Here is a 57,671-nt window from a genome sequence, read left to right on the forward strand (position 1 = left end):
ACGGTGTTGATCGGCGACACGTCGTAAGCGCATTCGACGTTGTACTCGTTTTTTAGGCGATGGGCAGTAACGTCAAACTGCAGAATACCCACCGCGCCGAGTATCAAATCGTTGTTTTTCAGTGGTCGGAACAGCTGGGTCGCACCTTCTTCAGTTAATTGAATTAAACCTTTTTGCAGGGCTTTGGCGCGCAGCGGATCTTTCAACACCACGCGGCGAAACAGCTCCGGCGCGAAGTAGGGGATGCCGCCAAATTTTAAGGCTTCGCCCTGCGTAAAGGTGTCGCCGACTTGAATAGTGCCGTGGTTATGTAAGCCTATGATGTCACCGGGATAGGCTTCCTCGACGTTTTTACGGCTGTCCGCTTGAAAGGTAATGGCGTTGGCGACCTGGATATTTTTACCGATGCGCACATGATTGACCTTCATGCCTTTATCGAATTTACCGGAGCATATTCTCAAAAAGGCTACGCGGTCGCGGTGCGCCGGGTCCATATTGGCTTGGATTTTAAACACAAAGCCGGTGAATTTTTCTTCATCGGGCATGACTTCGCGCTGCTCGGCTTGCCGCGAACGCGGCCCAGGCGCATATTCCGCGAAGGCGTCCAACAATTCGATGATGCCGAAATTATTGATCGCCGAGCCGAAAAACACCGGGGTTTGTTCACCAGCTAAATATTTAGCGTGATCGAATTCATGACTGGCGCCTTTGACCAGCTCGATCTCGTCGCGCAATTCTTCCGCCTGATAACCCAGCAGTTCGTCGAGTTTGGGATTGTTCAGACCTTTGATGACCTCGGCTTTGGCGATACGGCCACCGTGGTGCGGACTGAACAGCAATATTTCGTCTTTATACAGCTGATAAACCCCTTTAAAGCGCTTGCCCATGCCAATCGGCCAGGTCATTGGTGTGCATTGGATTTTTAGTACGCTTTCGACTTCGTCGAGCAGTTCGATCGGCTCGCGGCCTTCGCGATCCAGCTTATTGATGAAAGTCAGAATAGGAGTATCGCGCAGGCGGCAGACTTCCATCAATTTGATGGTCCTGTCCTCAACACCCTTTGCTACGTCGATCACCATCAACGCGGAGTCTACGGCTGTCAATGTGCGGTAAGTATCTTCGGAAAAGTCTTCGTGGCCAGGGGTGTCCAGTAAATTGATGATGCAATCATTATGCTCAAACTGCATTACAGAAGTGGTTACGGAAATCCCCCGCTCTTTTTCCATTTCCATCCAGTCGGAGGTGGCGTGACGCGCTGCTTTCCGGCCTTTTACCGAACCGGCCAATTGAATCGCACCGCCGAACAGCAGCAGTTTTTCGGTAATGGTGGTTTTACCGGCGTCGGGGTGGGAGATGATGGCAAAGGTTCTGCGTCTATTGGCTTCTGCGCTGATTTCGGTGGTCATGATGCTTGGATAAATTGGTATATCAATTGCTTATTATCCCGGTTTTTACCGAAAAAAATAAGAGGCAGACAATGATAAGTCTCTTGTTGGTTTCTATTGCTAAACCTGAGGCTGGACTATTGGAAAGGTTTGCGGTAACCATCGAATAAATGATGAATTTCCTCAAGCCCGTCTTCTATTGACCAAGAAACGGACTTTGACAATAAGTCCAGCAAAATCACGCCGTTTACCGCTGCGTCTTCGCTAATAGCCGTTTTTAATCGTTGGCTTAAATGCAGGTTGATAACTTGTAAATTTTGATAAAGCGCGAGCAGTTCATCCAGTTCCAGCGAATAGGGCAGCTTGTCTTTTTGGCGAAAATACTGCGCCAGTAGGAACATGGTCGTTACCCGATAAATCGTTTCAGTCTGATCAGCCAGCGGTAAATGAAAGCGGGCCATCGGTTTTAAAAATTCGGTATGCGGACATGGGCTGGTGGCCATGATTAAGCCGAGAATCGAGCTGGCGATATGTTGCGCTGTGGTATCGGCGCGTATCGTTCTCCGGTCGGTAATTACCTCTACGGTCATTTGCTTGTGGGATACCAAGTGACCGCATAAATCCAACAGCGACACCAAATTAATCGCGACAGGACAATGCGGAGTCTGTTCCGGATTTAATGGGCAATTGCGGCATTGTTGATAGATAAGCTCCGTCCAAAAAGGATAGGGCGGTGGTGCGGCGGAAATCAGCGTCATGCTTTGTTTGTCAACTTCTATCAGGAAATCCGTGCTGTCGTAATCTTCCGCATTCAGGCGGTAGGTAAAATGTAGGATGTCTTCGGACATATAATCTCGGCAAACAAGTGATGGGCGTGTCGCGACGGGTGGGTTTAGTGCTGCTAAATCGTGTTGTTGGGCGATTGTAGGGGCGCCGCAATCGACTGGCAAGGCACATTAATACAGCGAGTTTGGCTTGAGTATAGCTGCCGCAGTCAACTAAAAGGGGCTGCCTCCGGCTCCATGCTACAATCGGCGGCTCTAAAAACATAATCCCATAAGGCTTTACCATGCAATTTATCAAACTCCCCGCTGTTGCTTTGCTGCTTTTATCTTTTAATGCCTTAGCGGAAGTACAGCTGACCAAAGCCGATCTTCTGGGTACATGGCAAATCGACAAAGAGTCGAACACCAGCGACGGCAGCAAAGCGCGCAGCTCCAATACCACCTGGACGTTTAAAGAAGACGGCACGATCGAGGGTATGACCCATGAAAACGATTCGCATGCCAGAATTGACCAAATGCGCGCGGTGCTGAATTATTCCGTTGAAGGCGGCAAAATTGTCAAACAGGCCGCGCCGGGTCGTTCAAAGATGGAAACCTGCGAGGCTATCGAAAAAGCCGGCAACAATATGGTTTTGAAGTGTCAGACCGTTTATTTCTTTATGTCCAAAAAGTAAGAATATCGGCCATTCCCGAGAGCGTGGTAGACAGGCTTAATCCATTTATTTGACGCGCTTTGCTCTCGGACGGGATGTGCTTACCGGTTTAATGTGAGAACGGGAACTTTGATTTTGGCGGAGCAGGCGCAGTGTTTGTCTGATTTTGCGGAGCGCTGTTTATTTGATAGCGATATTGAGCAAAAACTTGTTTTAACCCATCGAGCCAGGCAGTTATTGGATGACGGCCTGCTGTCTTTGCAGGCAGTAGGAGATGTATTGCCGATCAGTCATACGGTATTCCCGAGCAGGCCGACATTATTGATGCCGCGCGATATGCCCAAGCGTCGCTTGGATTCCAACGAAGGAAAGGCAGCATTTTTTCACGCGCTGGCGCATATCGAGTTTGTGGCAATTTATTTGGCTTGGGACATCGTTTACCGGTTTCGCGGTTTGCCTGACGATTTTTATAGAGATTGGCTCACCATTGCCGACGAAGAGGCCCAGCATTTCGAGTTGATACGCAAACATTTGCTTGGTTTAGGATTCGATTACGGCGATTTGCCTGCGCATCGCGGGCTGTGGTCGCACGCTGAAGATACCTCCAATGATATTTTGGCTCGGCTGGTGATCGTGCCGCGTTGTATGGAGGCGCGCGGTCTGGACGTGACGCCAGCCATGATGGATAAGCTTGCTGCCATCGAAGATCAGCCCGGAGTGGCAATTTTAACGCGGATTTATAACGACGAAGTCGGGCATGTGGAACGTGGTTCTTATTGGTTCAATACCCTGGCCAGCCGGCGCGGTTTAGAACCCGAACATTGCTTCAAGGACTTGATTCTGAATTATTTCAAGGGCAAACCCAAAGGCCCCTTTAACCGAGAAGTGCGTATAATCGCCGGCTTCTCGAATAACGAAATCGATTGGCTGGAGGAGCGTTTGCATGAATAACAAACCGGTTTTTGATTATCCACTGTTTGCGATGGGTTTTAGGGCTTTCTTCGCGTTGGCGGGTTTATCGGCTCTGGCTTTGATTGCGCTGTGGAATTCGATGTCGAACGGTTCATTGCATATCGATAACTATTTCAGCGGCAGCACTTGGCACGCTCATGAAATGTTGCTTGGTTACACGACGGCGGTGATTGCCGGCTTTTTGCTCACAGCGGTGAGAAACTGGACGGGTCTGCAAACCGTTACGCCGGATCAGTTGGCGTCGCTTTGCTTTCTGTGGATTTATGGCAGGGTTTTGCCGTTTTATTCGGAATTATTGCCTGATGTGTTGATAGGTGCCGTCGATTTTGTCTTTCTACCAGCCTTGGCCTATTTCATTAGTAAACCGATTTTGAAAACCGCTAATTACAGGAATCTGGTGTTTATCGCGTTATTGCTGTTATTGGCCTTGGGCAATGGCTTGATCCATACCCAAGTGTTGGGTTTTATGGCCGATAGTGCCGCGCTCGGTCTGATTTTGGTGGTTACAGTTATCGTCGCGATGATTTTGGTCATAGCCGGCCGGGTGTTTCCGTTTTTCACCGAACGAGGCTTGTCCGGTGTCATTTGTATCCGCAATCCCGCGCTAGATATCGCTGCTGTTGTAGTGAGTCTGGCGGTATTTGCACTATTGATGCTGAATGTCTCCGGCGCCTTGTTGGCTATCGCTGCGGTGGCGGCGATTGTGATCAATATCGTGCGGGTGGCTGCTTGGTACAATCCGCGAATTTGGTTTGTGCCACTGCTGTGGGTTTTATACGTCGGCTACGGTTGGGTGATTCTTGGCTTTGGCTTGGTGTCCTTGGCGGCTTTTGGCCTGGTACCGCAATCTTTGGCTTTACATGCTTTTACCGTGGGCGGTATCGGCATTTTAACCTTGGGTATGATGGCGCGCGTCGCCTTAGGCCATACCGGCAGGGCATTAAAAACGTCGAATGTGATGGCGCTGGCGTTTGTGCTGATTAATCTGGCAGCGTTGTTCCGGGTGCTGTTTCCCGCCATCTTGCCGGCTTGGTACGGCGGTTTGGTGATGGTTTCGACTTACTTTTGGTTGGCGGCATTTTCGCTGTTCGCGTTTTATTACGCACCGATATTGACAACGCCGAGACTGGATGGGCAGGCCGGTTAAGCGTTTACGGGAATAAAAAAGGCGGCTTTATGGCCGCCTTTTTTGTGGGTGAAGCTTCTTTTATTGGGCGCTGTAGTGCGATTCGATGTAGCGCTCGACCAATTCCTGGAACTCGCCGGCGATGTTATCGCCTTTTAAGGTCACAGTTTTTACGCCGTCTTCAAATACCGGTGCTACCGGTGATTCGCCGCTACCCGGCAAACTGATGCCGATGTTGGCGTTTTTGCTTTCGCCAGGGCCGTTAACCACGCAGCCCATTACCGCGACTTCCATGGTTTCCACGCCTTTGTATTTATCTTTCCAGACCGGCATTTGGTCGCGCAGATAGGCTTGAATATCTTGCGCCAGTCTTTGGAAGTAATCGCTGGTGGTCCGGCCGCAACCAGGGCAAGCGATAACCATCGGTGTGAACGAACGGAAACCCATGGTTTGCAGAATTTCCTGACCAACGATCACTTCCTTGGTCCTGGCAGCGCCCGGTTCAGGTGTCAGTGAAATCCTAATCGTGTCGCCGATGCCTTGTTGCATCAATACACCCAGTGCGGCAGAAGACGCGACGATGCCTTTCGAACCCATGCCGGCCTCGGTCAAGCCCAGATGCAGCGCATAATCGCACCGGTTAGACAGGTCTTCGTAAATGCTGATCAATTCCTGCACGTTGCTGATTTTGCAAGACAGGATGATTTTATCTTTACCTAAACCAATCTCTTCAGCTTTAGCGGCGCTTTCCAGCGCGGACAAGACAATAGCTTCGCGAGTAATGGCCGGCAATTCCTTGGGGTTGGCCAGCAGGCGATTTTCGTCGAGCAGACGTGTCAGAACCGCTTGGTCCAGACTGCCGCCGTTGACGCCGATCCGCACCGGCTTATTGTATTTGCAGGCAAATTCAATCATTTGCTGGAATTGCGGGTCGCGAGCCTTACCTTTGCCGACGTTGCCGGGGTTGATGCGGTATTTAGAGAGCGCTTGTGCGCAATCCGGATATTTTTCCAGCAACTTGTGGCCGTTAAAATGAAAGTCGCCGATAATCGGCACTGAAAAGCCTTTTTGCTCAAGCTGGTTGACGATTTCAGGGACTGCTTTCGCCGCTTCCTCAGTATTGACGGTGATGCGAACCAGTTCGGAGCCAGCTGTCGATAATTCCATGATCTGTTGAACGCTTCCTGCAACATCAGCTGTGTCGGTGTTGGTCATGGATTGAACTACAATCGGAGCACCGCCGCCGACTTTTACGTTTCCTACCGAAACCTGTTGGGTGTGTTTTCTGGGGCTTATCGACATAGAATTGTTGTATACGAAAAATCAAAGTTATCTGAAAAATACCAAGTATTTCACTTAGGATATAAATTATACCTCCATAGCTACAGGACGAAAGAGCAAATTGTGCGGATAAATTACTTTTCTGATGTGCATTTAGAATTCGGCGAGCAGAGTTTGCCGGAAACTGACGCGGATATTGTCGTGGCGGCGGGCGATATCGGGATTTTCAAACAAGGCGTCGAATGGTTGAAGTCTATCGGTAAGCCCGTAATATACGTGGCCGGTAACCACGAGTTTTATGGTTACGAATATCAACAGACCCTCAGCATGTTGCGCAATGAATGCGCAGGCAGTCAAATTCAGTTTTTAGAAAAAGATCAGTTTATATTCCAGGGCGTGCGTTTTTTAGGTTGTACCTTGTGGACGAATTTATTTATCGAGGGCGCTGAAAAAGCCGAAGCGCTGGGAAAAACCTTGAATGACTTTCGTAAGGTGTCGTTTGCAGGCCAATCTTTCGAACCCAAACACTTTGCCGAACTACACCGGGAATCTAAATCCTGGCTGGAACAACAACTTGCCACGCCCTTTGCCGGCAGGACTATTGTGGTTACGCACCATGCGCCCACCGAATGGAGTTGGATCGATTCGCCAAATGTGCTTAAAAAGCTAGCGTATTGCAATGACTTGAAACCGCTGTTTCACGAGTACGAAATAGCTGCCTGGTTTCACGGTCATGTACACAATTTGGGCGATTACCGGATTGCGGATGCCCGCATTTTAAGCAACACCCGGGGGTATGTCGGGCGCAAGTATGTCAGCGGTTTTGATATTGATAAAGTGGTTGATATTTGAGCAGTATTTCCACTTACGTCCGGCGTTATCGCGCGGCTTCCAGGGCTGCAAACCTTGGGATTTTCCGTTGAGAAAGCCGATAACTTGTGATGTAATGAACATGTTTTGTCTTGAAGTGCCCTTTGGGAGCAGTGTTTCCGAATGGGCTTTTTGCTGCAACTAGTCTGGGGAGCAGGCGTATTAACTATGCAATTTAATATAAAGAAAGGTTTGGATTTGCCTATAACGGGCGGACCCGAACAAAAGATAAGCGATGGTAACAGCGTCAAATCGGTCGCACTTTTGGGTGCCGATTATATTGATCTGAAGCCGAAAATGATGGTTGCCGAAGGAGATAAGGTCAAATTAGGACAGGCGCTTTTTTCCGACAAAAAAAATCCTGGCGTCAACTTCACCTCGCCCGGCGCGGGTGTGGTTAAAGCCATTAACCGCGGCGACAAGCGTGCTTTGTTGTCTGTGGTCATTGAATTGCAAGGTAATCAGCAAGAGTCTTTCGCCAAATACGGAGAAGCCGAGCTAGGCAATTTGACTCAAGAGCAGGTCAAGGAAAATTTGCTGGCATCGGGATTGTGGACTTCGTTCCTGACTCGTCCTTACGGCAAAATCCCTGCTGTCGATACCGCTCCTAGTTCAATTTTTGTCACAGCAATAGATACTCGTCCGCTTGCGGCGGATCCAGCTGTCATTATCAAGGAACGCGCTGCCGACTTTGCTAATGGCTTGACTGTGATTTCGAAGTTGACGTCTGGTAAAACCTATCTTTGCAAAGCCACCGGTACTGATGTGGTTGTTAATCAAGCCGTTCAGGTAGCCGAGTTTTCCGGGCCGCATCCTGCCGGATTGCCAAGCACCCACATTCATTTCATTGATCCGGTCAATATCCATAAATTTGTCTGGCATATCGATTACCAAGCGGTGATTGCTATCGGCGCATTGTTTACCACTGGTAAGTTGAATGTAGAACGCATCGTTTCTTTGGCTGGCCCTACGGTAAAAAATCCTAGATTGGTGCGCACAAGAGTGGGCGCGAACCTGGAGGATTTAGTAGTCGGCGAATTGCAGGATGTCGAAAATCGCGTGATTTCGGGTTCTGTTTTGTATGGCCACGAGGCTACCGGATCGGCGGCATTTTTGAGCGTCTACAGTTTGCAGGTTTCTGCTATCAAAGAAGGTCGTGATCGGGAGTTTTTCGGTTGGATCGTTCCCGGTAAAGACAAGTATTCGGCTTTGAATGTTTACGTATCAAGTAAAGATCGTAAAGATAATCGCCTGTTCCCATTGACCACCGATAAGAATGGCAGCAATCGGGCCATCGTGCCGGTAGGCGTGTATGAGTCCGTCATGCCGTTGGATATTTTGGCTACACCCTTGTTGAAAGCGATTGTAGTCGGCGATACCGATACTGCACAGTCTCTTGGCTGCCTGGAATTGAGTGAAGAAGATGTGTCTTTGTTCACCTTTGTCGATCCAGGTAAACACGACTTCGCGCCTGTGCTCAGAGCTAATTTAACTAAAATCGAGAAGGAAGGATAATGTCGGCTAGAGATATTTTAGATAGCATAGAGCCGCATTTTACAAAGGGCGGCAAGTTTGAGAAGTACTACGGTCTCTACGAGATGGTGGATACTTTTATCTACACGCCATCCGATGTAACACGCGGAAAAACCCACGTTCGTGACGGTAACGACCTGAAGCGGACCATGACCTTTGTGGTCATCGCCACGGCGTTTTGTATTTTGATGGCTTTTTACAATACGGGTTACCAAGCCAATTTAGCTATGCAAACGTTGGGAGTTGAGACTATCAACAACTGGCGTAGCATTTTCATGGATCTGTTGGGTTACAACCCCTACAATCCAATTTCCTGCCTGGTGCACGGTATGTTGTATTTCTTCCCGGTTTATATCACTACCTTAGCGGTGGGTGGTGTCTGGGAAGTGTTGTTTGCAACTGTACGTAAACACGAAGTCAACGAAGGTTTCTTGGTATCGTCAATGTTGTATACCTTGATCCTGCCGCCCGATATCCCACTGTGGCAAGTCGCATTGGGCATTTCGTTCGGTATCGTATTGGGTAAAGAAGTGTTTGGCGGTACCGGCAAAAACTTCCTGAACCCTGCGCTTACTGGTCGTGCGTTCCTGTTCTTCGCTTATCCTGCGTCCATTTCAGGCGATGCGGTGTGGGTTGCCGTGGATGGTTATAGTGGAGCTACTGCTTTGTCTCTGGCTTCTGCCGGCGGCGTGGAAGCGATTCAAGCGAGTTTCAGTTGGTTCCAAGCCTTCTTAGGATTCATCCCTGGCTCAATGGGTGAAACATCGACCTTGGCCTGTATGCTGGGTGCGGCATTTTTGTTGTACACGCGTGTTGCTTCTTATCGCATCATAGCTGGCGTACTGATCGGTATGATCGTTATGTCCACGTTGTTGAACATCGTTGGTAGCACAAGCAACCCAATGTTTGCGATGCCTTGGTACTGGCACATGGTCGTTGGCGGTTTTGCGTTCGGTACAGTGTTTATGGCAACCGATCCTGTCTCTGCCGCTGTGACCGACACCGGTCGCTGGATTTATGGCTGCATGATCGGCGTGATGATTATCATCATTCGGGTTATTAACCCGGCTTTCCCTGAAGGTGTGATGCTTGCAATTCTTTTCTCAAACATGTTTGCACCATTGATTGATTACTTTGTTGTTCAAGCAAATATTAGAAGAAGGATCAAACGCCATGCTTAATGCCGAGAAAAAAACCTGTAAGTACAACGAGCAGCTCTGCAAGTACTACGAACAGTTCAGAGTTTACGCCGACAGAATCCTGGCTTTAAGCAACGACAGCCTGGAAAAGACCGTTAATGTGGCTTTGGCCTTATGTTTGGTTTGCGCTGTGCTGGTATCTATCGCAACAGTGGCTTTACGGCCTTTGCAAGGCTACAACAAAGCCCTGGACATGAAGAAAAATATTCTTGATGTGGCCGGTTTGTTGGAAGAGGGTACTGATATCGACCAAGCCTTTGCGGAAAGAATAGAAAGCAAGATTGTCGACCTTAAAACAGGCGATTACGTAGACAATATTAATGTCGACGAATATGACCAACGCAAGGCTGCCAAAGATCCTGCCCAGAACGAATTGATTCCGGTCGAGAAAGATATTGCCAGCATCCGTCAAAAAGCCAAATACACGAAAGTGTTTTTGGTTAAAAACGGCGATCAGTTGCAATCCATCATTCTACCGATCAACGGTTACGGTCTGTGGTCTACCATGTATGGCTTTTTAGCGTTGGAAGCCGATGCGCAAACTGTACAAAGCATCAACCTGTATGACCAAGGTGAAACTCCTGGCCTGGGTGGTGAGGTAGTCAATCCTAACTGGCGTGCGTTGTGGAAAGGCAAAAAAGTCTATTCCGACAAAGGCGAAGTGGCTTTGACTTTAGTTAAAGGTGGTGTCGATTCCAGTCGCCCGGATTCTGTTTACAAAGTTGATGGCTTGGCCGGCGCAACCTTGACCAGTCGTGGTGTCAGTAATTTGATCCAATACTGGATGGGTACCGAAGGTTTTGCCACCTATCTAAACAAAATTAGAAAAAACGGTTAGGACTTATCATGGATAAAGAAACTAAAAAAGTATTATTCGAACCGTTGGTCGATAACAACCCAATCACCTTGCAGGTGCTTGGTGTGTGTTCCGCGCTGGCGGTAACTTCGCAAATGTCTACCTCACTGATTATGGCTTTGGCCTTGACCTCGGTGACTGCCTGTTCAAGCGCTGCGATCAGTGCGGTGCGCGAGCATATACCAAGCAGCATTCGGATTATCGTGCAGATGATCATCATTGCTTCGCTGGTTATTGTGGTCGATCAGTTGCTTAAGGCCTTTGCATTTGACGTCAGCAAAAAACTGTCGGTATTTGTTGGTTTGATTATCACCAACTGTATCGTCATGGGGCGTGCTGAAGCCTATGCGATGAAAAACCCACCACTGCAAAGCTTTGTAGATGGTATCGGTAACGGTCTGGGTTACAGTTTGATTCTGGTCATAGTGGCTCTGTTCAGAGAAACTTTGGGCTCAGGCAAACTGCTGGGCTTCGATGTATTGCCGCTAGTCAAAGACGGTGGTTGGTATGTGCCTAACGGCATGATGTTACTGCCGCCTAGCGCGTTTTTCATCATTGGCTTGATTATCTGGGGTTTCCGTACCTGGAAACCGAAACAGGTTGAACACAACGAGTTCAAAATCATGTCGATTGCTCACGGTGAAGGAGGGCACCACTAATGGAAGCCTATATCAGTCTATTTGTTAAAGCGGTTTTCATTGAAAACTTGGCGCTGTCATTCTTCCTGGGCATGTGTACCTTCTTGGCGGTTTCCAAGAAGATTTCTACTGCAATGGGTTTGGGCATCGCGGTAATGGTGGTGCAAACCCTGACGGTGCCTGCGAATCAGTTCATCTATCAAACCTTGTTGAAGGAAGATGCACTGGCTTGGATCGGGATTACCGGCGTTGATTTAAGCTTTTTAAGCTTGTTGAGCTGTATCGGTATGATTGCTGCGATCGTACAGATTCTGGAAATGATTTTGGACAAATTCTTTCCGGCTCTGTATCAAGCCTTGGGTATCTTTTTGCCGCTGATTACCGTGAACTGCGCGATCCTGGCAGGAAGTTTGTTCATGATCGAACGCGACTACAATTTCGGTGAAAGCGTGGTATACGGTATAGGGAGTGGTTTTGGTTGGGCTTTGGCGATTACCGTCATGGCCGGTGTGCGTGAGAAATTGAAATACAGCGATATTCCTGCTGCATTGCAAGGTCTGGGCATCACTTTTATCACTGCCGGCTTGATGTCTCTGGGCTTTATGGCTTTCTCTGGAATTCAATTATAAGGGTATCGTAATGCTGGAAATTGCATTAGGTGTTATTTTCTTCACGGTCATCGTGATAGCGCTGGTGTTTTTAATCATCGGCGCCAAGAGTAAATTGGTGGCCTCCGGGGATGTGGAAATTCTGATCAATCATGAGAAGAAAATCCGTGTGCCGGTTGGTTCTAAGTTGTTAACAGCATTGGCGGATAACCAACTGTTTGTCTCCTCCGCTTGCGGCGGCGGCGGCACTTGCGGTCAATGTAAAGTAAAAGTGCATAGCGGTGGCGGCGATATTCTGCCGACCGAGCAATCGCATATCACCAAGCGCGAAGCGGCGCACGGCGAACGTCTGGCTTGCCAAGTGTCCATCAAACAAAACATGGACATCGAAGTTGAAGACAGCGTATTCGGTGTAAAAAAATGGGAATGCACCGTTAAGTCCAACGACAACGTGGCTACTTTCATTAAAGAGTTGGTGTTGGAATTGCCGGAAGGCGAAGCTATAAACTACCGTGCCGGCGGTTACATACAAATCGAATGTCCGCCACATGTTTCTAAATATGCGGATATGGATGTTGCCGACGAATACCGTCCTGATTGGGATAAATTCAATCTGTGGCGCTATGTGTCGGATGTAAAGGAACCAACCTTGCGCGCTTACTCCATGGCATCCTATCCTGAAGAAAAGGAAATTATGCTGAATGTCAGGATTGCCACGCCGCCTCCAGGAGCGCCGGATGGGATCCCGCCGGGTATCATGTCTTCCTTTATCTTCAATCTGAAACCAGGTGATAAAGTGTTCGTTTCCGGTCCTTACGGCGAGTTCTTTGCCAAAGAAACCGATGCGGAAATGGTATTTATCGGCGGTGGTGCCGGTATGGCGCCGATGCGTTCGCACATCTTTGATCAATTACGCAGACTGAAATCCAAGCGTAAAATGACTTTCTGGTATGGCGCGCGTAGCAAACGCGAAATGTTCTATGTTGAAGATTTCGATATGCTGGCTAAAGAAAATGATAATTTCGAATGGCATGTGGCATTGTCGGATGCCTTACCTGAAGATAACTGGAAAGGTTACACCGGCTTTATTCACAACGTGTTGTTCGAGGAGTTCATCAAGAATCACCCGAACCCCGAAGACTGTGAATACTACATGTGCGGACCGCCAATCATGAACTCTTCAGTCATCAACATGCTGCTGGCTAATGGCGTTGATCCTGAAAATATCATGCTGGATGATTTCGGCGGTTAATTTGTATTAATCTGACGCGAAAAACGGGGAGCGATTTTTGAATCGCTCCTTTTTTCGTTTCAGCGATTAGAAAAAACGGAGAAAAAATGGGTTATTTTTTAGTGACTTTTTTATTTATGTTGATCGTTATTGCTGTAATGGCGGTCGGTGTGGTTTTCGGTCGGAATGCTATCAAGGGGTCTTGTGGCGGCACCGGTAATTGCGTCTGCAGTGAGAAATGCGACAAAAGAAAGAAATTTGAAGCTGAGCAAGCTCAAGCATTGGAGCAACAATAACACTTGTTGCCCAAAGAAATAAACCAAGCTATTTGGGGGCGATAACTTTCCGAAAGGTTAAGTTTATACGTCCTTGAGTCAGCTTAGGATCAATAGGAATACTATGCAGCCAGTGATGTTGGAAATCGGGCTGCATAATCAATAGTGTTCCACTAGTGAGTAAGATACCGCCGCTTTCAGCGGTTTTTTTATGCCGAAATGCAAATTGCCGGGTCGCTCCCAAGGTCAATGACGCGATAAAGGGTTGTTCTCCCAACTCCGCCTCGTTATCCGCATGCCAACCCACATAATCCTCGCCGTTTCGATATAAGTTCACCAAAACGGAATTAAACGAAAAGTTTAAGCTGTGTTCTACTTTTTGCCGAATATCCGCAAGTAATGGCGTCCATGGCCGAGTTTGTAACAGATTATTGCTGTAGCTGTAACTTATGCCCGGGTCGGCGTGCCAGGTTTGCAGCCGAGGTAACGTAAACGCTCGACCGGCAACGCTGTAACAATTGTCGGGCCAATTCTGTTCTTGCAGCAAACGCCGGTAGATAACTTCACATTCGGCCGCGTCGTAAAAATGCTCGATTACCTTAAGTTCCTTGTTGGCTGTCATTCGCCAGGCAACTCCTGCTGCATTTTTAGATGCGCGGACAGCGCACTGTCCATCGTTGTAACGTGCAGCAAAAACCACTGCGGCAGACGCTCTTTTACAAAAGCACGGCCAAAGGGGATTAGCCCTTTGTCGATGCGGGTTTTAAACTGTTTGAATTCGCCCAAAACCCGTTGATGTTCGCCTTTATGTTCAGTTTCCGCCGGAAATCCGCATTGCGCCATTAACCGATTTTCGGATTCGAAATGTGCCTCCGTATGTTCGTATAATCGCTGAAACAATTCGGGAAAGTCGGTGTTATTGGCTTTATCCAATTGATTTACCAAATCAATAAATACGCCGTGATCGGTATCGATAAGCTCGTAGCCAATACTCAGAGGAATGGTCGTTTCAAATATTGTCATATAAACACTCGTGTGATCCTTAAACTACTTCAATTAAGCATGTTTTGTGCCTGACAATTGCCAGCTATAAACTAGAGGGAAGAGCGTTAGTTAATCGCTAGTGGCTGTTAAATCTTTAATCGGGGATTACCTCTTTAACCTCGCTAACGAGACGACCATCTGCTAATCGAGTATCGATCAGCTCTCGATTGGCTAACTGTTTAACCGACTTGATTAGCTGCGAGCTGTCTCGTCGTTGCACAATAGCATAACCCCGCTCCAGCGTTGCCAGGGGACTAACCGCGTGTAAGGTTTGTGCCGCCGCGTGTTGCCGGCTTCTCAATGCCGTTAGTTTAATTTGCATGGAACGGCTTAAACGTTGCTGGAAGTAATCAAGCTGTTGCCGATAGCCGTGAATTGCAGCCATCGGTTGGTGACTGTTCAGACGATGCTCGTTCAGCGCCAGTCGCTGGCGGCGCAATTGCAAATCGCCTTGTAACGCACGATTCAAGCGTTGTTCCAATTCGTCCAGGCGCTGAGCATTGCGCTGCAATTTTTCGCCCGGATGCTGGGTTTGCAGGGCTTTGTTCAGCCAGGTCAAACGCAGTTTCTGCCGTTGCAATTTGCCTTCAATTTGCCGAGTCAATTGGCGCTCGATGTCGCTGAAGCGGTTCAGCCAAGCGGATTGATCAGGCGCTGCATGTTCGGCCGCAGCAGATGGCGTCGGTGCGCGTAAATCCGCGACGAAATCGGCGATGCTGAAATCTACTTCGTGGCCTACTGCGGAAATCACCGGAATTTGGCTGGCTGCTACCGCTCGGGCCACGATTTCTTCGTTAAAGGCCCATAAATCTTCCAGCGAGCCGCCACCGCGCGCCAGGATGATTACATCTACCAAGTCTTGTTTATTTGCAGTGTCCAGCGCGGCGCTTATTTCAAATTTGGCGCTGTCGCCTTGCACTGCTACCGGATAGATCAACACCGGGATGGCCGGGAAGCGCCTTTTCAATACGCTGAGGATGTCGTGAATTGCCGCGCCGCTGGCCGAGGTGATGACACCGATTTGCTTCGGCAATTGCGGTATTGGTTTCTTGCGGTTTTGCTCGAATAAGCCTTCCTGCAATAGTTTCTGTTTCAGGCGTTCGTAAGCCAGTCGCAACGCGCCGTCACCGGCTTCTTCCAATTGTTCCACCACCAATTGATAGTCGCCGCGCGGTTCGTACAAACTGACTTGCGCGGTGGCGACAACTAGGTTGCCGTTGGCTGGTTTGAAACGCAACCGTTGCTGTTGGCCTTTGAACATGGCGCAGCGGATTTGGGCTTGCGCATCTTTCAACGTAAAGTAGTAATGGCCGGAGGAGGGTAGGCTGAGATTGGAAATCTCGCCTTGTACCTGTACTGTCAAGAAGTGGCCGGCCAGCAAACGTTTGGCTTCGCGGTTTAGCTGGGATACGCTGAAGATGTGCTCGGAATTACTCATTGAATGCTTGAGAGTGAAGGGCGAATAGGTTGAAAATCATATTTTACGGCGGTTTGCCGCAAATAACAGACGCTTTTACTTTGCCGAAGTGTTTCCGGGTAAGCTGCGCTAGAATGGTGCTTGGATGAACGTTTCGGCTTTGGAGAACAAGGAACTACGGATGCATGAACATCAATTAAGTAACTGGCAACATTCGCACGATTTCGCGCGGATCAATCGCAAAGGCGAGCGGCGTACCAAATGGGTGCTGCTTCTGACGTTTGTGACGATGATTGTGGAAATTCTCGCCGGCATGCAGTTTCATTCGATGGCTCTGCTGGCGGACGGTTGGCACATGGCCACGCATGTGGTGGCTTTTATGATTGCAATCTTCGCCTATCGTTATAGTCGTATCCACCAGCACGACCAAACCTTCGCGTTTAGTCCCGCCAAGGTTGGCGTTTTGGGCGGATTTGCCAGTTCTATAGCCTTGGCGATGGTAGCCTTGATGATGATTGCCGACTCGGTGCAAAGGCTGCTGATGCCGGAAATCATTCGCTTTGACGAGGCGATTTTAGTAGCGCAAGTGGGTTTGTTGATCAATCTGTTAAGCGCGCTGTTATTACGAGACCACCACGATCATCACCATGGACACGGGCATAATTCTCACCATGACCATGACCATGACCATGACGAACACGATGACAATGAGCACGATCATCATCCCCATCATCAGGATCACAATCTACGGGCTGCGTATCTGCATGTAATGGCCGATGCGTTAACATCGGTATTAGCCATCGTCGCTTTGGTTGCCGGCAAATATTATGGCTGGGTCTGGCTGGACACGGTGATGGGTTTCGTCGGCGCGACAGTGATTCTGATTTGGGCTTACGGTTTAATCAAAGAAACCAGCCCGGTATTGTTGGACCAAACCATGAATCCTAAATATACCCAAGCCATGCAAGCCGTGCTGGAGGAAGACGGCGAATGCCGTGTCAGCGATCTGCATGTGTGGCCCGTTAGTGCGAATCATTATGCGGCAATCGTAGTTTTGGTTTCGCAGCAGCCAAAATCGCCCAGTTATTACAAGACGCTGTTAGTCAAATTCGCGCAACTCGACCACATTACAGTGGAGGTCAATCGTTGTAACGGCCAGGATTGCGTTGCAGAATAATCGTGTCGTTGCCGATGAATTCAATTTGGCAGTGGTAATGCGCCGCTAACCAATGAAAAGTCGGCCGGGAGAAAAAAACGATGTGGGTCTGATCGTTTTTGTAATGCCATTTGGCAAAGGCTTCGGCATCAATGACCAATTTGGTCATAATGCCTAGCCAGCCGCCTGGTTTCAATAACTCAAATAGTGCGTCGAATTCGCGTTTTGGCGCCCGTAAATGCTCTACCACCTCGGTGCAGACGATAAAGTCGTAAGCTTGTTGCAGGTGCTCAGGAAAGTCCGCATAGAATGGGTCGTAGACACTTATTCGATGACCATGGGCTTTTAAGAGTTTTGCGAGCGCCGGGCCGGGGCCGCAACCGTAGTCAAGGCCTTCAGAATTGTTAGGCAATCTTTCCAGCAGAGGCTTCGCCAAGCGCGATAGAAATTCAATGTAGCCCGGGTCGTCGATGGTGTTTTGATGCAGATCATAAATAGCCTTTTCCTGGCTTGGCGACAAATGCTGTGTGCAATCGACATATACCAATAAGCAATTCTGGCAACGCTTGTAATCGCGTTTGGAGTCACTATGAAAATGATGGGTGTTGAGACTATTACAAAGTGGGCAGGATAGTGCCGTCATAATTAATTTGGGCTTTTGCTTGACGCGTCGGTGAGATGCTGTAGAATGCGCGGCTCTCTACTGCGGAGCGGTAGTTCAGTTGGTTAGAATACCGGCCTGTCACGCCGGGGGTCGCGGGTTCGAGCCCCGTCCGCTCCGCCACTTTCTTGTTTTACCCGTAATTTTGATCTCCTCGCTGAAGTGGCATTCATGATGAATATCGTGCGTCCATTTTAGTTTGCGATACTCCTAAACTGTTGCCAGATAATTTTGAAGGTAAGCGTCAAGGTTGGATCGTTACTGGTGACACGTTTATCCAGAATATCCGGATTCAGCCAGCAACCTTCGTCGATTTCGTCAGCCGCCAAGCTAAACGGTCCATTGTGCCGGCAACGATAGACCTGAATAAATTCCATACCCAAATCGCTGCTAGGCTGCAGTTTGAATAAGCCTTCCAGGCTCTCGACTGTTACACCCAATTCTTCGTGTAATTCACGCGGCGCGCAACTGGCGTAGCTTTCGCCGGCATCGACATGGCCGGCAGCCGATGTATCCCATAAGCCTTTGTTCAGATCTTTTTTCATGGAGCGCTTTTGCAGAAATAACTGGCCTGCATCGTTGAAAACCAGAATATGCACGGCCCGATGACGCAGTCTGTTGGCGTGAATGACCGATCTTGGTTGTTGGGCAATAACTGCATCGTCACTATCGACGACATCGAGAAGTTCGTTGTGCATGTAAACTATCGATTCCTGAGGCAAGGTCGTGTATGGTAGCTGTTTTTAGTGCATGTCGCAGAGAACATATGGCAAGAAGAAGCGAACATAGTCAGGAACAAATTAAGGAAATGGTGTTGGTCGCCGCAGAAACCATCGTGATAGAGGACGGATACGGTGCTCTGACGGTGCGTAAAATCGCGATGGAAATTGGCTATACAGTGGGCAGCATTTATATGGTATTTGCCAATATGAACGATTTGCTGACCCACGTCAAAGGCCGTACACTGGACGAGTTAGCTAAACAATTGCTCCACTGTGTACCGTCCGCCAGCGTCGAGCAAAATATTCAAATCTTGGCGGAAACCTATCTAAACTTTGCCGCCCAGCATTTCAATCGCTGGCGAATGATTTTCGATATCCAGAGCGAGGAGCCTCAGCCTGACTGGTATATACAAAAAGTGGAGCAGATGTTTGCGATTGTCGAGGTGTTGTTTATACAGCTTACGCCCGGCAGTTCGCCGGAGCAAAGCCGGCTGGCAGCCAGAACCTTGTGGAGCGGTGTGCATGGGATCTGTATTTTGTCGCTAACCGCTAAACCGCAAGTCAGCGATATTGAAGCATCCAAGCTAAGCGTGGATCTGTTAGTGCAAACCTTTATTCAAGGCTGGAAGGCGCTTGCTCCACTTCAGGTAAATGCCAAACCACCAGAAAAGTAGCCGCCAGCAGTAGCAAACCCAGACCGATTAAAGCGGTAATTGGCGTTACTTGTTCGGCAGCAGCCAGAGTGTAGCCGCCGACCGACAATAACATCGCCACATTCTGGAAAAAATTCTGCATCGCCACCGCGCCGCCGCTGCCTATGCTTTGTTGACCAAGGTCCTGAAGTGCCGCGTTGATCGGCACTATAAACATGCCGCCGGCCATACCCATTAAAAACAACACAAAACGTGCCGGCCAAACCGCCTCCGTAAAACTCAGGGCGATGATGAAGATACTCATCAAATAGGCCGGGATTCGGGCGCGACGCAAGTGTTCCAGAGGAATCAAGCGTGGGACCAGGACCGAGCCGGCGATGATGCCGATAGCCAAAAACAGCGTCAGATTGGCTATGTCGCTGGCATTGTGCGTCATTAACACCAATGGCGCCCAGGCGATGATGATGACCCGTACGCAGGCCGCGGCCGCCCAAAATAATGACGCGCCCAACACCGCGAACCGCGAGCGCGGCATCGCCAGAAAAGTTTTAACTTCTAAGTAGAACAGCCTAATTTTCGAGCCGGACGGGGACGCTTTACGCAAACCAATCGGCAAGAATAAGGTGGTTGCGGCTGAAATCAAAAACAAGACTATAGTTGCAATCAAGGCCCAAGTGGTGGAATGATCGGCCAGCTTGGCGCCGACCACCATGCCGGTCAATATTGCCAGTATCGTCGAGCCTTCTATCCAGCTATTGGCTTTGACCAGACCATCGTGGCCCGCCAGTTCAGGCAAAATACCGTACTTGGCCGGGCTGTACAAGGCCGCACCGGCACCGACCACACAATACGCCAATAGCGGCTCGACCTTAAACAACAATAAGCCTGCACCGCAAGCTTTGATCAGATTGGCGACAATCAACACCCGCGATTTAGCGTGGCTGTCGGCAAATCCGCCCACCCAGGGCGCCAAGACCACGAATGCCACCAAAAACACGCTTTGCAACGCCGGCACATACCAACTGACCGGATGCGCGTCCTGCATCACCATAGCGATGACCGTAAATAAAATGGCGTTGTCGGCAAATGCGGACAGGAATTGCGCGATTAGAAGGGGATAGATGTGTTTGCTCATGGCGTTAAAAGGTAGTTAAGTTAGGCAAAGCACGTTCAATCAGACTCGACATTGCCGCCTTCCAGTAATCGCGCAGCTAACGCGGTAGCCCCTGGATAATCGGTTTTCCCGGTCGCCAGTACCGGCAGCTTATCCAGAACAAACACTTTTTTAGGTAGATTGATGGTGGCGACACCGGTCGAGGCTTCGGCCAACTGTTTGGCGTTGGCGTCGCGGCGGGTCGTCAACAGGACGAGTTGTTCGCCTTTTTTCGGATCGGGCAGACTGACGACCACGTGTTGCGCTTCCGGCCAGGCATGGATGGCCAATTGCTCGACGGCGGTCAGCGACACCATTTCCCCGCCTATTTTCGCGAAACGTTTGCTGCGGCCTTGAATATGAATGAATCCTTCCTCGTCGACATGCACGATATCCCCGGTATCGTACCAGCCTTCGCCATACGCGGCAGAGCAGGGCGGCACTAATACGCCGGGGTTGTCCGGCAACAGATAGCCTTTCATGATATTCGGGCCGGCGACATGTAACTTACCGGCATTTTCGATACCGGGCACCGGCTCCAGTTTGTGCAACATATCCGGCATGAAGCGACCGACGCTACCGGCTTTGTAGTCCATCGGGGTGTTTACTGAGGTTACCGGCGAGGTTTCCGTAGCGCCATAGCCTTCCAAAATACGGATGCCGAATTTATCCAGCCAAGTGGTGCGGGTGGATTCCTGCAATTTTTCCGCACCGGCGACTACGTAACGCAAGGAGAAAAAATCATAAGGGTGGGCTTTTTTGGCATACGCGGCCAGAAAGGTATTGGTGCCGAACATGATGGTCGCGCCCACCTCGTAAGCCATTTCAGGAATCACGGCATAATGTAGCGGCGACGGGTAAAAGAAGCTGGTCATGCCGTTCAAAATCGGCATCATCGTACCGACCGTGAAGCCGAAAGAATGGAACATCGGCAGAAAATTCAGCACCACGTCTCCCGGTCCGAAATCAATGCGTGCTCTAATTTGCTTGTGATTGGCAAGGATGTTGGCATGGGACAGCACCACGCCTTTCGGTAAACCTTCCGAACCCGAGGTAAACAATACCACCGCCGCATCGTCGGCATCGTAGTCGTGGCTTTTGTACCAAAATCTTGCGGTTTTAGCCTGTAGCAGGCCGGTTATTTTGTCGAAACTTGATAACGATGTCGCCAAGTCTTCCAGGTAAATCAGTTTGACGTGTTGTGCCAGGATCGCTGCTTCGTCTCCCAGTTTTGCTAACTCAATGAATTTGCGAGAAGTCAGCACAATGTTGATTTGCCCGGTGCGGCAGGCGGCGGCCATTCCAGCAGCGCCTATCGAATAATTCAGCATCGCCGGTACCCGTTGATAAATTTGTAAGCCCAGCACCACGTTCAGTGTCTTGCAACTATTGGGCAGCAACACACCGACATTCTCGCCTGCCCGCGTGATGGCTTTGATCAATTTACCTATGATGATGCTGCGGGTGATCAGCGCATCGTAACTTAGCGGCTTGCGCTCCAGATCTTCCGCAACAGTATAGCGCCCGCCATGCAGCGCGCGCGCTTCCAACAGGGCTGAAAAGATGGTTTGTTGGTAATGGCTGGTGGCAAACATCATTTCAGTCATGATGTCGGCCAGGATGTGACCGCTGTGTTTGCGGCGAGCTTTGCCGGTCACATCGCCATGAGTCTCGATCAAGGTTGGCGGCTGGATATGAATGGTGATGCGCGGAAACCAGTGTTGACGCACGCCGCCCAGCTTGGAAAAGCGGCTGTATTCGGCGCCTTCGATGCGAATCGGCAGCAAGGTTGCGCCGGATTTGTCCGCCACCATGCCGGTGCCGTCGTAGATTTTCATCAACGAACCAGTCACGGTGATACGGCCTTCCGGAAAAATCACGGTTTTAGTGTCGTTTTGTAAATGATGGATTAACGCCTTTAAAGACAAAGGATGCGTTGGGTCCATCGGAAACACTTTTGATAAACGCAAAAACGGTTTCAGCCACCAGCGTTCGGAGATTTGGGTATTGATCGCAAAGGTGATGTCGTCCGGCAAAAACACGCCTAACAACAATGGATCGAGAAACGAGGTGTGATTGGCGACGATCAACACGCGATTGCCGGCTTTAGCGTAATTTTCCAGTCCGTGGACCTTCACTCGATAGACTAGCGTCAACAGCCAGCGTAAAACAACTTTTAACATAGTATTCCTCCCGTAAGCGCATATTAGCAGACAGATTGCGATTTGCCGGACGGCACTATAAACATAAATTGAACTATGTTAAATTAAAATTTTTCATTCCGAAAATACAAATAAAAAAAGCCATCTCTCTCGAGATGGCTTTTGTGGGTTTATAACGCAATCGGAAGCTATCGATAAAATATTGCGCAGCCTTCCTTAGCCCCTATGCCGCAATTTCTCTTATGCTTTTGCGAGCGCCAAATACCGCTAACAAACCCGGAACAAACAAAAATATCGAGGCTGGCAAGGGCACTGCTGCCGGTACGGCAGTGACCTTAACGTTCCCGCCTTGCGCTGTCCCGCCGATTGATGTGCCGTCGAAAGTATAAATTTCTGATGAAGCGCTGAAATTGATTAAGTAAGCAGTATTAATCGCGCTAACGCTAAGCGCTTTGAACGTTATGGTGCCCAATAAAGTTGGCCCGGTGATATTCAAGCCCGCGTTAGCAGAACTTGTAGGGGATAAATCTTCAGCAAAGTGAATGGAACCCGAACCACCTATGCCAGGTGTAATGGTGTTAATAAATACTGCCGAATCGTCGGTGCCAAAAATACTAGTGCTGTTTAGGGACTGTGCCGACAGGTTGTTACTGTTGTATGTCAAGGTCAGATCGAAAGCGCCAAAATCAGGTAAACCATCGACATAGATATTGGCATCAAAAAATGAGCCTACTGTAGTGGTATAGATATTCGAATTATTTGGAAATTTGAGACTTAAAGTGGTCGCTTCGGCAGTATGGAAAAAACCAGCGGCAGCTAATGCCAGCAACCTAATAAATAAATTTTTGTTCATAACGATTCCGTAGATTTGTGGTCTGTCGGGGCCTGCACCCCGACATCATGCTTAAAAAATTGAAACAGCACTTATGGTGCTGGAGTAACCAAAGCACATTTTGGTAAAGTGCAAAGCGTCGCTGCTTTTCTGTGGTCGGCGAGATTGACTCTTAAATCGCCATTCACATCGGATGGGTCACCTGCGCTAACTACTTGGCCGTACTTAGCTTTGATGGTATTCAAATCATTCAAATCAATGTCGTTATCGCGATCAGTATCGCCAGGGCCGGTTACCTTTACGGTATAGGCTTTAGAAGCCGCAGTCCCATCGGTATCACTTGCTGATACTGTAAAATTAAACACGCCAACTTTTGACGGTACACCGGATAACACGCCAGTGTCCGAATCGATTGCCAACCCGTTAGGTAACGCACCTGTGGTAACGTTTACAACGTAGGGTGTATTGCCGCCGTTAGCGACAGGCCGTTGCGGAAATAGCCCATTGACACTGCCGTTTTGCAACGCATCGACCATGCTGAACGGTGTGGCAGCTAAAAATTCGGTCATTTGTGCGCCCAAATATTCACCAACGATGGCAACTGAGCTGCAATCAAAACTTTGAGTTTCGCCAAAAGCGTCGGTTACGTCTACGACGTCTAAGCCGGAGACGCCGTCCGCACCTACCGCGTCACACATGGCTTCGCCTTTTTCAGCGTCTATCGACGCAGCAGGACCCGCATAGGCATAAAACTCATAGCGGCGGGTAATGACTTTGTCACCGTTTTCGCCCATATCCTCGGCTTTGCCGGTTAACTCAGTCTTCTTGCTGCTGGCGCCGTTCCGTGTTTGTAATAAATGCCATTCTGACTCAACTTCGTCAGGTTCGCCGTTGGTCCAGTCAGGGAGATTGTCGCCATCATGGTCATCACTAATCAGATCGCCCAAGGCCAAAGGCCGGGTTTTATGCGTTTTGGTTTTGATGACCTTAACCCAGCTAGGTTCGCCAAATTCTTTAACCACGGGTTGCGGAACGACGGGTGCGGGAATAGTCGCAACGACTTGCGCAGGAATGCCGACGATTGGGGGTGTAAAATCAAAAACGGGTGTACTGATAAGTAGCGATGGACCGACAACGACTTTGCCGCTGGCGTCTTTGACCAGCCAGTTGTACTTAACTGCACTGTAGGGATTGGTGTTTCCATAAGCAAAGTGCACACCAAAATGCTCGCAACCAACGTTTTGAGCCAAGTTATAGCAAGACGGGGCGCTATTAGGCGGTAAAAAATTAGTGAAGCCAGTTTGAAAGCCGCTGGCTACCGGTTGTTCATAACGAACAAACGTTTTTGGATGCGCCGGGTCGGTAAGGTCTTCACGAATTTTTCCGTAACCATAGTGATTACCTGGATAAGTGCTGATCACGTCTTTGCTGTGACAATCGTCTAATTCTATTTCGATACCGTATACGATTTCGCCGGTGCGATTCATCGCATCAAAATTGCCTAAAGAGCCCCTGATGTTGCTCGCCTCGGCGACAGAGCCAAGCGCTAGCAATGGCAATAAGAGAGTCATCTTTTTCATTGTGTGTTCCCTATTGATTAGTGGTGTGTAAACTGACCTAAGCTAGTGCTTAATTGCACCATTAAGTGAAAGAAAAATTTCTTTATAATCAATATATTATGGCTTATTTTTATATCGCTTATTTATGGAATTAAGCACTAGCAATGAAACTGGCGGCGTAAGAATCAACTACATCAAAGTAAATTCCCGATTTTAATAAGCCCAAATAATGCTCTATGGGGTTCTAAAAAGTCGGGAGTTAAAATAGTTTTGCCGCGCGGCATGTAGTGAGTTGCCTAACTCGAACAGCAGATTTCAGATCGTCAGGCAACTTAAAGTCGGGGATTTATAACAGCGGAAAATAAATTTAAAATTAAATTTGTGTTAAGTTTCACGTTTCTATTGTCATTCCTTTGACTTTTTTCCAGTGAGCATTGCTTTGACCAAGTTCTCTCGGTGGGACCTGCTGGAGATAATGACACCCGCTATATGTAGGGCAATTAATACCAGCATAAAATTCGTCGCATCTTCATGAATGTCTTCCCAAAATTCTTCGTCTTGATTTTCAGTTCCTTCTTTGTCGCTATCTTCGTCGTCTTCCGCGTGGGCGGCGCTGATCAAGGTTATTGTTGCGGGATTGCCGGCCAGCGGACCGCGACCTCCTTCTATCGCATATACTTTTAAGCCGCTGACAGTGACAATCAGCAGTGTAAAGAGCAAAGCAAGCACCATCCAACCACCGAGAGGATTGTGACCAATATAGCGCTTGGCGGAGCTGGCACGCAGCTCGCGAATGTAGTCATAAACACCTCTAGGCGAACAGACAAAATCGCTAAAACGGGCATGTCGGCTGCCAATTACTCCCCACAGGATGCGGAAAATAATCAAGCTCAAAACCGTGTAACCAGCATAAATATGCCAAGCGTTTTCTTCCTCGCTGGTGAAATAGGCGACAGTGAAGGCAATGACCAACGACCAGTGAAAAATACGGATAAAAATGTCCCAGACCGCTACGGTGTTCCGGCTATTCATGTTACTTACCTCGGCATGCTTAATTGCAGAAGCGGGCAGTGTAGGAAATCGATATAAATCCAATCTTAAAAAGTCACCTTTGAAAATTCGGAATTAGAATACTCCCCGGCGAGTGACTCATTGAACCTCATTGTTAAGAAGCAACTATGCGACTATTGCTGGTAGAAGACGATCCAGGATTATCCCGATCTTTAAAAGCCGATTTGGAAAGAGCCGGGTTTGCGGTGGATTTGGCTATGGATGGCGAGAGCGGCGAGTTTTTGGGGATGACCGAATCCTACGATATCGTCATCCTGGATTTAGGCTTGCCGAAAATGCCCGGACTTGAAGTACTGCGACGTTGGCGGCAGGCGGGCAATCATGTACCAGTCATTGTGCTGACGGCCAGGGACGCCTGGCATGAGAAAGTCGACGGCTTTAAAGTGGGTGCCGACGACTATTTAGGTAAGCCGTTTCATATTGAGGAGTTACAGGCACGCATCCAAGCCTTGTTAAAGCGCATACACGGGATGATGCAACCGCAACTGTGCGGTTGCGGGTTGACCTTGGATGAAGATAGACAAACGGTCAGCGTGGATGGCGCTCAGCATGCCGAGTTGACGGCAATCGAGTTTCGTTTGCTGCGCTATTTCATGCTGCATCCCGGCAAGCTGCTCACCAAAACCCATTTACTTGAGCACGTGTACGAATGCGACGGCGACCCTGCCAGCAACGTTATCGAAGTATATATCAATCGGTTACGGCGTAAATTGGGTAAGGATCTGATCGCTACCCGGCGTGGGCAAGGCTATATCTTTGGTGAGAAGCCTTGATCTCATTACGCCAGCGTCTCAATCGTGGCCTGATTATTATCCTGAGCATGGTGTTTGCCGGGCACTGGTTGGCAGCAGATTGGGTGATTCGCTCCGTGGCGGAAAAACAAATGCTGACCCGCTTGCAGCACGATGGCGACTCGTTGCTCGATACGTTGAAACGTAATCCCGAAGGGCAACTGATTTTCGATAGCTCGCATGCCGGCACCGTTTACGGACAAGCGTATTCCGGTCACTATTTCGTGATCCAGGTTGAGGGAAAAGCCTATTATTCAAAATCGCTGCAAGATGGGGTTTTGCCTTTCGCCACCGAGCCGGTCAATACCGTCAGGCAATTCCATTTTCCCGATGGGCCGCATCAGCAACCTTTACTAGTCTTGAGTCGAGGTTTCGAGCGCTTCGGTCATGCAATCACAATTAGTATTGCCGAGGATTTGAGTGATATTGGCCACGATATAGACCACATTCGGCTCGCCTATCTGGTACTGACAGCCATGGTACTGCTGACTGCAATCGCCCTGCAAAGTAACGATGTGCGCAGATCACTGAAACCATTGCAGGCGGCGCGGGATGAATTGGCGGAAATTGCCTATGGCCGTCAGTCACAGATCCAAGCCAGAGTGCCGGCGGAAATCAAACCCTTGGTTGCGGAAGTCAATCGCCTGTTAGTGCTGGTTGAGAGGCGCTTGCATCAATCGCGAACGGCGATCGGCAATTTGGCGCATGCGTTAAAAACGCCGTTGGCGATGCTGTTTCGTCTGGCTGAAAATTCGCAACTGGATGACCATCCGGAGCTGCGCAATCAGCTGCAACAGCAGACTCAAGCGATACATGAGCGCATCGAGCGAGAATTAAAACGCGCCCGCATCTCCGGCAATATGCAAACTGCCAGCGTGTTTAATCCGCAGCAAGAACTCACTGCCTTAGTCATGCTTTTGCAAAATGTTTACGCGGAGAAAAATTTAATGATCCACGTAGATGCCCCTGATCAATTAATCAATTTTGATCGGGAAGACATGCTGGAGCTGACCGGTAATTTGCTGGATAACGCCTGCAAATGGGGGCATAAGCAAGTAATAGTCACGGTTGAGAATGGGTCCGGCATTATCATCAGCGTTGAAGACGACGGCCCCGGTTGTTCGTCGCAGGATATGCAGCAATTGAGTAAGCGCGGTTTAAGGCTGGACGAAGCGGTGCAGGGACATGGTCTAGGCTTGGCGATTGTACGTGACATCGCGGTGTTTTATGGGGGTACTCTGGAGATTAGCCGCTCCGAACAACTCGGTGGTTTGCTGGTGAGTGTGCAATTCCCAAGGTGGATAGCCGCAGCATCGGTATAATTCCCTTTTCTTTTGCATTTACCGTTTGATTGCTTATGACCACCGTTAACACCGAAAAACTTTCCAGCGCCCGTTTTGCCGAAGCTACCGATGCTTTTGTCGAAGAATTTACCGCTTCAGTCAATTTTGATCGGCGTATGGCCCGGCAAGATATTCAAGGCTCGTTGGCGCACGCGGCCATGCTGTGCAAAATAGGTATTCTGACCGAGCAGGAGCTAGCCGACATTCGCAGCGGGTTGATGCAAATCGGCGGCGAGATCGAACGCGGCGAGTTCGTCTGGTCGATCAAGCAGGAAGATGTGCACATGAACATCGAAGCGCGCTTGACCGATTTGATCGGGATTGCCGGCAAAAAACTGCATACCGGCCGTTCGCGTAATGACCAGGTGGCGACGGATATAAGACTGTATTTACGCAGTGAAATCGAAACGATATTGGCGCAGTTGCAACGCCTGCAAATCGCTCTATTGGATGTGGCGGAACGCGAAGCCGATACCATCATGCCGGGTTTTACCCATTTGCAAGTCGCACAGCCCGTGACATTTGGACATCATCTGATGGCGTGGTTCGAGATGCTTTGCCGGGATAAGGAGCGCCTGCAAGATTGCTGCAAACGCCTGAATGTAATGCCCTTGGGCGCCGCAGCATTGGCTGGCACCAGTTATCCTATCGACCGTTTTATGACCGCCGAATTATTAGGATTTTCCCGGCCGTCGAATAACTCTTTGGATTCGGTCAGCGACCGCGATTTTGCGATTGAGTTTGCGGCGGCCGGCAGTTTGATCATGATGCATCTGTCGAGATTCTCGGAAGAATTGGTGCTATGGGCCAGCGCGCAATTCAATTTTATCGACATCCCGGATGCGTTTTGCACCGGCTCTTCGATCATGCCGCAAAAGAAAAACCCGGACGTACCGGAACTGGTGCGCGGCAAGTCCGGCCGGGTCACCGGGCATTTGGTGTCATTGTTGATGCTGATGAAAAGCCAGCCCTTGGCTTATAACAAGGATAATCAGGAAGACAAGGAACCCTTGTTCGATACCGCCGACACCTTAATCAATTGTCTGCGGGCCTTTGCCGATATGCTGCCGCGGATTCAAGCCAAACGCGAAAATATGTATAACGCTGCGAAAAGAGGGTTCGCCACCGCTACCGACTTGGCTGATTATTTGGTTCGCAAAGGCATGCCATTCCGCGATGCCCACGAAGTCGTAGGCCAGGCTGTGCGTCTAGGACTACAATCTGAGAGAGATCTGTCGGAATTATCCCTCGCGGAGTTGCAGGGCTTTTCCGGCACGATTACAGCTGACGTTTTCGACATTCTAAAACTGGAAGGTTCGGTCGCTGCCCGCAAGCATATCGGCGGCACCGCACCGGCAGCGGTTCGTCAGGCAATATGTGAAGCAAGACAACAAATACCCCACTAAATTCTGGAAATTGGCTTTTTAACTGCTACCCTTCGAGCATCGTTTGATTCGGAGGGTGGCATGCCCCAATACTTTTCCCGACTGCTTGCTGGACCATCGTCTGATGAGCGCCTGCAAGAAACCGACTTTTGGCACGACCGGGAACTCAGCTTATTTAGCTGCCCCAACGACGATGCCGGCCAGGCATTGACCGCCATTGTTTTCAAAATCAGTCGAAATCCCAAAGATCTGTTGACGCATCTACGACGGATTTATTTTTGTTACGACCGGCGTCTGTCCGAGCAACTCTACGCGGCGCTGTTGGATTTAGTCATCGTTTTGGATGGGAAAGGGAATTCGATTAGTCGCCGTATGATACAAGCTAGTCAGTCGCAACTGCATGGGCAGCAATATCAGGATTTGCTTAAAACTAAGGGTCCGGAGCCGGTAGGTAATCGATATTCATTGTTTAGCAAGGGTATGCTGGGTCGCCGCGAACTGGTCAGGTCTATACAGCAAACAGAAACTCAACATGATTATCTGGCGTTAGCTAACGACTTTATCGAATACAGCCAGCTTGAGCAGGCCATGGATGTGTTGGAAACCGGCATCAACTTTCATCATGATCGTCCGGATTTACAAATGGCTTTGTTAGAGCTTTATAAATCCACAAAAAACCGGGAGCGCTTTCAAATCAATCGACAACGATTCAGCGACTCTGGCATTGTGCTTGATGGCGAATGGCTGGAATTGGCAAACTACTTTGAAGGACAGGCATCATGAGCAAGCCGAATAAAACGTCATTTCGAATCGCTCTGCATGGCATGGATAGCCGCACCTGTAAAACCATGGAGATGTATCTGAAGGGGCCTTGCCGAGGGGTTGCCGTCGTGGTTGAGGATGTCGAAGCCGATATTGATATGATCGACGCTGATCACCCAAAAGCCAGGGATATTTTGGATGCCAGAAAGGCCGCTACGCCGGGCCGACCGATAATATTATTGTCCTTACAAAACCTGCAATTGGATAACACCTATTTCATTAAGAAACCGGTAAATGTCGAACAAATACTGGCGGTGCTCGACAAAATCAAGGCAGTTGCCCAGGCTCGCAAAGCCGTTGCCGAACGCACGAAAATTGCACAAGCAGCACCTAAAGCACCCGATTTGCCGCAACCGCCCAAGGTAGAAACGCCGAAAAAAATGACTATGGATGTTTACGTCAATAAGTCTAAAGCGCCAAAACCAGACGACTCCGCTGAACATCATAAAGCCAGCAAACATCAATCGGCGATGCAGTTGAACGAAGGCGGCTTCACCGCGTTTTTGGGAACACTGAGTGATATCGATTTCGACGACGAGGTGCAATTGTTAACAGCGTGTTACGACCCTCGGCAGTATTTTTTGGGCTACGTAATGTCGGCATATAAAACGGCTAATTTGCAGTCGCGCGTCTTGCAACTGTGCTCGATTTGGAAACCTTTGACGATTTTTCCGGAAAATCAGGAAATCTGGGTAGATGCCGACGATAAACAAACCCGAGCATTTGCCGGAATGCCATTAGGGAAAGGATCCGTCGGCAAAATGATTTTGACGGCAGTCGATTCTACAACTGCCGTTCAACGCGCCGAAGACAAGTTTCAAGATATGGGCGCTTTTGTCTGGAAATTGGCAATCTGGACATCCAAGGGACGCTTCCCGATAGGCCTGGATATTCAACGGCCAGTCTATTTAGAAAGATGGCCGAATTTTACCCGGCTGGTCATCACGCCGGATGCCTTGCGCATTGCCGCATTGCTGGTTCAGGCACCGAGAACGCCGCTGGAAGTCGCCAGTCTGTTACATGTCAAACCGCAGTATGTATTTGTGTTTATTAGTGCGTGTCATGCCATAGGTATATTGAAACAGAGCGAACGTCAGGTCGATGCGGTCATTGCCGTGGAACAAACCAAGAAGCCCAAAAATGAAGGTTTATTAAGCAAAATTCTCAACAAATTGCGCGGCGCTTAGCAAACGATAAGGAATCTCGATGAGTCAATACAAAATTATTTTCACAGGCCCCGTGGGCGCCGGCAAAACGACTGCAATCAATGCTATTAGCGATGTCCCTCCGGTCAAAACCGATGCGGCTGCCAGCGATATGACCAAAAATCGTAAAGCATCGACGACGGTGGCAATGGACTACGGTGTGATGAATTTGGCGGGCGGCGAAAAAATTCACTTATATGGCACTCCCGGCCAGGAACGTTTCGATTTCATGTGGGATATTTTAACCAACGGCGGCATCGGCTTAATTTTATTGCTAGATAACACGCGCGCAGACCCTTTTCAGGACATGCGGTTTTTTCTGGACGCGTTTGGCAAGTTCATCAACGATACCAGCGTAGCGATTGGGGTGACGCAAATGGATTTGAGTAGTACGCCCTCAATAGAAGACTACCATGCTCAGTTGCAAGGTGTTGGCTTGAAACCGCCAGTTTTTGCGGTGGACGCGCGGGAAAAGAATGATGTGTCGTTGCTGGTGCAAGCCTTGCTGTATTCCCTGGATCCTGGTTTGGCGGGGTAATCGCGATGGAACGATTTGATTTGATTAACGGGCTGTATCTATATCCCACTCCCGCTGGTGCTTACTACGCCGTATCGTCACCCGAAACCGATAAACCGCGGCGGTTTTTAATCCGCTTGCTGCAACAAGAACAAACTCCTGCGCTCAATATCGCGCAGTTGCAAACTTTGATGGAAATCGACGACGAGGACAAAGCCTTGCAATTGCTCTTGTACTGTCAAAAGCTGGGTTGGGTGCAGGGGGTGGATACGCCGCTACAGGCGCCACAGGCTGCGCTCGAGGCGATTTTGCCTGACTTGTTGGGAAAGATTTCCGAAAGCGGCAAAGTGTTATTGGCAGACGACCAAGGGTTTTATCTGGCTTGCAGCGGTTTTGCCCACGAGGTAGCCGAAGAACTTTCGGCGCTTAGCGCGGAACTGGCAACCGTGCATAAACGCCGTTCCGGATTACTGATAAACAATATGGGTATATCCAGCCATGCCTGGGCCATTGTCGATCCTTTCGGTAACAGTCAAATCGGCTTTTGGCCGATGTTTGTTGGTAGGCACCGTTTCGTGTTGGCGATAACCGGCGTACCGCATTTTAACCAAGCTGAGTTTGTAACCTTAGCCTGGGCTTTAATCACCCGTTATTTAACAAAAGCCGCTGATGCTGCTAATTAAGCGCATCGCAACATCACCCATTATCAAGAGGAATTAGATTATGAAAGCAGACATGCTGACGTCGGTTTTAACCGAACTGAACGGTACTTCGGCGGATATAGAAGCCTCCGGTGTGATTTCCACCGACGGTTTGATGATGGCGTCGGTGTTACCAGCCGGTATGGACGAAGACCGGGTCGGCGCGATGAGTGCGGCGATGTTGTCCTTGGGCGATAGAACCGCGCAAGAATTAAATCGCGGCAATTTGGAACAAGTGTTGATCAAGGGTGCCAGGGGCTACGTGTTGATGACCTATGCCGGTAACGAAGCCGTACTTACGGTACTGGCCAAACCCAACGCCAAACTCGGACTAATCTTCCTTGACGTGAAGCGCGCGGCGGAGAGTATTTCCGAAATGCTGTAAACCCTAACCGGCAACCCGGAGCAAATCATGATCGTTGATATGAAACCCGAAGACATCGTTGGCGAGTACCAGGAAGCAACGCTTACCTATTGCGATGGCAAATCCAGAAAAGTGCTGTATACCCAGCTTGAAACGCCCTATCCCGACGGCAAATTGATTGTTTCCACGACGACACCGGACGGTATCATTAGTCACGTCAATCGGGCGTTTGTGGAAATGTCCGGCTATACCGAAGCGGAGTTACTCGGCGCGCCGCATTGCATCCTCAGGCATCCGGACATGCCGGCTGCCGCTTTTAAAGACTTATGGGATACGGTGCTGCGCGGTGAAAAATGGCAAGGATTTGTCAAAAATTTACGTAAGGATGGCGGTTATTATTGGGTAAAAGCGACGGTCATTCCCAATGTGCGCGGTGGTAAGGTGGTTGGTTTTACCTCGGTGCGCCGCAAACCCTCGCGCAGTAAAGTCGATGAATGCATCGCGCTGTATCCGACACTTATCTAATTGGGGAACCTCATGTCTTACATGTTTACAGTTAGCCCGGATTTTGCCCCAGACCGTCTGTCGGGTTGGTATATCTTCAACACTTGGTTGCAAAAGCAGAGTGCCGAAGCCATCCATTTGGAAATGTACAATCATTATCACGATCTGCACCAGGCCATTGCCGCCGATAAGATCGATTTGATTTACGCCAACCCCTTCGATGCGGCCATGCTGGTCAGAGAGAAAGGCTTTTTGCCCCTGGTACGCGCCAAGGGCGAATCCGATGAAGCCATCATCGCCGTTAACGCCGATAGCAATATCAACGATGTGGCCGACTTGAAGCCGAATACTCGTGTGGCATTCACCGACGATCCGGATGTGCGCCTGATGGGGATGATCATGTTGGAACCTGCCGATTTGCATGCCGGCAATATCGTTCCTCTGTTATCGGATAATCATGTGCTCGTGGCCAAACATCTGCTGAAAGGCGAGGCTGATGTCGGCATCATTCTGGCAGAGGCATACGACAATCTGTCCGGTATGATAAAAAAACAATTGCGGATATTGGTACGCAGTCAAATTAGCGTCATCTATCATTCCCTGATGATAGGTCCGAGATTGCAGAGTCGCCGCGACGACTTCCAAAAAATATTACTGGAGATGGATAGGGATGAAAAAGGTGGAGGTGTGCTGAACGCCCTAGGCTTCAGTGCATGGCAACGGATCGAGGACGAAGAAATGGAGTTTATGATCGATTTGATGGATACCTTGAACACCTGATGCCGACGCAATCCCGATGAATCAGCCGACCATAATAGATTTCCTGCGACATGGCGAAGCCCGTGGTGGCTCTTATTATCGCGGTGTGACAGACGATCCGCTTACCGAACGCGGGTGGCGGCAAATGTATAGCCAATGCGGGGAAGGGCAGTGGGATACGGTGATCAGTTCGCCGCTGAGGCGCTGCCGATCCTTTGCTGCCGCCTGGTGCGAACAACAGCAATTGGAGTTACTGATCGAACCGGCATGGTGTGAAATCGATTTCGGTGCTTGGGAAGGCCAAACCGCCGAGCAAATTTCCAACCGGTGGCCCGACGCGCTGTCGGCATTTTATGAAGACCCGGTGAAATTTACCCCGCCTGGTGCCGAAAGCTACCAAACATTCGCCGCCCGAGTAAGGCAAGGCTGGGAACGCTTATTGGCTGCGCATGCCGGGCGCCGGGTGTTGGTTGTTACTCATGCCGGCGTGATCAGAGCGCTATTTGCACAAGCCTTCAATCTGCCGGTTACCCAAAGTTTTCATATCGATTTGCCGCACGCCTGTTTGACCCGTTTTACCAGCTTTGACGACGATAATGGGCGCTTCGTCCAGCTTAACTTTCACAAGCCGGGTTGATTCTTCTATACTGGCCTCACACTTGATTTAGGCGCGGCAACTTTGACCAATCGATTTCTACCCATCCACTTAGGCGCGCCGGGCGAAGAGATCAGCAAAAAAGATCTATATGCGGTCGCCCAACGTTTCAAGCACTTCAACCAGTTGCGTTTGCAACATGTACAAAGTTTTCTGCAGCCGCGCCAGCAGGATTTCTTGAAGCTGCTGCCTTTACTGTTTCATCAAAACCATCCCTTGTTACCCGGATTCGTATCGCTGGAAGGCCCGGCCGGTATTCCCGATTACACTCCCAATAAGCAAACCACCGATGTGGCCAAGCAATTTTCCAAAGGCTTTGTCTACAAGCGCAAAGCCTTAAGACACTACCCCATTCAGGCAATTTTTTTAATGGGTAGCGTCGGTAGTATGGCGTTTTCAAAAAATAGCGATATCGATATTTGGCTTTGTCATTCATCTACTTTGGCGCCGGATGAATTAAACGAATTGCGGCAAAAAGCTCAGGAAGTGGAAAAATGGGCGGCGACCTTAAAAATCGAGACGCATTTTTTTCTGGTCGATGCCACGCAGTTTTTGCGCGGCGAAAATACGCCGATCTCCAAAGAAAGTAGCGGCGAAACCCAACATTATTTGTTGTTGGAAGAGTTTTACCGTACCTCGATTTACATCGCCGGGCGGGTACCGGTCTGGTGGTTGGTACCGCCGCAACAGGAAAAATACTATAAGCAATATGTTGCGCATTTGCTGGAGAATCGGTTCGTCTCGGAAACGGACGTTGTCGATTTCGGCGGCCTGCAAGATATGCCGATGGCGGAATTCGTCAGCGCTACGCTCTGGCATATATACAAGTCCTTGACCTCCCCGCATAAGTCCTTGTTAAAACTGTTGCTGATGGAAAGTTATGCCAGTGAATTTCCCGATCCGCAGTGGCTGTGTTTGTCATTAAAACAGGCGGTATATCAAGGCGATTTCAGTGTCGAAAGCCTGGATCCTTACTTATTGATGTACCGCAAAGTGGATGACTATCTGCGTCAGGCGCAGTCCAAACGGCGCTTGAATCTGATTCGCGAATGTTTTTACATGAAAATCATGGCCGCCTCCGAAAATCTCACGGAGAACAGAGTGCGTCTGCAACGTGAAGATTATCTGCACAACGTGGCAAGTCAATGGGAATGGCCGGATGATTTACTGGACAATTTGGCCAGTCAAAAATTTTGGGATATCAAGAAGGCCAGCGTCGAGCATGTGGTGATTCGCGATCAACTGCAACAATGCCTGCGGATGATTTTAAAGTTTTCCGGTTTGCCTTTGGATCAGGCACAACGCGAAAACAGAGACTTGAAATTGATTGGCCGGAAATTGCGGGCGACGCTGGATTTACGCCCCGACAAAATTGAAGTGCTAACCACCCGAACCACTGTCCATGCCAAACCCGATTTGCTGGTCGTTGTCGAAGTCCTCGCTGACGACGTGCCGCCGCGCTGGTGTTTATATGACGATAGAATGGCGTCACAGAAAGCCTCCCCGGAAAGCGCTATTAAATCCGGCGAAAGCTTGCTCGAAATTTTGTGCTGGGCGGTGGTAAACGGCTTATATAAAAAATCGCTCAATCTGCAACTGGTTACCCCTAGTCTTAAAATTGCCAATAATGATTTGTATCAATTGTTTAATGAGTTGAATGCGTTTCTCAGCCGCTATTTGCCCGGCAGGGAGAACGATCTGGAAATTTACGGTGAGCCCAATCGCATCTCGTCGTCATTGTTACTGATTAATCTGGGCGAAAGTTTGGCCATCGACGCGAACAATCAGCAATTAGTGATGAGCGAACGTTCAGACCCCTTAAGTTATGGCGACAGCCGCCAGTGTTTCATCCAGAGCATCCAACGCTTATCCGTGTCCAGTTGGGGCGAGGCCAGCTTGCAACGCTATATCGGCATAGAGGGTGTTTTTAACTGCCTCGTCGATGTGTTCAATAACAGCGCTGCGCCTTTATTCGCCGATAAACTCCAGGCCTTGTGTTACAACCCGGTGCGCGGCAGAAGCATCATCTTGCGCATCGAAGCCTTGTTCGGCAATTTGCTGAAGTTTTTCGCATCCGGCCGGGACGGCTTGCAGCGCTATATTGTGGCAGCCGAGACGGGTTATGGTTTGTTCCAACTTAGAAACGGCAGCCTGGGCTATTATCGGCTGGACACCCAAAACCAACTGCTGCATGAATTAGCCAAACCCAATCCGCAATTTTCCGCAGTATTTTTTGACGCCTACGTACTGGATCAAACCTATATTCCGTCTTTATATGCGCAGAATTTGGCGGATGTGATTCAGGTTTTTTATCACGCAACTAGTAAGCATGTGGGTGTTTACGTACTCGATGAAAAAGGCGCATTGTTCGTCCATCAGCACAGCAATGCCAATCCCGAACACGTCATCACCCACTACTCGGTGTTTTTGGGAACCTTGCTGGCGCGCGCGCAATTGCCGGATGGCTTGAGTGTCAAATTTTATGAAATTCAGCGAAACTCGGCGGGAGTGCTGTCTTGTCAGGCCGTGCCGGTCAAACTAGGCGGCAGTGTTATGGATCTGCGAGTCCGGATAGCGACTGAGGAAAACGGCGCTATCGCGATCTACTGTAACGAACACAAGTTTTCCGTCGCCAACGCCGACAGCTTTAAACCGATTCGCGCTCACATACTGGGCTATCGGAAAAACCACGACGACTATCCGTTTCACATCACTGAAATAGACGTGCCTTGCCGTCTGTTGGGCACAGACCGAAACGAACAGTTACAGGCCGCCCATTTCCTAAACTACAAACAAAAAATAGAAGACAAACTAAATATTTAATATTTCAGGCCGGCAGCCGATATTTAGCTCAAACCAGTCGAGCTATGGGGGTTGCCATGATTATCCAGAATTCCGCCGTCCACCTGCAAAGCCAGCATCAAGCGCAACAGATTAGCAAACGCAGTGAATCGTTGCGGGTCTGGATCGATAAGCCGGAAGATAATCCCGATAAAGTGCGAAAGCACCGTTCCGAAACGGCACGCGAGGCAATTCAAGATACCCTCGATCTAAGCCAATCGGCGCAAACGTCCGCGACCGCAACCCAAACCTTGGATACCGATACATCACTCAATTCCAAAGATAATCTGTTGCTGCAAATCATTCGACGTATGGTCAAAGAGATTACCGGCCGGGATTTTGAATTATTCGCACCGGATCAACTAAAAGCGCAAGCCGATCCAGTGACTATTCAGGCGCCGCAGCAAGCACCGGCAACATCCGCCCCGGAGCGTGAAGGGTATGGCCTGGTATATCAAAAATCCGAGTCTTATTTCGAAAGCGAAACGACCAGTTTTAGCGCCGAAGGCAGTATTACCACCAAGGATGGGCAAACGCTGAGTTTTTCGGTGTCCTTGTCTATGAGCCGCAGCTTTTACACCGAATCCAATCTGAGTATCCGCGCCGGCGATGCGGTGAAAACCGATCCATTGGTCATCAATTTCGACGGCACAGCCGCAGAACTGAGCAGTACCCGATTTCAATTCGATATCGATGCCGATGGTAGTTTGGATCAAATTGCCGGCCTGAAAGCCGGCAGCGGTCTGTTGGCATTGGACAAAAACCAGGATGGTCTGATTAACGACGGTTCGGAATTGTTCGGTCCGAGAAATGGCAACGGCTTTGCGGATTTAGCGGCTTACGACGACGATAAAAATCAATTTATCGATGCCGGCGATGCCATCTACAAACAACTGCGCATCTGGCAACGTCATGATGACGGTTCGCAGCAATTATTGGCACTGGGCGATAAACATGTCGGCGCGATTTACTTAGGCCATTTGACTACCCCGTTTCAATTGAAAGATACGGCCAATCAAGCATTGGGAGAAATCGCTAGTAGTGGCATCTATTTAACTGAACAAGGCAAAGCCGGCAGCGTACAGCAGCTTAATTTCCTGGCTTGACCCAAGATCCACATAATTTTCCGCCTGCCGAGTCGGCGCATTGTTGCCGGCTTGGCTGAGCATGGATGCCGGCGTATTCCCCATCACCTGCCCGAATTCAATAATTGAACTAGACTTGCCAAAAGTTTAAACCAATATCGAAACACCCATTACCCTCCCATGTTTATTATTAACCCGGCCTTCAAATATTGCCGTTCCCGCTTGTCTTATAAACCAGTTGTCAGATTCGATTCTTTTCTTGATCTTCAAGGCTCCCAAGTGTGGGGAATATTTTTCACCGTTTATTCAAGGCAAAACCGGTAGTCCAAACGTTGCACCGATATTAGATTCCAAGCATCCGCGACTAGCGGGTTGATAGACATAAATGAATAACTAACAGCACTGCCCAAAAAGCGCCCATGAAAAAACATATAACTGGATTTTTACTGTTGCTTGCTCAGCCCTGCGTTTTGCAGGCCGCAGCTCAAGATGCGCTTGAGCTGAACGTCGAAGACTTGCTTAACGTCGAAGTCACTTCGGTTTCCAAGAAAGCCCAAGCCTTAAACGATTCCGCCGCAGCGATATTTGTGATCACCCACGACGACATCAAACGTATCGGTGCCACGAGTATTCCCGAGGCATTGCGCATGGCACCGGGCCTTGACGTGGCGCGTATCGACTCCAACAAATGGGCGGTGAGCGCCCGTGGTTTTAACGCCCGTTTCTCCAACAAATTATTGGTGTTGATCGATGGCCGCAACACCTACAGCCGCATGTTCTCCGGCACTTATTGGGAAAACCAGGATGTAATGATGGAAGATGTGGAGCGGATTGAAGTGATCAGAGGGCCCGGTGCGACGCTATGGGGAGCGAACGCGGTGAACGGCGTGATCAACATCATCACCAAACATAGCTCGAAAACCCAGGGCGGATTGCTTGCTGCGGGCGGCGGTACCGAAGAACAAGGCTTCGGTGCGTTTCGCTACGGTGCGACTTTAGGCGAGGACACAACTGGCCGAGTGTACGCCAAGGGATTTAAACGCGACCAAAATACCAATGCGCAGGGCATGGGTGCCGGCGACGACTGGGATAAAGTACAGGGTGGGTTTCGCTTGGATTCTCAGCTGTCCATGACTGACGAACTTAAATTTCAGGGCGATCTTTATCACAGCCATCTCAATCAGGTTCTGTCGCAGCCCAGCGTTATTTCGCCCTATAGCCTAGTTGCCCGCGACAAAGCCGAAGCTTACGGCGGCAATATCATGGGGCGCTGGCAACATACGTTTTCCACCCAGTCCGACATGTCGTTGCAGTTGTTTTACGACTACTATCGGCGCAACGAAGAGTGGATGTCCGAGGGGCGGGATACTTTCGACTTGGATTTTCAACATCGCTTGGGCTTATTTGACAGTCATGAACTGATTTGGGGGCTTGGTTACCAGCTTACCTCCGACCGGCTCCAGGGCGGCAGTATCTTCAGCATGTCGCCCGCTCACCGGAAAAATCAGTTGTTCAGCGCATTCGTCCAAGACGAAATCGAATTGATAGACCAAACCTTGTGGCTGACCGTGGGCAACAAATTCGAGCATAACGATTTCACCGGATTTGAAGGCCAGCCCACAGCCAGACTGATGTGGGCACCGGCCCTGAATCACCGGCTTTGGGCCGGGGTATCCAGAGCGGTGCGCACACCGTCGCGGGGCGAGGCCAATATGCGCTTGACGACGGCGGTTGTGCCGCCGTCATCGCCATTTTTTATCCCGGTGGAACTGGCCTTGCAAGGTAACAGAAGCCTGCGGAGCGAAGATGTCCTTGCCTACGAAGTGGGCTATCGCACCACCATGATTAAATCCGTGTCGCTGGACGTCACGGCTTTTTACAACGACTATGCGCATCTGCGCGACGCGTCGCAAGGCACCGTTTATTTCGATCCTACGCGCGGCGTGTTGGTCCAGCCTTTACCCTTTGGCAATAACCTGAAAGCCAAGACCTATGGTGTCGAAGTCTCGACTGTCTGGCAAATGCTGGACTGGTGGCGGTGGGATGCCAACTACAGTTTGCTGAAAACCGAAGTGCCGCAAACCGCAATGGCGGTGGTGGGCATCAGTCCGCAACAGCGCATGAATTTACGCAGCGCGGTCAATATCCGTCCGGATTTGGACTTTGACGTATGGTTTCGCTATGTCGGTAACAATCTCACAGCGACCGCATCCGGGAATAGTTATATCCCCGATTACGTGACCATGGACGCGCGCCTGGCTTGGCGTCCGGAACCCGATCTGGAAATATCCCTGGTCGGTCAAAACCTGTTAACGAATAGTCACCTGGAATATCAACAGGAAAACTTGATACTGCCGACATTTATTGATCGGGGTATGTACGGCAAAATTAGTTGGAATTTCTAGTGCCGCTAGCAGGTAGAATGTTTTGCATTTTTTCTATTTAATTGGATTATTGTTGCGACGGATATGCAAAACGCTATAAAAATTTATCTGTTAGCATTAATGTTAATGAGTTCAAACGCGTCATCCGCGGCGCCGTTGGCGCTTGAACAATATACGGTATTGGCCGCGTTGACTCTTAATTTTGCCCGTTTTACGCAATGGCCTGAGCAGGCGTTTGTCAATTCAGGAAATAACCTCCAGGTTTGTTTGGTGGGAGACAATGTATTATTGCAATCTTTCGATTCAATCAGTGGCAAAGCGGTTGGAGATAGAGTTATTAAAATAATTAATTCGGATAAGTTACGTAATTTAAATCAATGTCATATTCTGTTTTTAAGCGAATTGCCCAATATTGTTTTGTCGCAAGTTTTTTTGGATACCAGACAATACCCGGTATTGACGATAGGTGAAGAAGCCGATTTTATTGGATCGGGAGGCATGGTGGCCATGGTGAATACCGATGGAAAAATACAGTTACATATCAATCTTTCCTTGGTTAAAAGTTCGGGGCTAACGATTAGTTCCAGCCTTCTGCGCTTAGCGAAAATTGTCGGGGATAATTAGGAGAGATAATCGCATGTTTAAATGGTTTAATAATGCGCCTATCAAGATCAAGTTAGTATTTATTATGACTTTGATTGCTATGTTGACGCTATTTTCGGCAAGCACTGCGATTGTTGTGAATGAATATTATGCTAAAAAGAACGATACCGAGCAGCAACTGATATTGATCGCCAATATTATTGCCTCGAATATCTCAGCGTCTCTAGTTTTTGAAGATACGGTGTCGGCTAATACTATGCTGAATAGCCTGAAAACTCGGGATAGTATATTAAATGCCGAGCTATACGATAAACAAGGCAAGTTATTTGCCGACTATCACTCGCAAAAACTCGGTGTTAGTCATTGGGATGCGGAAAAAGCTTCCGCGCTTTTAAACGATGCGCAATCTGTTCCTAGCTCTGAAGGCATATTTGATGTTATGGGCGAAGTTTTGGCTAGCTGGTATAACCGCCTGTTTCCTTATACCAATAATATCGTCGGTAAGGCCGGAGAAAAAAACGTATTCAAATACGATGAGGAAAACAATCTGCATTTTGTCCGTTCGATAGAACTGGATGGCGATGTGGTGGGTGTATTGCATTTGGTGGATGACCAAAGCGGTTTCTACGCCATATTAAAAGCTTTTTATTCGACTATGGGTTTGATCGTGGTGTTTACCATGATCTTAATCGGTATTTTGACCACAAAATTGCAGCAAATATTTTTGGCGCCCTTACTTAAACTGATGGACGCGATGCAATCGGTGGGGCATGAGAAGAGTTTTTCGCATCGAATTAACAAGACCAGCAACGATGAATTCGGCGATCTAGCCGATGTTTACAACGCCATGCTTGCCGAAATCCAGTTTCGGGACGATCAGCTGGCCATGCACCGCAATTCTCTTGAGCAGCAGGTTGTCGAACGTACCCAGCAATTGGAAGAAAAAAATCAAGAACTGAGTATCAGCATCGCCGAAGCACTATCCGCTAAAGAGCAAGCCGAACAAGCCAGTAAAGCCAAGTCGCAATTTTTGGCAACCATGAGTCACGAGATAAGAACGCCAATGAACGGCGTGTTGGGCATGACCGAGTTGTTAATGTCGTCCGGATTGGACGACAGGCAACGTCGTTTTGCCGATACCGCCTATCGTTCCGCTAATTCGCTATTGAGCATCATCAATAATATTCTCGATTTTTCCAAAATCGAAGCCGGCAAATTACAGTTGATCGTTCAGGAATTCGATCTGCGCCGCTTATTGGAAGACACCGTGGAAATGATGGCGGAGCAAGCCCACCGTAAAGGTTTGGAATTGATACTGAATCTGCCGCACCAAATGCACTTCATTGTGCAAGGCGATGCGGAAAGGTTACGGCAAGTTCTGGTTAACCTGCTGAGCAATGCCATCAAATTTACCGAACAAGGCGATGTGCAGCTTAAAGTGAGCTTTCCGGAAAATTCGGCCCGCGATAAAGTCAGCTTATTATTCGAAGTAATCGACACCGGCATAGGTGTTGCCGCTGAGCGTCAGGCGGAAATCTTCGATAGCTTTACGCAGTCCGACGGCAGCATCACCCGGCGCTATGGCGGTACCGGTTTAGGTTTGACCATTTCCAAGCAATTAGTCGAATTAATGGGCGGTAGCCTGGGCCTGGAAAGTAATATCGGTCGAGGCTCCCGGTTTTACTTTGACTTGGAATTTGGTTTAGGCATCCAGACCAACATCGAACGTGCCGATACCAGTGCTTTGGAAGGTCTGCACATCCTGGTAGTGGATGACAATGCCATAAACCGCGACATACTCCACGATCAGGTTTCGCTGTGGGGCGCCCATGTCACGACTGTCGATAGCGGCCCCTGGGCGCTGAAAATATTGGTCGAGGCGGCCACTTTAAATAATCCGTTTCAAGTAGCCCTGTTGGATTGGCATTTGCCGGTCATGGACGGCTTGACCCTGGCTAAGGCAATTCAACGCGACCAGCGTATTCCCAAACTGCCTTTGATTATGCTCAGCTCCGAAAATGTCAGCATTAAAACCGGTCTAACCCACGAATACGGCATCAGCTTTTATTTGAACAAGCCGGTTTTCCAACAACGACTGCTTAATTGCCTGCTGGAAATCGCCACGTTCGCACCCTTGGAGCAAACAGCGTCTTCCGCCGTCACGCCCGAACAAATCAGGCTATCGGGACGCATTTTGGTGGCCGAGGATAACTTGGTAAATCAGGAAGTGGTGAAAAGCTTTCTGGAAAGCATGGGCTGCAACGCGGAGGTGGTAAAAGACGGTCAGGAAGCATTGCAAGCTGCCTGCCGGCGTCGCTACGACTTGATTTTGATGGATTGTCATATGCCGGTTATGGACGGTTTTTCGGCAACCGCCAAAATTCGCGAGCATGAGCAAGCGACGGCCTCGACCAGAATTCCAATTATTGCCTTAACCGCCGATGTGCAAAAAGGCATACACGACCAATGCGAAATGGTCGGTATGGACGGCTATTTGAGCAAACCGTTCAGCAAGGAACAACTGCGCCATCTTTTGCTAAATTGGTTACCAAACTCAGCGGACAAGGTATTAGGCCACGCTCCGCTCCAACAGTCGGACGGGATCTTGCAAGTTGAGTCCACGGCCAGTCCGATTTGCCAGGCCGATCTGGCGCAGCTGAGGGATATTCAAGATGCTAATGGGGTAAGTTTATTAAACAAAGCCATAGCGCTCTATCTGCAAACTTCACCGGAAACAGCGGAGAAACTTAGACAAGCCGCTGCCGATGGGCAAGCGGATTTGTTAGCCAATATGGCTCATGCCCTTAAGTCGTCCAGCGCCAATCTGGGTGCCAAGGAGTTGTCTAAAACCTGTCTATTGCTTGAAACGGCCGGCCGCCAAGCCGATCTTGCGGCGATTCCGGCGCTGCTGGCGGTATTCGAGACGCAATTGGCGGCGGCTTTAGCGGAGTTGCGCGCTATTGCCAACACAGCGCTGCCCGATGTAGCCCAAGTTAGCACCGACAATCGAATAGCCGACCTGTCGCTGGAAGCCAAGCGAATTTTACTGATAGACGACGATCCGAATTTCAGATTGATTACCGGCGAGCAGTTAAAATCCTCGGGCTTCGACGTCGTGGAGGCGGAGAGCGGAGAAGCGGCACTGGAGCTGTTGGAAGCGGCAATTCCGGATCTGGTCATAGTCGATGCGATTATGCCCGGTATCGACGGTTTTGAAACCTGCCGGCGCATGTCGGCTAATCCCGCCATGACCGACGTGCCCATCATTATGTCTACCGGTCTGGAAGACATAGAATCGATAAACCGGGCATTCAAAGTAGGCGCTACCGACTTTATTATTAAACCGCTTAATCATGTGGTGCTGATTCATCACATCCGTTTTCTGCTGCGCTCCAGCCACGACACCGCCGAATTGCGCAACAGTAAGCAGCAACTTTCCGCCGCGCAACGCATCGCGGGCTTGGGCTACTGGACCTGGGATCCGAAGCAGGATAAATTCGAAATCTCGCCGTTTCTAGCGGAAATGTGCCAAATGCCGGCCGACTATTTTCGGGGAGAACTGAGCAATTATCTGAATTTAATCGAGGCTGCGGACCGCAAAATAGTGCAGACCTTGATTGAGGCGGCTGCCCAGGGCGAACAAGTAGAGTATGTCGAGTACAGGTTGCGGCCGGATCTGGAAACCCCAATCAGCGTCCGTCAGGATACCGCCTTGATCAGCAGCGGACAGCTGAGTTTCGTTACCGGTACGGTTCAGGATATTTCCAAGCAAAAGCAATCGGAACAAATTATCCACCAGTTGGCGTATTTCGATGAGTTGACCGGTCTGGCCAGCCGTGTTCATTATCACAAACGTATCCAGCAGACCATCAAAGCCTCGGCGCGCGGCAAGCTGGAATTTGCGTTTTTATTCCTGGATCTGGACGAGTTTAAGTATGTCAACGACAGTTTTGGGCATAACATCGGTGATCAGTTTCTGAAGGCCATAGCGCAACGTATTCAAAGCGTGGTGCGAGAAGAGGATTTTGCCGCCCGATTGGGCGGCGACGAATTTTGTATTATCGCCAGCAGCATTACCGACGAATTTCAGGCCATGGAAATTGCCGAGCGTTGTTTGCAGGAAATCAACCGGCCTTTAATTCTCGACACACACCATTTAAAGCCCCGCGTCAGTATCGGTATTGCTATTTACCCAAAAGATGGCGAGAACGAGCACGACCTGATGAAAGCAGCCGATACCGCCATGTACTCAGCCAAAAGCGCAGGCAAACAGCGCTACGCTTACTATCGGCCGGAGATGACGGGGTTAGCGATTAAGCGGATGCAAGATGAGCAAACCTTGCGGGATGCGCTGGAGCATCAACAGCTTGAATTGTATTACCAGCCGCAAGTAAGTATGTTGGATGGGCGGATGATAGGTATCGAAGCTTTGGTGCGCTGGCGCCATCCGTTGCGCGGTTTACTGGGGCCTAGCGAGTTTATTCCTTTGGCCGAGGCCTTGGGTTTGATCGGTAAAATCAGCGACTGGGCTATTCAACTGGCCTGCGAGCAATTAATCGCTTGGCAAAAACAAGGGCTGCCACTACTCACTACGGCTGTCAACGTATCGGCAAGTCATTTCCGCGATCCGCAATTCCCGTTCACCTTACGGGAAATTCTCAAACATACACAATTGCCGGCTCACTATTTACAAATCGAAGTGACGGAAAGTGCCATGCAAACCGCGGCGGACTTGGAGATTTTTAAAAAACTGAAGGGAATAGGGGTGAAAATCGCGATAGACGATTTCGGCACCGGTTTTTCGTCGCTGGCTTCGCTGAAGCAGTTACCGGTGGATTGCCTGAAAATCGACCGCACCTTTGTTCAGGATGTGTTGTTCAACCCGCAAACCCCCATTCTGCTCGGTACGATTATCGGCATGGCCAACGCAATGGATTTCTCGCTGGTGGCGGAAGGCGTCGAGACGATAGAGCAGGCTATGGTGATGAGTGGCTTGGGTTGTCAGGTGGTTCAAGGCTATTTGTTTAGCCAACCTTTAACCGCCGCCGAACTGCCGGCGATGTTTGACAGAGATTTTCGGCTGGAATTTATTCAGTCGAAATATGCCCCCTAACGACAGACAAGTAAACGATTATGACTGATCTTGAATTGCCGGAGCGGTTCGCGGATATTAAACGGCTGCCTTCTTTGCCGCATGATGTTCATCAAGTCGTCAAAGCCTTGTCCGACGATAATCTGGATTATGCCCGGTTAGCGAAGATTCTGGCGGGACACGCAACGATCACATCCCGACTGATTGCCTTGGCCAATTCGGCCTGGTTTAACAACTCCAGCGAACCAGTGACGTCGCTGGAGAGAACCTGTTTAAAACTGGGTTTGAATATTGTAAGAGGTGTCGGTATCGGACTGGCGGTGATGAAGCCGTTTAATGTCAGGGAGTGCCGAAGTTTCGATATTAAACGCTATTGGATTAGTACCATGCTGGTGGCGCATGCTGCCCGTGCGCTAGCCGAAGAACTTGCGGCGGAGCGGGGCAATGAGCATTTGGCGCAAACCGTGCATACCGGCGGCATACTGCATAACATCGGCTTGTTGTGCATGGCCGACATCCTGCCAGAGGAGACCCACCAAGCTCTGCGTTTTAAACTAGCCAATCCCGAAGTGGACTTGAATCAGGCCTTACGCAAAGTGCTGCATACCGATTATTGCGAAGTAGGCGCGCATCTGACCGTTTCCTGGGGCATACCCGAAGCCTTGGTGGCGATTATTCGCTACCATCGTAACCCGGTCTATGCCGGCAACTATTCGCGACACGCCGCGTTGGTCGGCGCTGCGGCGCAAATGGTTGGTAGTGTGTTCGACAATAAAGACACATGGCCGGTCGCGGCCTTCGAGAAACTGGCCATCAGTCCTGCCTGTCAGGCCGAGATATTCGCCGACCTGCAAACCCAATATCTGAAAACCCAGGAACTAGCAAAAGTGCTGTTTCGTTAATCGTCTCAGAAACACGCTGCGAGCCGCTATTCTAGGCGTTTTACCCGCCTGATTCGGCCGTATAATTTTTGCAAAATTTTGTTTGCAGCAGGGATAGCCACCTTAAAAATAGCCTTGGCCGCACATTCCGATGCCTTTATGCAAGCCGCTATAGCCGTTCCAGCTGTGCGTTTCAGGTCTACTTTTCGATCCGCGACGAAGCCATGCCGGTACAACCAATGGATTAAGCCACTAAAAAAGAGGAAGGCCGGCGTCAATCCCACAAAAAACCATAGCAAGCGGCCGCTTTCGCCAAAGGCTTCGCCGGTATGGAGCGGCCAAAGCCAGGTGGTAAAGGTTTGCCCCGCCGAGAATTTGCTGGGGTTTTGCAGTTCGCGAATCTGCCCGCTCCAGCGGTCAACCCAGACGGTAGTGAACGGATGGTGTTGATTGATCTCGTTAAGTTGGCGCAAATTGATCCGATAGGTACCCAGTTCGCCGACCGGTGTGGTAATACGCCGGACTTCCGAGCTGGGAAACGGCCCGCGCGCCACTAGGATTGCTTCCGATAGACTAATCGGCCGGTCATTGGGTATTGCTGTGCTGCGCACATTCGGGCCGGCGTCACCATGTCCCATGCCTGATGCGGCAGTCAGGTTTTCCAGCAGAGGAGGGTAAGCCAAGTGAAAACCGGTAAAGGCCAGCAAGATTAAAAATCCCGAACTGGCTACTCCCAGTAGCCGGTGCAAATCAAACAATAGCCGCATCAAGCCAGTGTTTTGACTTACCGAAAAGGCGCGGGGCAACGCTCGCCAGCCTGGCCACCACAAATACAAACCGCTGCATACCGACAATAATAATAAACCACCCAAAACCGCCAGTGCATTCCGGCCAAAGCCATCCAATTGCAATTGGGTATGTAGATCCAACAGCCAGGTAGTTAGCGTCTGCCCCCATAGCCTGCTGTCGACAACCTGGCCGGTGTAAGGGTTGACAGGGACCATCAACGGCGCATAAAAAGCGTCCACACTTTCCTTAGGCTTTTCAAACCACGCGGTGATCATGCCGTCTGGCGTACGCGGCATCTCCAGGGTCCAGGCACCGTGCCGATCCGGATTGGCCGCGCGCACCGCCGCGACGATCTTGTCCGGAGACAAAGCAGGGGTTTGGGGGGCATCGACGCGCAATTGCGGATTGAACAAGCTATCCAGCTCTTCCCGGTAAATACTCAAACTGCCGGTCAAGCCGATCAGCGCAAATATCAACCCCAGACTCAATGCCAGATAAACATGGCACAAGCGCCACCATTTACGGGCATTGGGGATAAAGCGCGGGCGGACAATCAGCGGGTAATGGGTCTCTGGCATTTGGTAAACAGTTGGCGTTTTAGCGGCAGTCCGCCTGCTAAGCAGTCTTGGGCGCTATAAGTTAAAAAAGAAAATTCGCCGGGCGCGGCAACCAGCTATTTTGCAGGATTAATTAGACAACAACCAGTCTATGACAGCTGTTGATACGGGGAGAAGTTTAAAAATTCGACTAGACTGCGCTAATTACGCCTGGCGGCGGAGTTTATCTGGTAGAAAATATGAGGTGTTTAGTAAAGGATAAAAGTGAGTTGGAGAAACAATGAACGCGACCAGTTTGCTATTTCTGGCGGGTATTGTTGCCGTACAACAATTCAGCCGCTTACCGGGTAAGTTTGAGTTTATCGGTTTGGCTGTGAGCTGTTTGCTGTTGCTATACCGTCGCAATTGGCAAATCTTCGCGCTGCTTGCCGGGGTGTTGTGGGCGAGTTTATATGGCAGCTGGCGACTGTCCCAGCAATTGCCTGACGCTTATCAAAACAGAGAAATCAAGGTACAAGGCTATATTGCCAGTCTGCCGCAACAACAAGAGCAGCGAACCAATTTTGATTTTATTGTCACGGCTCCGTCCGGCGATTTTCCGGATAAAATTCGTCTGAGCTGGTATTACCCAAAATTGACTTTGGCTGCCGGGCAGAGCTGGGAGATATACGTAAAACAGCGCAAACCGCATGGCCGCCTCAATCCCGGCGGCTTTGATTTCGAAGCGTGGTTATTTGCCAACCATATCGGTGCGACGGGCTATGTGCGCGAGAAACCTACGCCGCAACTTACGAGTATCTCGCCGAGTATCGGTCAATATTTTGCCCAGTGGCGGCAAGCGATTGCCGACCGGCTGGACGCAGCTTTGCCCGGCAGCGCGCAGTTGGGCATCATAAAAGCACTGACTATCGGCAGCCAAAACGCGATTACTCAGCAGCAATGGCAAGTGTTCAGAATCACCGGTGTTGTGCATTTAATCGTGATTTCCGGCTCGCATATTAGCTTGGTCGCCGGTCTGATTTACCTCTGGACCAGGCGGCTTTGGGCCTGGACCGGGGTACTCGCAATCTCGCCGCAACGCGCGGCGGCTTTGTGCGCCTGGCTGGCTGCCGTGTTTTACGCCGGTTTGGCGGGATACTCGGTGCCAACTCTGCGTGCGGTGATTATGCTCAGCGTGGCGCTAGCGGCAATCGCCTGGCAACGTAACACCGCGCCGATGCGCATTTTATTGCTGGCGTTGCTGGCTGTATTACTGTTCGATCCATCGGCGGTGTTATCGGTCGGCTTTTGGTTGTCATTCGTGGCGGTGGCGTTGTTGATTTACGTGTCGGCGGGCCGATTGGGCAGACCCTCGTACTGGCGCGAAGCCGGCGGCGCGCAATTGGCTACGGCGGTGGGCTTGTCGCCCTTATTGATCGTGTTTTTTCAGCAGGTATCGTTGATATCGCCTGTCGCCAATTGGTTGGCAGTGCCGGTTATCGGCATATTGATCGTACCGCCGGCTTTGTTGGCGGTGGTCTTGCTGTTTATCTGGCCGGCACTGGCGGCGCTGTTGCTACAACTCCTAGACTATATGCTGCAAGGGCTGTGGTGGGTGCTTTCGTACATGGCCGAATTACCCTTAGCCAGCATCTATTGCCTCCCGCCGCCCTGGTATGCCGTTGGATTGGCGGCCATCGGTGTACTCCTGCTGTTGGCGCCAAGCGGTTTTCCATGCCGGTATATAAGTCCGGTACTATTTTTACCGCTGATATTCGTGCAGGTAGAAAAACCGAAACCCGGCGAAGTCTGGCTGACTGTGCTGGACGTGGGCCAGGGTTTAGCGGCCGTGGTACAAACTGCAGAACATACTCTGGTATTCGATACCGGCGCGCGTTATTCGGAATATGCCGATATTGGCGATTCAGTGGTTTTACCGTTCTTACGCGAGCAGGGTATCGCTAAAGTCGACAGCTTGGTGATTAGTCATGGCGACAACGATCATAGCGGCGGCGCGGAGTCGATACTTGCTGAATTGCCGGTAGACAAGGTCGTTAGCAGCGTTCCGGAATGGGCCGCACGCGAATATGGGGAGGATTGCCGGACCGGACAAACTTGGCGCTGGGACGAAGTGACTTTTAAGATTCTATCGCCTCCGGAAAGTGGATTTATCGGCGATAACGACAACTCCTGCGTGTTGCAAGTGAATAGCACACGGCAGCGGTTTTTGCTGACCGGCGACATCGAGCAAGCGGCCGAAACCTGGCTGGTGCGCGAGTACGGTGACGAACTTGCCAGCGATGTATTATTGGCGCCGCACCATGGCAGTAAAACGTCATCTAGTCATGCTCTGCTTGAAAAAGTTAATCCCGCGCTTATTGTGATTCCCGCCGGTTATCAAAACCGCTTCGGTTTTCCGCACCGGCAGATTATCGAGCGCTATAACCAACTTGGCATAGCTTGGTTGAATACGGCGGAGCAGGGCGCAATCTCTGTGCATAGCGGACCTGAAAGGATTCAATCAATAGCGGAACGAGCGAAACGGCAACGCTATTGGCGGACACCGGTGCCGAATCGGCAGAGCATTGATGTCAGATAAATTTTGCCGCGTCGGCGTTTCTGCCTATACTCTCAGGACCAAAATATGGAGCATTACAGTGGAGAACGAAAACCGTACCCGAATACGTTTTAATCCGGAAGGACTCGTGGCGCACATCATCATCGAACCGCCACCGCCCGGCGGTGAAATCATCATCGACGGCCAGGTCGTGGATATGAGTTACAGTGGTATTAAAATTCGTTTGAAAGAACCTTTAGGGCAAGCCGTGGACGAAGCTGAATTGCGGATTTCCATCATCCTGCCGGAATCGCGGGTGGCCATGTCGATACACGGCAACATCAAACATATCCGCGAAGACCGCGAATGCGGCTTGCAATATAACCCGAGCAAACACAGCGAAGACGAATTTGACGATCTGATGTTCGAATGCGTCAAGTTGGCACCGCAGCGTAAAGATTAAGTTGGGCTATGTAATGAGCGCGTTCATTCTGTCTTTACGGTCATTCTGGCGCCACCTTAACGGCGATGCCGCTTATGAACGCTATCTACGACACTGGCACGAACATCACGCGGAACAGCTTCCGCCGTTAAGTAGAAAAGCGTTTTTCGCCGCTGAAACGCAGCGAAAATGGAATGGCGTGAAACGGTGTTGCTGAATTTTTAGGTTACTTGAAACTGCTCGCGCTAAAGAGTCTTGGGGGCTATCCATTCACTTTTCGATTCAGGTAGGCGGCTTGTTGCGCAGGGGCGATGAATATCATGTGCCCTGCACAACTTTTCTCGCCTAAGGTAATGTGCAGGTACCATCACCTCCATCTCGGACGTAGTAGTCGATGGAAGTAAAACCGTTAGCGGCAGAGATTACATTCAGACCTGCACTCAAAAAGACCGGCGTTCTGGGACGAGATGCACTGAGTTGGGTAAGCGGCTTATCATTGATGGAAACATTCAACAGGTAGCCACCGTTGTCAAACAGATTAACGAAGGGTTGTGCTTGGCCTGTGGCGGGATTAAATGCGCAGCCGGCAGTCACCGTCGAATAGGATTTGCCGCTCGCTGCATATTCTAAAACGCCGTCGGCACTGAAAGTATTACTAGAAGTATCCGGTAGCGCGCAGACGCCCGGTTGAACCGTAAACACATATTTATCAGCGGTTTTTTTGTTGAGCCTGACAAGAACAGTGTTGTTTCCATCTGCGAGCCATACGTTGACGGCAGGATTGGTGTTAGTGACTTTTGCGACATTGGCACCGTTGAGCGCTACACTGGCGCTTAAGTTGGTTGTCGGATTGTATAGACCTGCCTCCACGACTGGAAATAGCTCACCAGTACTTGGGTTGGCTGCACATTTAACCAAACTCGATGCGTAGGTTTTGCCGCTTGCGCCGACTTGCACGGTGGCGGCTGCCAATGCTGGCGAACCAAGCAAAAGCGTAGTCACCAGCGCGGATGTGATCGAGAGTAAAGACGTTCTGTTTTTCATATTGCCTCCTAAATTTGGTCAAAAGGCACACTAACAAAGGAGAATGAATCCAGTATTAAATCCACATTAAATATCGGTTAAATATAATACAAGGTTACCGTATGCGACTGATGTGTTGGCATCTGTATTGGCTATCCATACTACAGTGTTAAGCGCATTTTTTGCTTAGCCATCTTGCCGAGTACGCAAGACTAGGTACAAATTTGGTACAGCAAATAAAAAAGGCCTAGGTGAAAAACACCTAAGCCTTTGATAAATATGGAGCTGACGATGGGACTCGAACCCGCGACCGGCTGATTACAAATCAGTTATTCGGCTTGATCTTTGTTTTTGCCGCGTCTTGACGGTGAACCGACTCGTTTTTTGCTTTTGTCTTTTTTCACCAAGGCCGGGTCGAATTTGGAAATATCCAAGGATTTTCCGACTACCCGGACTTTTTTCAGTGCTTGGAACAAGTCTTTGGGCATGCCGGCAGGCAATTCTACTGTGCTGTAATGTTCCTCGATTTTGATGCGGGCGATATGGTCGCCGTCTATACCGGTCTCGTTGGCGATCGCGCCGACGATATTGCCGGGTTTCACGCCGTCGCTATGGCCTACTTCGATACGGAAGGTTTCCATTTCCACTGCGCCGGCCCGGCCTTTTTCCCGTCTCGGGCCACGGTCACTACGATCATTGCGGTCGGGACGGCCTTTTTCTTCAGCGTCTTTACGTGGTTTCTTGCTGGGCTCTTTCATTAACAAAGGCGTATCGCCTTGTAACAATTTAGCCAAGGCCGCCGCAACGTCCAATGCCGGTACGTTATGCTCAACCTGGTATTGGTTGATCAATTGGTTGTAAAAGCTGAGTTCCTCACCGGCCAGCGTGTCGGTAATCCGCTGTTTGAAACGGTTGATGCGCGCGTTGTTGATAAAGTCGGTGGAAGGCAATTGCATTTCTTCGACTTTTTGTTTGGTGGCTTGCTCGATATTGGCCAGCAGGCGTTTTTCGCGCGGCGAGACGAATAAAATTGCGTCGCCGGTGCGGCCCGCGCGACCGGTACGGCCGATACGATGGATATAAGACTCGGTGTCGTACGGGATGTCGTAGTTGACGACATGGGTGATACGATCAACGTCCAGGCCGCGAGCGGCAACGTCGGTGGCGATCAGAATATCCAGTTTGCCGCTTTTCAGATTATCGATAGCGCGCTCGCGCAGGGCTTGCGACATGTCGCCGTTGATCGCCGAGGCGGAAAAGCCGCGCGCTTCCAATTTTTCGGCCACTTCGATGGTAGCGGTTTTGGTTCTGACGAAGATAATCATGCCGTCAAAGTTTTCCGCTTCCAAAATTCGGGTCAAAGCGTCCATTTTGTGCACGCCGCTGACAAACCAGTAGCGTTGGCGAATGTTGGCGGCGGTGGCGGTTTTGACCTTGATGGTCACTTGTTCGGGGTTGTTCAGGTATTTCTGCGCGATTTTGCGAATTTCAGTCGGCATGGTTGCCGAGAACAGTGCAGTTTGGCGCGTGGATGGGGTTTGTTCCAGAATCCATTCCACATCGTCGATGAAACCCATCCGCAACATTTCGTCCGCTTCGTCCAGCACCAGCGTGGTGAGTTGGTCCAGTTTTAGCGTGCCACGGCGCATATGGTCCATGACCCGGCCGGGTGTGCCGACCACAACATGCGCGCCGCGACTCAATTGGCGTAACTGGCTGGTGTAATCCTGACCGCCGTAGATCGGCAATACGTGAAAGCCTTTGATATGTGCGGCATAGCTTTGAAACGCCTCGGCAACCTGTATCGCCAACTCGCGGGTCGGGGCTAGCACCAAAGCTTGCGGGTCTTTTTGATTGAGATTGATACGTGACAAAATCGGCAAGGCGAATGCGGCGGTTTTGCCGGTACCCGTTTGCGCTTGGCCCAACACATCGCGACCAGCCATCACGAACGGAATAATCTGTGCTTGAATCGGAGAAGGCGTTTCGTAACCGACACTTTCCAGCGCTTTTAATATGGGGTCTGAAAGCGATAAATCTTTAAAGGAGGGCGTGGCGGAGGAGGGGGTGTCGGACATTAATAATACCTGTAGAAAAAAAGAGAGTTGCCGGCCATGGGCTAGCTATGCCCGGCATTGTATCGCAACTTGGCTCGATATTGCTTAACTTATTGATAATTACCGTAAAATCCTGGCTTGTCTAGCTTGCTTTCCGGGAAGAGTAATTTAAGCAGATAAAGATGAAAAATTGCGCGCCAAAAATCAGATTAGCCATTAACAGATGTACCGGTTGAGCGACGGCGGGAAAACCCAGTCTGTCGAGGCTGACGCCTGCCAAAATGGCGGTAACGATCAATCCCATTAACACATAAGCAGTGCGCAACAGCAGGCTACGTTTGTCGGCTTGCTGATAAATTTTCCAGGCCAGCCAGAGGTTGGTAAACAAAATGATCGATGAAAAAGACCGGTGAATATAAAAAATGATCGGAAAACTATCGCGCCAAAACTGTCTGTCGATGTAGCTGTGCTCATGAGCGATGTAATCGACCGCTTCCCTGACTTGGGTGCCCATTGCCACTTGCAACAAGGTCATGGCCATGGCAATTTTTAACACCAAAGCAAAGCGCGGTGTCAACCAATGGCTGTCGATGGCTTCCAGGATTGGTTTTTGCGATCTGGCAATGGCGTAGATGAGTAGTGCAACGATAAACAGGGCCAGCAGCATATGCAGCGTTATCATCAAGGGCTTCAGGTTGCTGGCTACTACCGCCGAACCGAGCCAACCCTGAAATCCGACCAACAAAAATACCGATAACGCTAAATAAAAGATGGCTTTGTCGGCTTTCAGATAAACCCGTGATGTCCAGGCGGTGAGAAAAATCAGAAAACCGATAGTCACGCCGACCAAACGATTAGTGTATTCGGTCCAGGTTTTTACAGGGTTGAAGGCGGTGCTTTCATAACCGCGCGCCGCATAAATTTCGTGGTAATTGGCCGGCAATTGCGACTCATGCGTTGGCGGTACCCATTGCCCGAAGCAGGTCGGCCAGTCCGGACAACCCATGCCGGCACCGGAGGCGCGGACGATGCCGCCGACCAGGATCACGAAATACACGGCAAAGATGGTAAGCGTGCCTAAGCGGCGAAAACGGGCGGCGTCTTGGGCGTCTATCATGTGTTTTTAATTCTCAAAGGAACATTGAGTGGGCGAGTTCGATCTCTTCCGAGACTCCTTCAATTTCCAAAATTTCGGTATCGGGCTGGATACCCAACTTAACAAAGGCGGGTACGGTGTTCCAATCGACGCGGCAGGCAGGGTGATCGGTGCCGGCGATGCTTTGCAGAAACGCGACTTGCACTAAATCGACATAATCGGCCTTAGAGCCCGAGTCGCGCTGGAAATCCACATATTCGGAAGGCACCTGTTTAAGTTCTTCCGGGAAATTCCAGGTATTCATGATCAGTTTGCCGACATGCGGATGGGCTTTTTCCAGCAGTTTGTCTAATCGGGAGGGGCTGTCTCTAAACTCCGGAATTTTCTCGACCAGCGTCAGTATCGGCAATTTACCGATTTGATGGATCAGGCCGGCCAGCATGGCTTCATCGGCGTTTAAATGCGGCACGAATGCAGCCAACGCGCGGCTGATCGCTGAAACATTGACGCCTTGCTCCCAGGTGCTGCGGAAATAGCCTTCCAGCAGCGCCGTGGTAGGGGTAAACATTTGCTGCATGATCAAACTGGTGATCAGCGTGCGAATGGTGTTGTTGCCGAGCCGGGTTACGGCCATTTGAATATTTTTGATTTCCATGGTGCCGCGATACAAGGGGCTGTTGGCAACTTGTATCAAACGGGCGGAAATGGCGGCGTCGGTCGCGATAATCTCGGCCAAACTTTGCGCAGTGGCATCGCCTTTACTGACAGCATCCCGGACTTTGATGGCTACATCCGGCAGGGTAGGCAGGATTAATCGGTTGGCGTCGAGTTCCGCTTGCACATGGACTAAAAAGTCTTGAACAGATTTGAATTGCATGGATTGAATTTCCGCTATTGATCCGAAATTATCGCGATAGGTGTGCGATAGTCGTCATCAAGTATAAGGTTTTTTGGCAGTCCATCAACTATTTGCAGGACCAGTAGCGCACGGTTTATTCCGGCCCATGCCGCGTTAGTCAGTACGCATCCCATACTTTGCTGAGAAATGCTATCCAACACCTTACAGCCATTGATGACGCCGTTCGATGATTGCGGGCATTCGGCAATAAACAGCGCGCGTTTGACTTTGCCCAAATAATGACTGCGGGCCACGATTTCCTGGCCTGTGTAACAGCCTTTACTGAAACTGATGCCGCCAAGCTGGTCAATACCCAACATCTGCGGAATATGTTGTTCAGATTGGCTAATATCGAACCAAGGCAGGGCAGTGGAGATGTCCTGATAGCGCCACTCGTCCAGGCTGCCGGATTCGAAAGCGTATCGGCTGCGCAGTAATCCGGTAAATTCATTAATCTGATCAGACGTACCCAGCAGCAGGTGACGCCATGCGCCGGGTA

52 protein-coding genes and 1 tRNA gene (2 of these 53 cut by a window edge) are annotated in these 57,671 nt (G+C 49.9%); 34 read left to right on the forward strand and 19 right to left on the reverse strand.

The window, feature by feature from the left end; translation table 11 throughout:
• Positions 1-1,406: the 5' portion of a peptide chain release factor 3 gene (locus tag NP589_RS00275; RefSeq protein ID WP_256605146.1), read on the reverse strand. The gene continues 178 nt to the left of window position 1, outside the view; 1,406 of the gene's 1,584 nt are visible here — the first part of the coding sequence; it begins with the start codon at positions 1,404-1,406; the stop codon falls past the left edge of the window.
• Positions 1,407-1,522: 116 nt separating this feature from the next.
• On the reverse strand, positions 1,523-2,233 hold the full coding sequence (locus tag NP589_RS00280) for a DUF6901 family protein (protein WP_256605147.1): 711 nt from the start codon (positions 2,231-2,233) through the stop codon (positions 1,523-1,525).
• Positions 2,234-2,454: 221 nt separating this feature from the next.
• On the opposite strand from NP589_RS00280, the gene NP589_RS00285 reads away from it, so the two are divergent.
• From NP589_RS00285 to NP589_RS00295, 3 genes are all read left to right on the forward strand, one after another.
• A complete protein-coding gene (locus NP589_RS00285; protein ID WP_256605148.1) occupies positions 2,455-2,844 on the forward strand; it encodes a lipocalin-like domain-containing protein in 390 nt (129 codons plus the stop codon).
• 135 nt (positions 2,845-2,979) lie between these two features.
• On the forward strand, positions 2,980-3,774 hold the full coding sequence (locus NP589_RS00290) for a ferritin-like domain-containing protein (RefSeq protein WP_256605149.1): 795 nt from the start codon (positions 2,980-2,982) through the stop codon (positions 3,772-3,774).
• Positions 3,767-4,942, forward strand: a complete 1,176-nt coding sequence (locus tag NP589_RS00295) for an NnrS family protein (RefSeq protein ID WP_256605150.1) — start codon at positions 3,767-3,769, stop codon at positions 4,940-4,942. The genes NP589_RS00290 and NP589_RS00295 overlap by 8 nt, the downstream gene beginning before the upstream one ends.
• A gap of 60 nt (positions 4,943-5,002) precedes the next feature.
• On the opposite strand, the gene ispG is transcribed toward NP589_RS00295, so the two are convergent.
• Positions 5,003-6,223, reverse strand: a complete 1,221-nt coding sequence (gene ispG, locus NP589_RS00300; RefSeq protein ID WP_256605151.1) for a flavodoxin-dependent (E)-4-hydroxy-3-methylbut-2-enyl-diphosphate synthase — start codon at positions 6,221-6,223, stop codon at positions 5,003-5,005.
• Between the two features lie 102 nt (positions 6,224-6,325).
• Between ispG and NP589_RS00305 the strand changes: the two genes are divergently transcribed.
• The 8 genes from NP589_RS00305 to nqrM all read left to right on the forward strand — a co-directional run bounded on the left by NP589_RS00305 (position 6,326) and on the right by nqrM (position 13,433).
• On the forward strand, positions 6,326-7,054 hold the full coding sequence (locus tag NP589_RS00305; protein ID WP_064010607.1) for a metallophosphoesterase: 729 nt from the start codon (positions 6,326-6,328) through the stop codon (positions 7,052-7,054).
• Positions 7,055-7,240: 186 nt separating this feature from the next.
• Positions 7,241-8,587, forward strand: coding sequence for a Na(+)-translocating NADH-quinone reductase subunit A (locus NP589_RS00310; RefSeq protein ID WP_256605223.1), 1,347 nt, complete (start codon positions 7,241-7,243; stop codon positions 8,585-8,587).
• A complete protein-coding gene (locus NP589_RS00315; RefSeq protein ID WP_256605152.1) occupies positions 8,587-9,786 on the forward strand; it encodes an NADH:ubiquinone reductase (Na(+)-transporting) subunit B in 1,200 nt (399 codons plus the stop codon). The genes NP589_RS00310 and NP589_RS00315 overlap by 1 nt, the downstream gene beginning before the upstream one ends.
• Positions 9,779-10,642 carry a Na(+)-translocating NADH-quinone reductase subunit C gene (locus NP589_RS00320; RefSeq protein WP_205454117.1) on the forward strand — a complete coding sequence of 288 codons (864 nt, stop codon included), beginning with the start codon at positions 9,779-9,781 and terminating at the stop codon, positions 10,640-10,642. Before NP589_RS00315 ends, NP589_RS00320 begins: the two co-directional genes overlap by 8 nt.
• 8 nt (positions 10,643-10,650) lie before the next feature.
• Positions 10,651-11,319 (forward strand): NADH:ubiquinone reductase (Na(+)-transporting) subunit D, encoded by a 669-nt coding sequence (locus NP589_RS00325; protein WP_020481963.1) that lies wholly within the window; start codon positions 10,651-10,653, stop codon positions 11,317-11,319.
• On the forward strand, positions 11,319-11,927 hold the full coding sequence (nqrE, locus tag NP589_RS00330; protein WP_192374970.1) for an NADH:ubiquinone reductase (Na(+)-transporting) subunit E: 609 nt from the start codon (positions 11,319-11,321) through the stop codon (positions 11,925-11,927). Before NP589_RS00325 ends, nqrE begins: the two co-directional genes overlap by 1 nt.
• A 10-nt stretch (positions 11,928-11,937) precedes the next feature.
• Positions 11,938-13,158 (forward strand): NADH:ubiquinone reductase (Na(+)-transporting) subunit F, encoded by a 1,221-nt coding sequence (nqrF, locus tag NP589_RS00335; protein WP_256605153.1) that lies wholly within the window; start codon positions 11,938-11,940, stop codon positions 13,156-13,158.
• A gap of 86 nt (positions 13,159-13,244) precedes the next feature.
• Positions 13,245-13,433 carry a (Na+)-NQR maturation NqrM gene (gene nqrM / locus NP589_RS00340; protein WP_256605154.1) on the forward strand — a complete coding sequence of 63 codons (189 nt, stop codon included), beginning with the start codon at positions 13,245-13,247 and terminating at the stop codon, positions 13,431-13,433.
• 28 nt (positions 13,434-13,461) lie between these two features.
• Here the strand turns inward: nqrM and NP589_RS00345 are convergent, their stop codons facing one another.
• The 3 genes from NP589_RS00345 to xseA form a co-directional block, all read right to left on the reverse strand.
• On the reverse strand, positions 13,462-14,034 hold the full coding sequence (locus NP589_RS00345; protein ID WP_256605155.1) for an alpha-ketoglutarate-dependent dioxygenase AlkB family protein: 573 nt from the start codon (positions 14,032-14,034) through the stop codon (positions 13,462-13,464).
• Positions 14,031-14,435 carry a bacteriohemerythrin gene (locus NP589_RS00350; protein WP_256605156.1) on the reverse strand — a complete coding sequence of 135 codons (405 nt, stop codon included), beginning with the start codon at positions 14,433-14,435 and terminating at the stop codon, positions 14,031-14,033. The genes NP589_RS00345 and NP589_RS00350 overlap by 4 nt, the downstream gene beginning before the upstream one ends.
• Positions 14,436-14,550: 115 nt before the next feature.
• Positions 14,551-15,894 carry an exodeoxyribonuclease VII large subunit gene (gene xseA / locus NP589_RS00355; RefSeq protein ID WP_256605157.1) on the reverse strand — a complete coding sequence of 448 codons (1,344 nt, stop codon included), beginning with the start codon at positions 15,892-15,894 and terminating at the stop codon, positions 14,551-14,553.
• Positions 15,895-16,054: 160 nt separating this feature from the next.
• On the opposite strand from xseA, the gene dmeF reads away from it, so the two are divergent.
• Complete coding sequence (gene dmeF / locus NP589_RS00360) at positions 16,055-17,050, forward strand: CDF family Co(II)/Ni(II) efflux transporter DmeF (protein ID WP_256605159.1); 996 nt, start codon at positions 16,055-16,057, stop codon at positions 17,048-17,050.
• On the opposite strand, the gene NP589_RS00365 is transcribed toward dmeF, so the two are convergent.
• Positions 17,013-17,672, reverse strand: a complete 660-nt coding sequence (locus NP589_RS00365) for a class I SAM-dependent methyltransferase (RefSeq protein ID WP_256605160.1) — start codon at positions 17,670-17,672, stop codon at positions 17,013-17,015. The two genes, dmeF and NP589_RS00365, sit on opposite strands and share 38 nt — an antisense overlap.
• Before the next feature lie 64 nt (positions 17,673-17,736).
• On the opposite strand from NP589_RS00365, the gene NP589_RS00370 reads away from it, so the two are divergent.
• Positions 17,737-17,813, forward strand: a tRNA-Asp gene (locus NP589_RS00370).
• A gap of 71 nt (positions 17,814-17,884) precedes the next feature.
• Here NP589_RS00370 and NP589_RS00375 read toward each other — a convergent pair.
• The gene (locus NP589_RS00375) at positions 17,885-18,388 is read right to left on the reverse strand and encodes an NUDIX hydrolase (RefSeq protein ID WP_256605161.1); all 504 of its coding nucleotides are present in this window, start codon (positions 18,386-18,388) and stop codon (positions 17,885-17,887) included.
• Between the two features lie 68 nt (positions 18,389-18,456).
• Between NP589_RS00375 and NP589_RS00380 the strand changes: the two genes are divergently transcribed.
• On the forward strand, positions 18,457-19,086 hold the full coding sequence (locus NP589_RS00380) for a TetR/AcrR family transcriptional regulator (protein ID WP_256605162.1): 630 nt from the start codon (positions 18,457-18,459) through the stop codon (positions 19,084-19,086).
• On the opposite strand, the gene lplT is transcribed toward NP589_RS00380, so the two are convergent.
• From lplT to NP589_RS00405, 5 genes are all read right to left on the reverse strand, one after another.
• Positions 19,025-20,200 carry a lysophospholipid transporter LplT gene (lplT, locus tag NP589_RS00385; RefSeq protein ID WP_256605163.1) on the reverse strand — a complete coding sequence of 392 codons (1,176 nt, stop codon included), beginning with the start codon at positions 20,198-20,200 and terminating at the stop codon, positions 19,025-19,027. The two genes, NP589_RS00380 and lplT, sit on opposite strands and share 62 nt — an antisense overlap.
• A 35-nt stretch (positions 20,201-20,235) precedes the next feature.
• Positions 20,236-22,401 carry an AMP-binding protein gene (locus NP589_RS00390; protein ID WP_256605164.1) on the reverse strand — a complete coding sequence of 722 codons (2,166 nt, stop codon included), beginning with the start codon at positions 22,399-22,401 and terminating at the stop codon, positions 20,236-20,238.
• Between the two features lie 202 nt (positions 22,402-22,603).
• Positions 22,604-23,233 carry a cohesin domain-containing protein gene (locus NP589_RS00395; RefSeq protein WP_256605165.1) on the reverse strand — a complete coding sequence of 210 codons (630 nt, stop codon included), beginning with the start codon at positions 23,231-23,233 and terminating at the stop codon, positions 22,604-22,606.
• 71 nt (positions 23,234-23,304) lie between these two features.
• A complete protein-coding gene (locus NP589_RS00400; protein ID WP_256605166.1) occupies positions 23,305-24,792 on the reverse strand; it encodes an Ig domain-containing protein in 1,488 nt (495 codons plus the stop codon).
• Positions 24,793-25,176: 384 nt separating this feature from the next.
• Positions 25,177-25,803, reverse strand: coding sequence for a cytochrome b/b6 domain-containing protein (locus NP589_RS00405; protein ID WP_256605167.1), 627 nt, complete (start codon positions 25,801-25,803; stop codon positions 25,177-25,179).
• A 146-nt stretch (positions 25,804-25,949) separates the two neighbouring features.
• Here NP589_RS00405 and NP589_RS00410 point away from each other — a divergent pair, with 146 nt between their 5' ends.
• The 17 genes from NP589_RS00410 to NP589_RS00490 all read left to right on the forward strand — a co-directional run bounded on the left by NP589_RS00410 (position 25,950) and on the right by NP589_RS00490 (position 47,795).
• The gene (locus NP589_RS00410) at positions 25,950-26,615 is read left to right on the forward strand and encodes a response regulator transcription factor (RefSeq protein WP_256605168.1); all 666 of its coding nucleotides are present in this window, start codon (positions 25,950-25,952) and stop codon (positions 26,613-26,615) included.
• On the forward strand, positions 26,612-27,955 hold the full coding sequence (locus NP589_RS00415) for a sensor histidine kinase (protein ID WP_256605169.1): 1,344 nt from the start codon (positions 26,612-26,614) through the stop codon (positions 27,953-27,955). The genes NP589_RS00410 and NP589_RS00415 overlap by 4 nt, the downstream gene beginning before the upstream one ends.
• 35 nt (positions 27,956-27,990) lie before the next feature.
• Positions 27,991-29,382 carry an argininosuccinate lyase gene (gene argH / locus NP589_RS00420; RefSeq protein ID WP_256605170.1) on the forward strand — a complete coding sequence of 464 codons (1,392 nt, stop codon included), beginning with the start codon at positions 27,991-27,993 and terminating at the stop codon, positions 29,380-29,382.
• Positions 29,383-29,442: 60 nt separating this feature from the next.
• Positions 29,443-30,144, forward strand: coding sequence for a type IV pilus assembly protein FimV (locus NP589_RS00425; protein WP_256605171.1), 702 nt, complete (start codon positions 29,443-29,445; stop codon positions 30,142-30,144).
• Positions 30,141-31,370, forward strand: coding sequence for a hypothetical protein (locus NP589_RS00430; protein ID WP_256605172.1), 1,230 nt, complete (start codon positions 30,141-30,143; stop codon positions 31,368-31,370). The genes NP589_RS00425 and NP589_RS00430 overlap by 4 nt, the downstream gene beginning before the upstream one ends.
• A 19-nt stretch (positions 31,371-31,389) precedes the next feature.
• Positions 31,390-31,926 (forward strand): GTP-binding protein, encoded by a 537-nt coding sequence (locus NP589_RS00435; RefSeq protein WP_064037400.1) that lies wholly within the window; start codon positions 31,390-31,392, stop codon positions 31,924-31,926.
• Between the two features lie 5 nt (positions 31,927-31,931).
• Complete coding sequence (locus tag NP589_RS00440) at positions 31,932-32,588, forward strand: hypothetical protein (RefSeq protein WP_256605173.1); 657 nt, start codon at positions 31,932-31,934, stop codon at positions 32,586-32,588.
• 40 nt (positions 32,589-32,628) lie between these two features.
• Positions 32,629-32,991 (forward strand): roadblock/LC7 domain-containing protein, encoded by a 363-nt coding sequence (locus NP589_RS00445; protein WP_020481940.1) that lies wholly within the window; start codon positions 32,629-32,631, stop codon positions 32,989-32,991.
• 27 nt (positions 32,992-33,018) lie between these two features.
• Positions 33,019-33,495, forward strand: coding sequence for a PAS domain-containing protein (locus NP589_RS00450; protein ID WP_064037402.1), 477 nt, complete (start codon positions 33,019-33,021; stop codon positions 33,493-33,495).
• A gap of 12 nt (positions 33,496-33,507) precedes the next feature.
• Positions 33,508-34,254 (forward strand): phosphate/phosphite/phosphonate ABC transporter substrate-binding protein, encoded by a 747-nt coding sequence (locus tag NP589_RS00455; protein WP_256605174.1) that lies wholly within the window; start codon positions 33,508-33,510, stop codon positions 34,252-34,254.
• A gap of 16 nt (positions 34,255-34,270) precedes the next feature.
• Positions 34,271-34,870 carry a histidine phosphatase family protein gene (locus tag NP589_RS00460; protein WP_256605175.1) on the forward strand — a complete coding sequence of 200 codons (600 nt, stop codon included), beginning with the start codon at positions 34,271-34,273 and terminating at the stop codon, positions 34,868-34,870.
• Between the two features lie 42 nt (positions 34,871-34,912).
• The gene (locus NP589_RS00465; RefSeq protein WP_256605176.1) at positions 34,913-37,711 is read left to right on the forward strand and encodes a class I adenylate cyclase; all 2,799 of its coding nucleotides are present in this window, start codon (positions 34,913-34,915) and stop codon (positions 37,709-37,711) included.
• A gap of 56 nt (positions 37,712-37,767) precedes the next feature.
• Complete coding sequence (locus tag NP589_RS00470; protein ID WP_256605177.1) at positions 37,768-38,835, forward strand: SPM autocatalytic domain-containing protein; 1,068 nt, start codon at positions 37,768-37,770, stop codon at positions 38,833-38,835.
• A gap of 398 nt (positions 38,836-39,233) precedes the next feature.
• Positions 39,234-41,219 (forward strand): TOL_0244 family TonB-dependent receptor, encoded by a 1,986-nt coding sequence (locus NP589_RS00475; RefSeq protein WP_256605178.1) that lies wholly within the window; start codon positions 39,234-39,236, stop codon positions 41,217-41,219.
• A gap of 63 nt (positions 41,220-41,282) precedes the next feature.
• Positions 41,283-41,822 (forward strand): YfiR family protein, encoded by a 540-nt coding sequence (locus NP589_RS00480; protein WP_256605179.1) that lies wholly within the window; start codon positions 41,283-41,285, stop codon positions 41,820-41,822.
• A 13-nt stretch (positions 41,823-41,835) separates the two neighbouring features.
• Positions 41,836-46,914, forward strand: a complete 5,079-nt coding sequence (locus NP589_RS00485) for a response regulator (protein WP_256605180.1) — start codon at positions 41,836-41,838, stop codon at positions 46,912-46,914.
• 20 nt (positions 46,915-46,934) lie between these two features.
• Entirely contained in the window at positions 46,935-47,795 is an 861-nt protein-coding gene (locus NP589_RS00490; RefSeq protein ID WP_256605181.1) for an HDOD domain-containing protein, read from the forward strand.
• Between the two features lie 26 nt (positions 47,796-47,821).
• On the opposite strand, the gene NP589_RS00495 is transcribed toward NP589_RS00490, so the two are convergent.
• Positions 47,822-49,141, reverse strand: a complete 1,320-nt coding sequence (locus tag NP589_RS00495) for a PepSY-associated TM helix domain-containing protein (RefSeq protein WP_256605182.1) — start codon at positions 49,139-49,141, stop codon at positions 47,822-47,824.
• A 259-nt stretch (positions 49,142-49,400) separates the two neighbouring features.
• Between NP589_RS00495 and NP589_RS00500 the strand changes: the two genes are divergently transcribed.
• The 3 genes from NP589_RS00500 to NP589_RS00510 are packed head-to-tail and all read left to right on the forward strand — an operon-like array spanning position 49,401 to position 52,315.
• Positions 49,401-51,698 carry a DNA internalization-related competence protein ComEC/Rec2 gene (locus NP589_RS00500; protein WP_256605183.1) on the forward strand — a complete coding sequence of 766 codons (2,298 nt, stop codon included), beginning with the start codon at positions 49,401-49,403 and terminating at the stop codon, positions 51,696-51,698.
• Between the two features lie 58 nt (positions 51,699-51,756).
• Entirely contained in the window at positions 51,757-52,119 is a 363-nt protein-coding gene (locus NP589_RS00505; RefSeq protein ID WP_256605184.1) for a PilZ domain-containing protein, read from the forward strand.
• Positions 52,120-52,132: 13 nt separating this feature from the next.
• Entirely contained in the window at positions 52,133-52,315 is a 183-nt protein-coding gene (locus NP589_RS00510) for a CstA-like transporter-associated (seleno)protein (RefSeq protein WP_081733713.1), read from the forward strand.
• A 128-nt stretch (positions 52,316-52,443) separates the two neighbouring features.
• Here NP589_RS00510 and NP589_RS00515 read toward each other — a convergent pair whose 3' ends face one another.
• From NP589_RS00515 to ygfZ, 5 genes are all read right to left on the reverse strand, one after another.
• Complete coding sequence (locus NP589_RS00515) at positions 52,444-53,142, reverse strand: hypothetical protein (protein ID WP_256605185.1); 699 nt, start codon at positions 53,140-53,142, stop codon at positions 52,444-52,446.
• Between the two features lie 308 nt (positions 53,143-53,450).
• Positions 53,451-55,199 (reverse strand): DEAD/DEAH box helicase, encoded by a 1,749-nt coding sequence (locus tag NP589_RS00520; protein ID WP_256605186.1) that lies wholly within the window; start codon positions 55,197-55,199, stop codon positions 53,451-53,453.
• A gap of 121 nt (positions 55,200-55,320) precedes the next feature.
• Positions 55,321-56,295: a COX15/CtaA family protein gene (locus NP589_RS00525; RefSeq protein WP_256605187.1), complete on the reverse strand. Its 975-nt coding sequence runs from the start codon at positions 56,293-56,295 to the stop codon at positions 55,321-55,323.
• 13 nt (positions 56,296-56,308) lie between these two features.
• A complete protein-coding gene (locus NP589_RS00530) occupies positions 56,309-57,151 on the reverse strand; it encodes an HDOD domain-containing protein (protein WP_256605188.1) in 843 nt (280 codons plus the stop codon).
• 14 nt (positions 57,152-57,165) lie between these two features.
• On the reverse strand, positions 57,166-57,671 hold the 3' portion of the coding sequence (ygfZ, locus tag NP589_RS00535; RefSeq protein WP_504137415.1) for a CAF17-like 4Fe-4S cluster assembly/insertion protein YgfZ. 469 nt of this gene lie beyond the right edge of the window; the window shows 506 of its 975 coding nt (coding positions 470-975); its start codon lies beyond the right edge, outside the window — the gene reads right to left on this strand; its stop codon occupies positions 57,166-57,168.

It is taken from the genome of Methylomonas rosea (assembly GCF_024505055.1).
GTDB lineage: Bacteria > Pseudomonadota > Gammaproteobacteria > Methylococcales > Methylomonadaceae > Methylomonas > Methylomonas rosea.

Excerpts from the sequence above, each read along its gene's own strand:
- NP589_RS00280 (WP_256605147.1), bottom strand. The coding sequence starts at position 2,233 with ATGTCCGAAGACATCCTACATTTTACCTACCGCCTGAATGCGGAAGAT.
- NP589_RS00285 (WP_256605148.1), top strand. The coding sequence starts at position 2,455 with ATGCAATTTATCAAACTCCCCGCTGTTGCTTTGCTGCTTTTATCTTTT.
- NP589_RS00295 (WP_256605150.1), top strand. The coding sequence starts at position 3,767 with ATGAATAACAAACCGGTTTTTGATTATCCACTGTTTGCGATGGGTTTT.
- ispG (WP_256605151.1), bottom strand. The coding sequence starts at position 6,223 with ATGTCGATAAGCCCCAGAAAACACACCCAACAGGTTTCGGTAGGAAAC.
- NP589_RS00310 (WP_256605223.1), top strand. The coding sequence starts at position 7,241 with ATGCAATTTAATATAAAGAAAGGTTTGGATTTGCCTATAACGGGCGGA.
- NP589_RS00315 (WP_256605152.1), top strand. The coding sequence starts at position 8,587 with ATGTCGGCTAGAGATATTTTAGATAGCATAGAGCCGCATTTTACAAAG.
- NP589_RS00320 (WP_205454117.1), top strand. The coding sequence starts at position 9,779 with ATGCTTAATGCCGAGAAAAAAACCTGTAAGTACAACGAGCAGCTCTGC.
- NP589_RS00325 (WP_020481963.1), top strand. The coding sequence starts at position 10,651 with ATGGATAAAGAAACTAAAAAAGTATTATTCGAACCGTTGGTCGATAAC.
- nqrE (WP_192374970.1), top strand. The coding sequence starts at position 11,319 with ATGGAAGCCTATATCAGTCTATTTGTTAAAGCGGTTTTCATTGAAAAC.
- nqrF (WP_256605153.1), top strand. The coding sequence starts at position 11,938 with ATGCTGGAAATTGCATTAGGTGTTATTTTCTTCACGGTCATCGTGATA.
- nqrM (WP_256605154.1), top strand. The coding sequence starts at position 13,245 with ATGGGTTATTTTTTAGTGACTTTTTTATTTATGTTGATCGTTATTGCT.
- NP589_RS00345 (WP_256605155.1), bottom strand. The coding sequence starts at position 14,034 with ATGACAGCCAACAAGGAACTTAAGGTAATCGAGCATTTTTACGACGCG.
- NP589_RS00350 (WP_256605156.1), bottom strand. The coding sequence starts at position 14,435 with ATGACAATATTTGAAACGACCATTCCTCTGAGTATTGGCTACGAGCTT.
- xseA (WP_256605157.1), bottom strand. The coding sequence starts at position 15,894 with ATGAGTAATTCCGAGCACATCTTCAGCGTATCCCAGCTAAACCGCGAA.
- dmeF (WP_256605159.1), top strand. The coding sequence starts at position 16,055 with ATGCATGAACATCAATTAAGTAACTGGCAACATTCGCACGATTTCGCG.
- NP589_RS00365 (WP_256605160.1), bottom strand. The coding sequence starts at position 17,672 with ATGACGGCACTATCCTGCCCACTTTGTAATAGTCTCAACACCCATCAT.
- NP589_RS00375 (WP_256605161.1), bottom strand. The coding sequence starts at position 18,388 with ATGCACAACGAACTTCTCGATGTCGTCGATAGTGACGATGCAGTTATT.
- NP589_RS00380 (WP_256605162.1), top strand. The coding sequence starts at position 18,457 with ATGGCAAGAAGAAGCGAACATAGTCAGGAACAAATTAAGGAAATGGTG.
- lplT (WP_256605163.1), bottom strand. The coding sequence starts at position 20,200 with ATGAGCAAACACATCTATCCCCTTCTAATCGCGCAATTCCTGTCCGCA.
- NP589_RS00390 (WP_256605164.1), bottom strand. The coding sequence starts at position 22,401 with ATGTTAAAAGTTGTTTTACGCTGGCTGTTGACGCTAGTCTATCGAGTG.
- NP589_RS00395 (WP_256605165.1), bottom strand. The coding sequence starts at position 23,233 with ATGAACAAAAATTTATTTATTAGGTTGCTGGCATTAGCTGCCGCTGGT.
- NP589_RS00400 (WP_256605166.1), bottom strand. The coding sequence starts at position 24,792 with ATGAAAAAGATGACTCTCTTATTGCCATTGCTAGCGCTTGGCTCTGTC.
- NP589_RS00405 (WP_256605167.1), bottom strand. The coding sequence starts at position 25,803 with ATGAATAGCCGGAACACCGTAGCGGTCTGGGACATTTTTATCCGTATT.
- NP589_RS00410 (WP_256605168.1), top strand. The coding sequence starts at position 25,950 with ATGCGACTATTGCTGGTAGAAGACGATCCAGGATTATCCCGATCTTTA.
- argH (WP_256605170.1), top strand. The coding sequence starts at position 27,991 with ATGACCACCGTTAACACCGAAAAACTTTCCAGCGCCCGTTTTGCCGAA.
- NP589_RS00425 (WP_256605171.1), top strand. The coding sequence starts at position 29,443 with ATGCCCCAATACTTTTCCCGACTGCTTGCTGGACCATCGTCTGATGAG.
- NP589_RS00430 (WP_256605172.1), top strand. The coding sequence starts at position 30,141 with ATGAGCAAGCCGAATAAAACGTCATTTCGAATCGCTCTGCATGGCATG.
- NP589_RS00435 (WP_064037400.1), top strand. The coding sequence starts at position 31,390 with ATGAGTCAATACAAAATTATTTTCACAGGCCCCGTGGGCGCCGGCAAA.
- NP589_RS00440 (WP_256605173.1), top strand. The coding sequence starts at position 31,932 with ATGGAACGATTTGATTTGATTAACGGGCTGTATCTATATCCCACTCCC.
- NP589_RS00445 (WP_020481940.1), top strand. The coding sequence starts at position 32,629 with ATGAAAGCAGACATGCTGACGTCGGTTTTAACCGAACTGAACGGTACT.
- NP589_RS00450 (WP_064037402.1), top strand. The coding sequence starts at position 33,019 with ATGATCGTTGATATGAAACCCGAAGACATCGTTGGCGAGTACCAGGAA.
- NP589_RS00455 (WP_256605174.1), top strand. The coding sequence starts at position 33,508 with ATGTCTTACATGTTTACAGTTAGCCCGGATTTTGCCCCAGACCGTCTG.
- NP589_RS00460 (WP_256605175.1), top strand. The coding sequence starts at position 34,271 with ATGAATCAGCCGACCATAATAGATTTCCTGCGACATGGCGAAGCCCGT.
- NP589_RS00470 (WP_256605177.1), top strand. The coding sequence starts at position 37,768 with ATGATTATCCAGAATTCCGCCGTCCACCTGCAAAGCCAGCATCAAGCG.
- NP589_RS00475 (WP_256605178.1), top strand. The coding sequence starts at position 39,234 with ATGAAAAAACATATAACTGGATTTTTACTGTTGCTTGCTCAGCCCTGC.
- NP589_RS00480 (WP_256605179.1), top strand. The coding sequence starts at position 41,283 with ATGCAAAACGCTATAAAAATTTATCTGTTAGCATTAATGTTAATGAGT.
- NP589_RS00485 (WP_256605180.1), top strand. The coding sequence starts at position 41,836 with ATGTTTAAATGGTTTAATAATGCGCCTATCAAGATCAAGTTAGTATTT.
- NP589_RS00490 (WP_256605181.1), top strand. The coding sequence starts at position 46,935 with ATGACTGATCTTGAATTGCCGGAGCGGTTCGCGGATATTAAACGGCTG.
- NP589_RS00495 (WP_256605182.1), bottom strand. The coding sequence starts at position 49,141 with ATGCCAGAGACCCATTACCCGCTGATTGTCCGCCCGCGCTTTATCCCC.
- NP589_RS00500 (WP_256605183.1), top strand. The coding sequence starts at position 49,401 with ATGAACGCGACCAGTTTGCTATTTCTGGCGGGTATTGTTGCCGTACAA.
- NP589_RS00510 (WP_081733713.1), top strand. The coding sequence starts at position 52,133 with ATGAGCGCGTTCATTCTGTCTTTACGGTCATTCTGGCGCCACCTTAAC.
- NP589_RS00515 (WP_256605185.1), bottom strand. The coding sequence starts at position 53,142 with ATGAAAAACAGAACGTCTTTACTCTCGATCACATCCGCGCTGGTGACT.
- NP589_RS00520 (WP_256605186.1), bottom strand. The coding sequence starts at position 55,199 with ATGTCCGACACCCCCTCCTCCGCCACGCCCTCCTTTAAAGATTTATCG.
- NP589_RS00525 (WP_256605187.1), bottom strand. The coding sequence starts at position 56,295 with ATGATAGACGCCCAAGACGCCGCCCGTTTTCGCCGCTTAGGCACGCTT.
- NP589_RS00530 (WP_256605188.1), bottom strand. The coding sequence starts at position 57,151 with ATGCAATTCAAATCTGTTCAAGACTTTTTAGTCCATGTGCAAGCGGAA.